The organism is Leucothrix mucor DSM 2157 (genome assembly GCF_000419525.1).
Classification (GTDB): Bacteria; Pseudomonadota; Gammaproteobacteria; order Thiotrichales; family Thiotrichaceae; genus Leucothrix; species Leucothrix mucor.
Window position 1 is genome coordinate 1,783,458 of record NZ_ATTE01000001.1, and the last position, 57,671, is coordinate 1,841,128.

Annotated in this window: 45 protein-coding genes (2 of these 45 cut by a window edge); 28 read left to right on the forward strand and 17 right to left on the reverse strand. The window is 48.9% G+C overall.

The annotated features are described in order from the left end of the window. Both LEUMU_RS0107980 and LEUMU_RS0107985 read right to left on the reverse strand, forming a co-directional pair. Positions 1-710, reverse strand: the 5' portion of a protein-coding gene (locus tag LEUMU_RS0107980) for a LacI family DNA-binding transcriptional regulator (RefSeq protein ID WP_022951759.1). Its footprint begins 343 nt before the window's first position; only the first 710 of its 1,053 coding nucleotides appear in the window; the start codon lies at positions 708-710; the stop codon falls past the left edge of the window. Between the two features lie 97 nt (positions 711-807). Beyond that, entirely contained in the window at positions 808-1,680 is an 873-nt protein-coding gene (locus LEUMU_RS0107985) for a DMT family transporter (RefSeq protein ID WP_022951760.1), read from the reverse strand. Positions 1,681-1,952: 272 nt separating this feature from the next. Between LEUMU_RS0107985 and xsc the strand changes: the two genes are divergently transcribed. From xsc to LEUMU_RS28530, 6 genes are all read left to right on the forward strand, one after another. Then, positions 1,953-3,716 (forward strand): sulfoacetaldehyde acetyltransferase, encoded by a 1,764-nt coding sequence (xsc, locus tag LEUMU_RS0107990; protein WP_022951761.1) that lies wholly within the window; start codon positions 1,953-1,955, stop codon positions 3,714-3,716. 171 nt (positions 3,717-3,887) lie between these two features. Then, on the forward strand, positions 3,888-5,471 hold the full coding sequence (locus LEUMU_RS0107995) for an FMN-binding glutamate synthase family protein (RefSeq protein WP_022951762.1): 1,584 nt from the start codon (positions 3,888-3,890) through the stop codon (positions 5,469-5,471). A 10-nt stretch (positions 5,472-5,481) separates the two neighbouring features. After that, positions 5,482-6,477, forward strand: a complete 996-nt coding sequence (gene pta / locus LEUMU_RS0108000; RefSeq protein ID WP_022951763.1) for a phosphate acetyltransferase — start codon at positions 5,482-5,484, stop codon at positions 6,475-6,477. A gap of 45 nt (positions 6,478-6,522) precedes the next feature. Next, positions 6,523-7,536 carry an AAA family ATPase gene (locus LEUMU_RS0108005; protein WP_022951764.1) on the forward strand — a complete coding sequence of 338 codons (1,014 nt, stop codon included), beginning with the start codon at positions 6,523-6,525 and terminating at the stop codon, positions 7,534-7,536. A gap of 5 nt (positions 7,537-7,541) precedes the next feature. Further along, positions 7,542-9,257: a cobaltochelatase CobT-related protein gene (locus tag LEUMU_RS0108010; RefSeq protein ID WP_022951765.1), complete on the forward strand. Its 1,716-nt coding sequence runs from the start codon at positions 7,542-7,544 to the stop codon at positions 9,255-9,257. A gap of 322 nt (positions 9,258-9,579) precedes the next feature. After that, a complete protein-coding gene (locus tag LEUMU_RS28530) occupies positions 9,580-11,136 on the forward strand; it encodes an endonuclease (protein ID WP_022951766.1) in 1,557 nt (518 codons plus the stop codon). Between the two features lie 103 nt (positions 11,137-11,239). On the opposite strand, the gene LEUMU_RS0108020 is transcribed toward LEUMU_RS28530, so the two are convergent. Together LEUMU_RS0108020 and LEUMU_RS0108025 are read right to left on the reverse strand one after the other, a co-directional pair. Continuing rightward, on the reverse strand, positions 11,240-12,913 hold the full coding sequence (locus LEUMU_RS0108020) for an AIPR family protein (RefSeq protein ID WP_022951767.1): 1,674 nt from the start codon (positions 12,911-12,913) through the stop codon (positions 11,240-11,242). Between the two features lie 212 nt (positions 12,914-13,125). Next, on the reverse strand, positions 13,126-14,643 hold the full coding sequence (locus LEUMU_RS0108025; protein WP_022951768.1) for a class I SAM-dependent methyltransferase: 1,518 nt from the start codon (positions 14,641-14,643) through the stop codon (positions 13,126-13,128). A gap of 210 nt (positions 14,644-14,853) precedes the next feature. Between LEUMU_RS0108025 and LEUMU_RS0108030 the strand changes: the two genes are divergently transcribed. Continuing rightward, positions 14,854-15,765 (forward strand): isocitrate lyase/PEP mutase family protein, encoded by a 912-nt coding sequence (locus LEUMU_RS0108030; protein WP_040503957.1) that lies wholly within the window; start codon positions 14,854-14,856, stop codon positions 15,763-15,765. Positions 15,766-15,811: 46 nt separating this feature from the next. Here the strand turns inward: LEUMU_RS0108030 and LEUMU_RS0108035 are convergent, their stop codons facing one another. After that, positions 15,812-17,386 carry a GMC family oxidoreductase gene (locus tag LEUMU_RS0108035; protein ID WP_022951770.1) on the reverse strand — a complete coding sequence of 525 codons (1,575 nt, stop codon included), beginning with the start codon at positions 17,384-17,386 and terminating at the stop codon, positions 15,812-15,814. Positions 17,387-17,395: 9 nt separating this feature from the next. Beyond that, complete coding sequence (locus tag LEUMU_RS25155) at positions 17,396-17,974, reverse strand: gluconate 2-dehydrogenase subunit 3 family protein (protein ID WP_022951771.1); 579 nt, start codon at positions 17,972-17,974, stop codon at positions 17,396-17,398. Positions 17,975-18,470: 496 nt separating this feature from the next. Here LEUMU_RS25155 and LEUMU_RS0108045 point away from each other — a divergent pair, with 496 nt between their 5' ends. Further along, positions 18,471-20,918, forward strand: coding sequence for a TolB family protein (locus tag LEUMU_RS0108045; protein ID WP_022951772.1), 2,448 nt, complete (start codon positions 18,471-18,473; stop codon positions 20,916-20,918). Between the two features lie 78 nt (positions 20,919-20,996). On the opposite strand, the gene LEUMU_RS0108050 is transcribed toward LEUMU_RS0108045, so the two are convergent. The 3 genes from LEUMU_RS0108050 to LEUMU_RS0108060 all read right to left on the reverse strand — a co-directional run bounded on the left by LEUMU_RS0108050 (position 20,997) and on the right by LEUMU_RS0108060 (position 22,237). Further along, the gene (locus LEUMU_RS0108050; protein WP_022951773.1) at positions 20,997-21,242 is read right to left on the reverse strand and encodes an antitoxin; all 246 of its coding nucleotides are present in this window, start codon (positions 21,240-21,242) and stop codon (positions 20,997-20,999) included. Positions 21,243-21,327: 85 nt separating this feature from the next. Then, positions 21,328-21,678: a hypothetical protein gene (locus LEUMU_RS0108055; protein WP_022951774.1), complete on the reverse strand. Its 351-nt coding sequence runs from the start codon at positions 21,676-21,678 to the stop codon at positions 21,328-21,330. Between the two features lie 103 nt (positions 21,679-21,781). After that, the gene (locus tag LEUMU_RS0108060; protein WP_022951775.1) at positions 21,782-22,237 is read right to left on the reverse strand and encodes an Lrp/AsnC family transcriptional regulator; all 456 of its coding nucleotides are present in this window, start codon (positions 22,235-22,237) and stop codon (positions 21,782-21,784) included. Between the two features lie 149 nt (positions 22,238-22,386). Here LEUMU_RS0108060 and LEUMU_RS0108065 point away from each other — a divergent pair, with 149 nt between their 5' ends. From LEUMU_RS0108065 to LEUMU_RS0108080, 4 genes are all read left to right on the forward strand, one after another. Next, entirely contained in the window at positions 22,387-23,301 is a 915-nt protein-coding gene (locus LEUMU_RS0108065) for a DMT family transporter (RefSeq protein WP_022951776.1), read from the forward strand. A 21-nt stretch (positions 23,302-23,322) separates the two neighbouring features. Beyond that, positions 23,323-24,495 (forward strand): aromatic amino acid transaminase, encoded by a 1,173-nt coding sequence (locus tag LEUMU_RS0108070; RefSeq protein WP_022951777.1) that lies wholly within the window; start codon positions 23,323-23,325, stop codon positions 24,493-24,495. Between the two features lie 153 nt (positions 24,496-24,648). Further along, positions 24,649-24,984 carry a hypothetical protein gene (locus tag LEUMU_RS0108075; protein ID WP_022951778.1) on the forward strand — a complete coding sequence of 112 codons (336 nt, stop codon included), beginning with the start codon at positions 24,649-24,651 and terminating at the stop codon, positions 24,982-24,984. A gap of 85 nt (positions 24,985-25,069) precedes the next feature. Continuing rightward, positions 25,070-26,017 (forward strand): sigma-54 interaction domain-containing protein, encoded by a 948-nt coding sequence (locus LEUMU_RS0108080; RefSeq protein ID WP_022951779.1) that lies wholly within the window; start codon positions 25,070-25,072, stop codon positions 26,015-26,017. Positions 26,018-26,097: 80 nt separating this feature from the next. Here LEUMU_RS0108080 and LEUMU_RS0108085 read toward each other — a convergent pair whose 3' ends face one another. Continuing rightward, complete coding sequence (locus LEUMU_RS0108085) at positions 26,098-27,492, reverse strand: PepSY-associated TM helix domain-containing protein (RefSeq protein ID WP_022951780.1); 1,395 nt, start codon at positions 27,490-27,492, stop codon at positions 26,098-26,100. Between the two features lie 273 nt (positions 27,493-27,765). Here LEUMU_RS0108085 and LEUMU_RS0108090 point away from each other — a divergent pair, with 273 nt between their 5' ends. The 7 genes from LEUMU_RS0108090 to LEUMU_RS0108120 all read left to right on the forward strand — a co-directional run bounded on the left by LEUMU_RS0108090 (position 27,766) and on the right by LEUMU_RS0108120 (position 34,731). After that, positions 27,766-28,752 (forward strand): zinc-dependent alcohol dehydrogenase family protein, encoded by a 987-nt coding sequence (locus tag LEUMU_RS0108090; protein ID WP_022951781.1) that lies wholly within the window; start codon positions 27,766-27,768, stop codon positions 28,750-28,752. Between the two features lie 253 nt (positions 28,753-29,005). Next, positions 29,006-29,992, forward strand: coding sequence for a thiamine pyrophosphate-dependent dehydrogenase E1 component subunit alpha (locus LEUMU_RS0108095; RefSeq protein ID WP_157474287.1), 987 nt, complete (start codon positions 29,006-29,008; stop codon positions 29,990-29,992). 28 nt (positions 29,993-30,020) lie between these two features. Beyond that, positions 30,021-31,034 carry an alpha-ketoacid dehydrogenase subunit beta gene (locus LEUMU_RS0108100; protein ID WP_022951783.1) on the forward strand — a complete coding sequence of 338 codons (1,014 nt, stop codon included), beginning with the start codon at positions 30,021-30,023 and terminating at the stop codon, positions 31,032-31,034. Between the two features lie 74 nt (positions 31,035-31,108). Continuing rightward, positions 31,109-31,345 (forward strand): biotin/lipoyl-containing protein, encoded by a 237-nt coding sequence (locus LEUMU_RS0108105; RefSeq protein ID WP_022951784.1) that lies wholly within the window; start codon positions 31,109-31,111, stop codon positions 31,343-31,345. 45 nt (positions 31,346-31,390) lie between these two features. Then, positions 31,391-32,065 (forward strand): 2-oxo acid dehydrogenase subunit E2, encoded by a 675-nt coding sequence (locus tag LEUMU_RS0108110; RefSeq protein ID WP_026744597.1) that lies wholly within the window; start codon positions 31,391-31,393, stop codon positions 32,063-32,065. Continuing rightward, positions 32,065-32,826 (forward strand): lipoate--protein ligase family protein, encoded by a 762-nt coding sequence (locus LEUMU_RS25160; protein ID WP_022951786.1) that lies wholly within the window; start codon positions 32,065-32,067, stop codon positions 32,824-32,826. The genes LEUMU_RS0108110 and LEUMU_RS25160 overlap by 1 nt, the downstream gene beginning before the upstream one ends. 42 nt (positions 32,827-32,868) lie before the next feature. Continuing rightward, the gene (locus LEUMU_RS0108120; RefSeq protein WP_022951787.1) at positions 32,869-34,731 is read left to right on the forward strand and encodes a sigma-54-dependent Fis family transcriptional regulator; all 1,863 of its coding nucleotides are present in this window, start codon (positions 32,869-32,871) and stop codon (positions 34,729-34,731) included. 5 nt (positions 34,732-34,736) lie between these two features. On the opposite strand, the gene LEUMU_RS0108125 is transcribed toward LEUMU_RS0108120, so the two are convergent. Further along, the gene (locus tag LEUMU_RS0108125) at positions 34,737-36,569 is read right to left on the reverse strand and encodes a cation:proton antiporter (RefSeq protein WP_022951788.1); all 1,833 of its coding nucleotides are present in this window, start codon (positions 36,567-36,569) and stop codon (positions 34,737-34,739) included. Positions 36,570-36,692: 123 nt separating this feature from the next. After that, the gene (locus LEUMU_RS0108130) at positions 36,693-37,139 is read right to left on the reverse strand and encodes an MgtC/SapB family protein (protein WP_022951789.1); all 447 of its coding nucleotides are present in this window, start codon (positions 37,137-37,139) and stop codon (positions 36,693-36,695) included. Between the two features lie 170 nt (positions 37,140-37,309). Between LEUMU_RS0108130 and LEUMU_RS0108135 the strand changes: the two genes are divergently transcribed. Continuing rightward, positions 37,310-37,546, forward strand: a complete 237-nt coding sequence (locus tag LEUMU_RS0108135) for a DUF4116 domain-containing protein (RefSeq protein WP_022951790.1) — start codon at positions 37,310-37,312, stop codon at positions 37,544-37,546. Positions 37,547-37,564: 18 nt separating this feature from the next. Here LEUMU_RS0108135 and LEUMU_RS0108140 read toward each other — a convergent pair whose 3' ends face one another. Continuing rightward, positions 37,565-38,473 (reverse strand): LysR family transcriptional regulator, encoded by a 909-nt coding sequence (locus LEUMU_RS0108140; protein ID WP_022951791.1) that lies wholly within the window; start codon positions 38,471-38,473, stop codon positions 37,565-37,567. A gap of 109 nt (positions 38,474-38,582) precedes the next feature. Here LEUMU_RS0108140 and LEUMU_RS0108145 point away from each other — a divergent pair, with 109 nt between their 5' ends. The 5 genes from LEUMU_RS0108145 (at position 38,583) to LEUMU_RS0108165 (ending at position 45,486) form a co-directional block, all read left to right on the forward strand. Next, entirely contained in the window at positions 38,583-40,406 is a 1,824-nt protein-coding gene (locus LEUMU_RS0108145; protein WP_022951792.1) for an ABC transporter ATP-binding protein, read from the forward strand. A gap of 18 nt (positions 40,407-40,424) precedes the next feature. Further along, positions 40,425-41,945, forward strand: a complete 1,521-nt coding sequence (locus LEUMU_RS0108150) for an ABC transporter substrate-binding protein (protein ID WP_022951793.1) — start codon at positions 40,425-40,427, stop codon at positions 41,943-41,945. 9 nt (positions 41,946-41,954) lie between these two features. Further along, positions 41,955-42,881 carry an ABC transporter permease gene (locus LEUMU_RS0108155; RefSeq protein WP_022951794.1) on the forward strand — a complete coding sequence of 309 codons (927 nt, stop codon included), beginning with the start codon at positions 41,955-41,957 and terminating at the stop codon, positions 42,879-42,881. 4 nt (positions 42,882-42,885) lie between these two features. Next, on the forward strand, positions 42,886-43,713 hold the full coding sequence (locus LEUMU_RS0108160; RefSeq protein ID WP_022951795.1) for an ABC transporter permease: 828 nt from the start codon (positions 42,886-42,888) through the stop codon (positions 43,711-43,713). Between the two features lie 78 nt (positions 43,714-43,791). After that, on the forward strand, positions 43,792-45,486 hold the full coding sequence (locus LEUMU_RS0108165) for a M14 family metallopeptidase (protein WP_022951796.1): 1,695 nt from the start codon (positions 43,792-43,794) through the stop codon (positions 45,484-45,486). A 128-nt stretch (positions 45,487-45,614) separates the two neighbouring features. Here LEUMU_RS0108165 and LEUMU_RS0108170 read toward each other — a convergent pair whose 3' ends face one another. Next, positions 45,615-46,805, reverse strand: a complete 1,191-nt coding sequence (locus tag LEUMU_RS0108170) for an MFS transporter (RefSeq protein ID WP_022951797.1) — start codon at positions 46,803-46,805, stop codon at positions 45,615-45,617. Positions 46,806-47,023: 218 nt separating this feature from the next. On the opposite strand from LEUMU_RS0108170, the gene cysK reads away from it, so the two are divergent. Next, on the forward strand, positions 47,024-47,941 hold the full coding sequence (cysK, locus tag LEUMU_RS0108175; protein WP_022951798.1) for a cysteine synthase A: 918 nt from the start codon (positions 47,024-47,026) through the stop codon (positions 47,939-47,941). A 59-nt stretch (positions 47,942-48,000) separates the two neighbouring features. Here the strand turns inward: cysK and LEUMU_RS0108180 are convergent, their stop codons facing one another. The 3 genes from LEUMU_RS0108180 to LEUMU_RS0108190 form a co-directional block, all read right to left on the reverse strand. After that, on the reverse strand, positions 48,001-48,642 hold the full coding sequence (locus tag LEUMU_RS0108180; RefSeq protein ID WP_022951799.1) for a trimeric intracellular cation channel family protein: 642 nt from the start codon (positions 48,640-48,642) through the stop codon (positions 48,001-48,003). Between the two features lie 154 nt (positions 48,643-48,796). Then, a complete protein-coding gene (locus LEUMU_RS0108185; RefSeq protein WP_022951800.1) occupies positions 48,797-49,693 on the reverse strand; it encodes a dienelactone hydrolase family protein in 897 nt (298 codons plus the stop codon). 309 nt (positions 49,694-50,002) lie between these two features. Beyond that, the gene (locus tag LEUMU_RS0108190) at positions 50,003-50,290 is read right to left on the reverse strand and encodes a hypothetical protein (RefSeq protein WP_022951801.1); all 288 of its coding nucleotides are present in this window, start codon (positions 50,288-50,290) and stop codon (positions 50,003-50,005) included. Between the two features lie 223 nt (positions 50,291-50,513). Here LEUMU_RS0108190 and LEUMU_RS25165 point away from each other — a divergent pair, with 223 nt between their 5' ends. Continuing rightward, positions 50,514-56,525, forward strand: a complete 6,012-nt coding sequence (locus LEUMU_RS25165) for a CHAT domain-containing protein (RefSeq protein ID WP_022951802.1) — start codon at positions 50,514-50,516, stop codon at positions 56,523-56,525. 46 nt (positions 56,526-56,571) lie between these two features. After that, positions 56,572-57,671 carry the 5' portion of a peptidase gene (locus tag LEUMU_RS25170; protein WP_022951803.1) on the forward strand. Its footprint extends 370 nt past the window's final position, so 1,100 of the gene's 1,470 nt are visible here — the first part of the coding sequence; it begins with the start codon at positions 56,572-56,574; its stop codon lies off the right edge, out of view.

Below are 57,671 nucleotides of genomic sequence, written 5' to 3' on the forward strand. Positions count from 1 at the left end.
CATTCTTTGATAGTAATCTGCTTCTGTGGAATTTCAGCCGCTTTAAAAGCGCTTAGATAACCTTCAAGTCGCTGTATTGCGACGTGGTGTCTGGATTGGTTGAGTGTTTCTAGAGAGAAGAGTTTGTCACGTTCTTTAGCATTTAGCTGAAAAGATAAAATCGCAAATTTCCGATGGCCTTGGTCCAACAGGTGTTGGGCAGCATTGTTAGCGGATGTTTTATCACTGATAGTGACGCAGGCAAGACCATCGACCTGTCCATCAACCATGATTGCCCGTGAACCCTGACCTAATACACGTTTTACTAGATCATCAGTGATAAAGCAGCTTTGTATAATAAAGGTGTCCACCATTGCATCGAATGCCGGGAATTTTCTATCTGAGCGGCCTATACCGGGAAGTAGCATCATGCTCATGTTTTCACGGTCACAAACACTTGCAACACCCTGTAAAAAACTCACCGCCAACGGATCTTTTAATGCATAGCTAAACTCAGCATGATTAATGATGCCTATACTATTACTCCGACCTGTTCGAAGCACTCTGCCTGCAGCACTTGGGCCGTAATAACCTAGTTCATTCGCCGAAGAGACGATATGGTCACGCAACTTAGCTGATAACTGATCTGGTCGGTTAAATGCATTAGAAACTGTTGTGGTAGAGACGTTAAGGGCTTTAGCTATATCTTTTAAGGTGAGTTTTTTGGTCAAGGTTTAACGTCCAAAAGCGTGATAGGGCTTTCTAATTTATCATGTTGTTGATTGATGAGCTACGCTGCTAATGAATCAACTGTCGTGGATTGATTAACTAGTAACTCAACCTCAGCACAATCACGCCCAGAAACGCAGTGGTTAACCCTAAAAGCTCCTGACGACTAAAAGACTCTTTTAGAACAATACGAGAGTACAGCAGGATAATTAAAATATTCATCCCGGTAATCGCAGAAACCAACCCAGTATTACCCAGTGCAAAGGCCGAGATTATGGCAACCATACCAGCCACATTGGTCAGCCCGATCAGTAAGCCACAGGAAAAGGTTTTTATCTCCGACCAATTCGCCTGAGAGTCATCTTGAGCTGCTAAACTTTTTTTACGCTTCACCAGCCAACTCATCGCGAACAGAAAGCTACCAAAGCCAAACATCGAGGTTAAGGTCGCAAAGGTATCGGCTTCCAGTAGCGTTGATTGCTTACCGAGTAAGTCATTAAAGGCAAAGAACAATGCGGCGAGTAAACCCCACTGAGCGCCCTGTAGATTGCTGAATGAAATATCGTTGGAGTAGCGGATGGTATACAAGCCACCAAAAATAATAAAAAAGGCGACTAGCTGCAGCATGGTTAAGGTTTCTTGCCATAATAGAAAGGCAAAAATCAGCACAAACAGCGGCGTCAAGCCCGACAAAATACCAATTAGTGATGCCTTGCCAACGGAAAAGCCTTTATGCAAAAAAGCATTCGCGGAAAAAGAACCAAAGCCCAAGCCTAAACCTACCGCAACATCGGCCCATCCATACCATTGTTGGTCCAGCAAGATGACGCTTGAGAGGCTTATTACAAAGCCAACAAAAAAAACGCCAAATAATAATAAGTTACGATTAATTTTTCGCTGTGACGTCCATTGATACATTATTCCTCGCAAACCGAAAAAAACCGCCGCGAGTAGGGCAAATACTATCCACATAATGAAATCAACCTTTAATAATTAGAATAACGCAGTATCTGCCTGAAATTAATGAACAAAACTGCACAGCCATCACAGTATATTGGCCTTTATTGCGATTATAAATACGCATATCTGGGACGGTAGATCTCATAAATGGCACAAACAAGTGCATACTTGGCACCAAAGAAACTATAGGGTGGCTCTACACACATGGGGCCAACTTTTCTTACCATCGACCCCACTTAGAACATGTTGTGTTATTCGATTCTTAAAGAACAGGAAATCAACCAATGACAAAAATGACCCCGAGTGAAGCCTTTGTAGAAACAATGGTGGCAAATGGTGTAACCGAAGTTTTCGGCATCATGGGATCAGCGTTCATGGACGCGATGGATATTTTCACACCTGCCGGAATCCGTTTGATTCCTGTTGTACACGAGCAGGGCGCTGGCCACATGGCTGATGGTTTTGCACGTGTATCCGGCCGCCACGGTGTTTGTATCGCACAAAATGGTCCAGGTATTACAAACTTCGTTACAGCGATTGCGGCAGCCTATTGGGCTCACAGCCCGGTCGTTTGTATTACTCCTGAAACCGGCGCTGGCACCACGGGCCTTGGCGGATTCCAGGAAGCTGAGCAGCTCCCATTCTTCGAAACCATTACTAAATATCAAGGGCACGTGACGGTTCCTCGCCGTATGGCTGAGTTCACCGGTCGCTGCTTTGATATCGCCATGCATGAAAATGGCCCGACCCAACTAAACATTCCACGTGACTTCTTCTACGGCGATATCGAATGCGATATTCCACAGCCAATCAAGATTGAGCGTGGCGCTGGTGGCGAGAAGAGCCTGCAAGAAGCGGCTGATTTGATCGCACAAGCTAAAAACCCAGTCATCATCTCTGGTGGCGGTGTGGTAATGAGTGGCGCAGTGGATGAGTGTATTGCACTGGCTGAGCGTTTAGGCGCACCAGTAGTTAACAGCTACCTGCACAATGACTCTTTCCCAGCAAGCCACCCACAGTGGTGTGGCCCATTAGGTTATCAGGGTTCAAAAGCAGCGATGCGTTTGATGGCGGATGCTGACGTGGTTATCGCTCTAGGAACACGTTTAGGTCCCTTCGGTACACTGCCACAGCACGGCATGGACTACTGGCCTAAAGAAGCGAAGATCATTCAGATCGATTGCAACTCGCGCATGTTAGGTTTGGTTAAGAAGATTTCTGTGGGTATCTGTGGTGACGCAGGGGCAGCGGCAACCGCCATCTCTCGCCTAATAGCGGATAAAGAGCTGGCCTGTGATGCGACTAAAGCTGAGCGCCTAGCTAACATGACCGAGACTAAAGCGTCTTGGGAAGCTGAGCTGGATGCATGGATTCATGAGAATGATGACTTCAGTCTGGATATGATTGAAGAGCAAGCATCAGAAGAAGGCAGCTACTTACACCCACGCCAAGTACTGCGTGAGCTTGAAAAAGCGATGCCTGCTGATGTAATGGTCTCTACTGACATCGGTAACATCAACTCCGTGGCTAACAGCTACTTGCGCTTTGAGAAGCCACGCAGCTTCTTCGCGCCAATGAGCTTCGGTAACTGTGGTTATGCATTGCCTACGATTATGGGTGCTAAAGTCGCGGCGCCTCACCGTCCTGCCATTTCTTACGCTGGCGACGGCGCATGGGGCATGAGCATGATGGAAACCATGACTTGTGTTCGTGAGAACATCCCAGTCACTGCGGTGGTATTCCATAACCGCCAATGGGGTGCTGAGAAGAAGAACCAGGTTGATTTCTACGGTCGCCGCTTTGTTGCCGGTGAGCTGGAAAACCAAAGCTTCGCAGGCATCGGTCGTGCAATGGGCGCTGAAGGCATTACCGTTGATAAGCTGGAAGATGTTGGTCCGGCACTGAAAGAAGCGGTTCGCAAGCAGATGGAAGAAGGCAAGACCACAATCCTTGAGATTATGTGTACTCGCGAACTGGGCGACCCGTTCCGCAAAGATGCCTTGTCAAAGCCTGTGCGTCACTTAGAAAAGTACAAAGATTACGTTTAAAACTCCCCTCGGGACCGTCGGACTCTCCAGCGGCTCCCAGTTCCTCCGGACACGCCAGTACCTTACTGGCGTGTTTAACTGTGTGTATTTATCACCTATGCGAATATAATGAGTCCCAAAATTGCTCGCTAACGTATTAGCACGAATGATAAATAAGAAAGGAAACACTCTATGAATGTGCGCACAGTCTTCATGGCAACCTCAGTAATCAGCACGCTGGCCGTTGTTTTTATTAGCTTTTTCTGGCCACCGATACTCTGGTTATTTGTCGTCATCGTACCGCTGGTGATTGTTGGCATGCGCGATATGATGCAAACGCGCCGCTCTTTACTGCGCTTATATCCTGTCGTTGGCCACATTCGTTACCTCATGGAGTCGATCCGTCCTGAGATTCAGCAGTACTTTGTTGAGTCGGATATTGATGGTCGCCCGATTAGCCGCGAGTTTCGCTCGCTTATTTATCAACGTGCCAAAGGCGAGCGCGATACCCGCCCATTTGGAACGCTGTTTGATACCTACCGCGAAGGCTATGAGTGGATGACGCACTCGATTTCACCCTCGCACATTGAAGACACGAATTTACGCGTGGTGTTTGGCGGGCCGGACTGCAAGCAACCGTATGCCGCTTCGCCATTAAACATCTCTGCAATGAGCTTCGGCTCACTCAGCCAAACGGCGATTAAAGCCCTAAACCGTGGCGCTAAAAAAGGCGGCTTTGCTCACAACACTGGCGAAGGTGGCGTAAGCCCATACCACTTAGAGCCCGGTGGAGATTTGATTTGGCAGATTGGAACCGGCTACTTTGGCTGCCGCAATCTAAAAGGGGGCTTTGATGCGGACTTATTCGCAAAAACTGCCAACCTTGATAATGTAAAAATGATCGAGATTAAACTCTCGCAGGGCGCAAAACCCGGCCACGGTGGTATTTTGCCGGCGGCTAAATTAACCGAAGAAATCTCGATTATTCGCTTGGTGCCCATGGGGCAGGATGTGATTTCACCATCTGGCCATACGGAGTTTTCAGACCCGACTGGCTTGCTGAGATTTGTGAAGCAACTGCGTGACTTATCCAACGGTAAGCCAGTTGGTTTTAAGCTGTGTATTGGTCGCAAAAGTGAGTTTTTATCGATCTGTAAAGCGATGGTTGAAACCGGCATTACCCCTGACTTTATTACCGTGGATGGTGGTGAAGGCGGAACCGGTGCATCGCCTGTTGAGCTAACCAACTCAGTCGGTACGCCAATGCGTGAAGGCTTGAGCTTTGTAAATGCCGCACTGATTGGCTTTGGCTTGCGCGATAAAATGCGCCTGATTGCAGCCGGTAAAGTGTTCTCAGCATTTCATATGTTACGCACCATGGCCTTGGGTGCCGATACGGTCAATGCTGCACGTGGCATGATGTTAGCGCTGGGTTGTATTCAATCCCGCAGTTGTAACACCGACCACTGCCCAACCGGTATTGCAACGCAAAACCCAGACCGCTATATGGCGCTGGATGTCACTGATAAGTCAGAACGTGTGGCTCGCTACCAAGGCGCTATGATTCGCCACTTGGTGGAGTTGCTGGAAGCCGGTGGCTTGCACTCGGTAGAAGACATTAAAGCCAGCCATGTGATGCGCCGGATTGATAATGAGATTGTTAAAAGCTTTGCCGATTTGTATCCACGCTTAGAGCCAGGCTGCTTACGCGATGCTGAGACGATACCGCTAGCTTGGCGTCAGGATTGGGATATGGCCAGCGCGACCAAATGGTAATAGGAGATTTATGAGCATTTTACAGCAACTGATTACACGCGCGCAGGCGGCTCCGGGTCGCATTGTACTGACCGAGGGTGAGGATGCGCGCATTATCACCGCAGGGGTTAAGCTGACGGCCGATAAGATTGCCACCATTACGCTATTGGGTGATACCGACGTGATTACCGCTCAGGCTGCCAGCTTGGGCTTATCACTGGATGGCATTACGCTGATTAATCCGCTGCAATCGGAATTGCGCCAGCCACTGGCTGATCTGCTGCAACAGCTGCGCGCCAAAAAAGGCATGACGGCTGAGCAGGCTTACGAGCTGACGGGGCAAACTTTATGGTTTGCCAATTTGTTGGTGAAAGCAGGGCATCAGGATGGCGTGGTCAGTGGGGCAATTCACACCACTGGCGATGTGGTGCGCACGGCGATTCAGGTGATTGGCGTGGATAAAGCCTTTAGCATGATTTCCAGCTTCTTCCTGATGGTGATGGATCAGCCGCATCACCCACGCGCCGGTGGCATGGTGTTTTCTGACTGCGGATTAGTGATTGAGCCGGATGCGGCGCAGCTAGCCGATATTGCTTCGGCTGCAGCCAATAGCTATCAATCGCTCAGTGGCGAGGCGGCGAAGGTCGCGATGCTCTCATTCTCTACCCAAGGCAGCGCCTCGCACCCCACAGTTGATAAAGTGGTTGAGGCGACTCGCTTGCTGAAAGCGGCACGCCCTGATTTGAGTGTGGATGGCGAAGTGCAGCTGGATGCGGCGATTGTGCCGTCGATTGCTGCGCGCAAAGTGAAAGACTCAGCAGTTAACGGGGAAGCCAATGTGTTGGTATTCCCATCGCTGGAGGCGGGCAATATCGGCTATAAGTTGGTTGAGCGCTTTTCTGGCGCTAAGGCGATCGGCCCGCTGCTACAGGGGTTGGCGCAACCCGCTAATGATTTATCCCGTGGCTGCAGCGCGGACGATGTGTATTACGTTGCTACGGTTACCGTGGTGCAAGGGCAGCGATAATTTTGCTGCAAATGATTGGCCAGCTGGCCGGTAAACGAGGTTAATGTGACAAATATTCTGGAAATGAAACCGGATCAGCAAGTCTCCGTTCGTGACTTGTTTGGGATCGATTTGGACCTGATGGTACCGGCATTTAGCGAACGCGATGCCCACGTCCCGGAAGTTGATAGCGCTTACCGCTTTAATGCCGACGTGACGCTGGCCATTCTGGCAGGCTTTATGAAAGACCGTCGGGTCATGGTGCAGGGTTTGCACGGCACCGGAAAGTCGACGCATATCGAACAAGTGGCTGCGCGCCTGAACTGGCCATGTACCCGTGTGAATTTGGATGGCCATATCAGCCGTTTGGATTTGGTAGGTAAAGACACCATCGTGCTGCGTGATGGCAAGCAGGTCACCGAGTTTCAGGAGGGGATTATCCCTTGGGCATTGCAACGCCCGACCGCGCTGATTTTTGATGAATACGATGCCGGCCGCCCGGATGTGATGTTCGTGATTCAGCGCATTTTGGAACGGGATGGTAAATTCACGCTGCTAGACCAGAATAAGGTGATTCGCCCGAACCCTTACTTCCGTTTATTTGCCACGGCTAATACGGTGGGTTTGGGGAATTTGAATGGCTTGTACCACGGTACGCAGCTGTTAAACCACGCACAGGTTGACCGCTGGAATATCGTAACTACGCTGAACTACCTGCCACACGCCGAAGAAGTTGAGATTGTCGCCGCGCGGGTTGAGACCATGAATAACGAACGCGACCGCAAGATTTTAAGCGGCATGGTGGCCTTGGCTGAGCTCACGCGTAATGGCTTTGCGGCGGGTGATTTATCCACGTTGATGTCGCCACGCACGGTGATTTCATGGGCAGAGAACTATGAGATTTTCCGCGACTTGGGCGTGTCGTTCCGACTCTCGTATCTGAACAAATGTGATGACGCTGAGCGTGGCACGGTGGCGGAATACTACCAGCGCTGTTTTGATGCCGAACTGCCCGAGTCCTATGCGGTTGACATGCAGAACACGGAAGGCTCGAAAAACGCGGGCAGCACAGGTAGCTAAGCAGCATGACCGAGTCAGCGCAACACACTAAGCATCACGAGAAAATGGAGGCACTTTGCAGTGCTGCCGTGCGCGCCGTTTCGGGTGAGCCGCAGCTGCACTTCAGAGCGCGCAAGCTGTATAACGGCAATCAAAAGCTGCCGATTAATGCTGCCCATTTACAAGCTGATCCCGACGAGGATGGCTTTAGCGCCCAGCGTGCAATTAGTGATGCCATGGCCTTGCGCTATCAGTTTCATCGCCCGGACATTCACAATCAATACTGCCCGAGCGATGCGGTTGAGCGACTGATCTTTGAGTTGCTGGAGCAAATCCGCGTCGAGAGTTTAGCGCCAGACCGCTTTCCCGGTGTAAAACATAATTTACGGCAGCGCTTTATTGACTGGTCGATGGAGTTTTATCGCTCTGGCTTAACCGAAGGCCAGTTCGGCATTTTGCTGTACACCATTTCGCAGATTGTGTGGGCACGCTTAAACCGCTGGCACGTTATCGAGCAGACCGAAGACCATATCGAATCCATGCGCGCCAGCTTAGTGCCTTCGATGGGTAATGACCTGAAGGGCCTGATGGTGAATGTGAACGACCAAGAAGGCTATGCCAAGCACGCGTTGCGCATTGCTCAGCTGGTTAGCCACATGATGCAAGCGATTGACGAAGGCCCCAGCGCGCGCAATCGTGAAGGTGATGAGGAAGCCATCGACCTCAGCAAATTTAAACTGCTACTCGACTTTGATGATGAAGACGATGAGGTCATCGCGCAGGCCAAAAGCGGCCACAGCCGTGTGTTTGATGATGCGCTAATGGGCTATCAGGTATTCACCACAAAATATGATCGTGAAGTCAAAGCGGTCAAATTAGTTCGTGAAGCCAAGCTTCGGGAATACCGCGCGCAGCTTGATGAACTGATCGCCAAGCAAAGTATTAGTGTGCCGCGTTTAGCTCGTAAGCTGGCGGCGCTGTTTGCCGAGCCACAGCGCGATGGCTGGGACTTTGGACAGGAAGAAGGCTATCTGGATGGGCGTCGCTTATCGCAATTGCTGACTTCACCCACTGAGCGTCGATTGTTTTTGCGGGAACGCTATGTACCTAAAGCCGACAGCGCGCTGACATTCTTGCTCGATTGCTCCGGCTCCATGAAGCAACACACCGAGTCTGTCGCAATGCTGGTAGATATTATGGTACGGGCGCTGGAACAGGCGGGGATTGAGACGGAAGTCTTAGGCTTTACCACTAACGCCTGGAACGGCGGCAAGCCCCTTAAAGATTACCTGAAAGCAGGACAACCTGAGCACCCCGGACGGCTGAATGAAGCTTGCCACATGGTGTTTAAAGATGCGGATAGCAGCTGGCGTCGTACACGCAGTGGGATTGCGGCATTATTTAAGCAGAGTTTGTATCGTGAAGGCTTAGATGGTGAAGCGCTGCAATGGGCTTGTGGGCGACTGGCCTCGCGTGATGTGAAACGTAAGATGGTGGTGGTGATTTCCGATGGCTCACCCATGGATACGGCAACCAGCCGCGCCAATGATGAGTTTTATTTGGATAATCATTTGAAGGCGGTGGTTGAAGCGGTTGAGCAACGGGGCGAGATTCGGGTGTTTGGCTTGGGTGTGGGTTTGGACCTTAGTCCGTTTTACCGTAAGTGTTTGGCGGTGGACTTGGAAAGCGGTTTGAATCAGGAGCTGTTTGCGGAAGTGATTGGTTTGTTGGGGCGACGTTGAAACGGTACCTTGAGGACGTTCAGGCGAGAGGCATTTGATTCGCTTGCCGACTCACTGCGTTCGTAAGGTCGCGCTCATTCAAATGCCTTACACCTTCACTGGATTGGGTGCGGAGATTGGTAATGGAGTGCTGATTTCAGTCTGAGGGAAAGTGGTCGTTTTATACACTTCTCTGGTATAAGCTAAGCCCACTCTAATAAGCCATCTAATAGAATCTACTTTGTTTACCTGCACACACCGCCGAAGCCACCTACCGGCTTACTTAATATCGCTTGTTATTCTCATATCTTCGACTGCTAGCTGGTCTGAGGATTACCCCGTGATGCCATTATTTGGCGAATCAGAAAGCGGGGTATTTCATGATCTAAGCAGTGGCAAGCTACTCAAGCCCATCATCGATAACCAGCGCACCGTGTACCTCGAACAAGATGGCGATATCTTTGAGGAAGACGTTGCAACACTGGATGAAGCAGGCTTTGGTTTGCAAAGCACGTACTCCTTTGACCGCTCTAAGCGCTTACTCGGCACCGAGGTTTATACCGACCACTTATTAGCCTTTTACAGTGGCTGCCGCTATCGTTTATACGAGAAGAAATTTGTACCCGTCGCTAGCAGCTGCGGCTTTAAGTACCGCAAAAGCAAAAGCCGTTCAGAACGCATTGAATGGGAACACATCGTGCCTGCCTGGCACTTTGGGCATCAGCTGAAATGCTGGCAAGATGGCGGTCGTTTGCATTGCCGAAAATCCAATGAAAAGTTCCGCCAGATGGAAGCCGACATGCACAACTTGGTACCAGCCATTGGCGAAATAAACGGCGACCGCAGTAACTTTAGTTACGGCATGGTCAGTGGCGAGCCACGCGCTTATGGTGAGCCGGTGAATATGGAGATAGAGTTTAAATCTCGCACCGCAGAGCCGCCGGAGTCCGTACAGGGAGACATTGCTCGCACCTACTTCTACATGGCTGAGCGATACAATTTGCAGATAAGCAGCCAGCAAAAGAAACTGTTTATCGCCTGGAATAACCTCGACCCTGTTGATAGCTGGGAACGGGAGAAAAATAAGCGTGTGAAAGCAATACAAGGGGATGAGAATACCTTTGTTGCTAACTACAGGAAACTGGCGCAGGGTGATGTGATTACCAGCTCGCCTGACACTGATGCGGGTGAAAGCGGCCTAGGTGAAAACGACAGCAGCTTGGGTGAAATTAATGAGTCGTTAAAAGAGCGTTTTAGCTTTTTGTATGACTACCTGCCTGTACAAATTGTGGAAGGGCTATTGCTGATTGTCGCGCTGTTTATATTCTGGAGACGTAAGCGTAATAGGGAAGCTGAAGCGGCTAGTGCGGAAACGCCAGCCAAGCAGGAGCCTGTTAAGAAAGAGCAAGCTAAGGCACCAGAAAAGCCTGTAAGCAAAGTACCTGAGACTAAAGAAGCTAAAGAAGACTATCTAAAAATTCGCTCAGCAATGAATCAATTCGTATTATCGCTGAATGACGATGGCGAGTTGGTCGTTGAACGCAGCAGCCGTGCTCATTCGCAGCGCTGGAAGTTAGAGGCCACGAATAAAACAGAAGGCTTTGTATTTATCCAGCACATTGAAACAGGCCAAGTGTTAGCTGTCGAAGGTGCCTTGAAAAAGGATGATGCCAAAGTGATTGTCGAGAACCAAAAACGCCGGTCTAATAATCATCAGGAATGGCGTTTAACGCCTGTGGATGACGATGAATCGCAAGTGTTTATCGAAAATAGGGCGACTGGCTATGTGCTGGATATCACCGATAAGAATACAGAGAATGGCGCATCTGTTGCCAGCTATCATCGTAAAACACGCGGTACAGAAAATCAGCAATGGATTATTGGGGACGTTTCGGCGTGAGGTATTTGATTCGCTTGCCGACTCACTGCGTTCGTAAGGTCGCGCTCTATCAAATACCTCACGCCTTCACTGGATGGGTGGTGGGAGGTTAGCTGGGTGCCACTTAGGGGGTAACACCCAGCATCTCTAATAAATCGCCTCGTCTGAATGTCGCTGAGAGTTGTTGTAATGAAATATCCCGATCACCATAACAAGCTTTCAACGCGACAGAAACGGCTGAGATTGCCGATTGATGATAGTAATCACGCCGAGTATCTAACTGCTGAACGAAGTCCTTAAAGTTACGATGCGATAGCTGTTTAAAGTCGACCTTCAAGTCACTCAGTATGTGCTTACCAATCAACATAGCGATGTAGTGTGAAGCATATGGCAAAAAGTCAGGAGGAGTTTCAGAAGCAGGGCGCTTGCGCTCATTTTCAACCATTCTGAATATCAGCACAGCAATCAGTGCTTGAGCCGCATTTAACTCACCAAAAATAGAGTCATACAACTTACCGAAATGCTCTTTGCGTCGAAACTTGGCTTGGTGCGGTTGTTGCCGCCAAATAGCCAGAACGGCCTCTGCTACAACAGAGCTAGTGACCACGCTGGACCCTGTTATGCCTTCCTCACGTTGGCGTTTATAGGTATAGCCAAGGTCAGAAATGCCAATTTCAAGCTGCTTTTGTAAATCGTCATTTGAACGTAGATCACGTAAATCAACAGGGTTTTGGCTATTGGTGGCATACGTCATATCTTGAACGAAATCTTTATTGCTTTCAGCCAGTTGATAGATGCGTACCATGACATAAGCCGACTCGCCAGTTAATCCAGGCAAGCCCTCATTCAACGTTTCCTGAATAGTTTTGCAGGTTTGGCCACCGTTAATAACCTGAAGGCTTTTTAGTTGGACTTTATGGTCTGTTTGTTGAAAAGCGTTGTACTCAAACTTGTCACATACAATGGTAATACCATTGTTGAAAAAGTAAAATTTATCGGCTTTTTGCGGGTCGGACAAAGTCTCGTGAATAGCGGTATTGACGCGATTGGTATGCAGCCCCAAGTAACGACGAATATTGCGTTCAAGCAGCTTATCGCCATGCTCATTGAATAGCTGCTGTATTTCATACACAGAAATACGACCTACCAACACGCGCATGTAATTCATGTCCTCAACGATGGCTTTGCCACTAAGCGTTAGTGCGGTATCCACCTTTTTACTTCGCTGAAGAAAGCTAACGATTGAGTCATGATTGAAATGAATAAACTCAACTTTGTCGCCGTAATCCTTCTTGGCCTGATCGATCCAGTTATCAGCCTGTGCATTCCAACGAGCTCCGTTGTTACATAAAACGATACGAACATTAGGAATATAAGCATCGCGAATTAAAGAACGTATTTCTTCAATCTTCGGAGCAATTCTCTCGTTTAAGATGACCGTGCGATAAGGGTCAAACAATACCTGCACCGTATCAACCGCTTTCTGGACGCCATTTTCAGGGAAGTTAGCATCACCGGTCAGGCTCTTGATTTTGTACTTGCCTTGAAAAATCGTGACCAGGAACTCGCCATCATCCACTTCACCAATATGCAGTCCATCAACACCGGCGTCATTTCCACCTTCAGTAATCAGCTCTGCGGCTTCATCCATTGGAATTTCAAGACAAGTTGATACGCACAATAAAACAAATGCGGTTGCTTTTTTCTTAATTAAGTCACTGCCTGCGGGCAACCATTCAGGATGATCTTCTGCAATGCCGTTTACCCGTTGATCAATAATGCTGGCATTGATATTCATGCAGCTATCTCCCTAGACTGTAACGATTTATTATTCAGGCAATCAGCCATATCACTGACTAATGTTATGGCTCGCATCTTATCATGACTCGATTAGTGCGTTAGTGAAATCTATCAGCACGAGTGCAGGTGCCGCTCTTTGAATGAGCGCGACCTTACGAGCAACGCGAGTCGGCAAGCGAATCAAATAGCCGGCACCGGAACGGCACAAAACTACAAAGGCTTAACCGCCATAAAGGTCACAAACGCCGTATTAGCATTAATCACCTCAATCTGCTCAAAGCCCAAATTATTCAACGCATTCAAGTACCAACTAAACGGATAAGTCACCAACACGCCTTCAATCTGCTGGCGCTTTTTCTCGATCTCGACCTCCGTCACGCCATTGGCTCGCTTGTAGTCATAATAGAGCTCATGCGTGCGCTGGCTGCTCGACACCTTATCCGAGAGTATCAGCGTGCCACCCGGCACCATCGCACGCTTAATCGCTTCTAAATAGCTGAGCGGATTGCGAATAAAATGCAGCGTCCAGTTATTCAACACATAGTCAAACGGGCCGTGCGCTTCCGGAAACGCCTGCGAATGAATCAGCGTAGCTTGGTCAAAGGAACGCGCAATCATATCCGCCGAGGACTCCACGCCATACAGCTCACGATACCCCGCCTGATGCAATTGCCGCAAGGTCTCGCCCGTCGCGCTGCCGACATCAATAATCTTTGGCTGGCGGTTTTCACCCTTATCAATCACCCGCACACACAGGTCAATCACCCGCAGGTAATCCGGAATCTCACGCCGCGCAATGCCATCAAACACCTCAGCCACCTGCGCATCGAACTGCCAGGCGCCGGGCTCGGCATCGCTGCTTAACGATTTCGCCTGCTGTTGATAAGCGCTGGTTCTGGCTTGTGCGAGCGGATCAGTCTCCCATGAGCGCAATTGGCCGGAGTGATCGGGCAGGGTGCTTTCCAGTGTCGTGAGCGCTTGCTCTGCATCGAGGTAATAACGCACGGCAAAGCGAATCTGCAAGTCACTGCTACCCATCCTGCTTTCATCATAAATCACCGTATCTGGCCCCACCGGAAACGACAATTTATCCTCGCGCTTGGCAAAGCCATTCAAGCGAAACAGGATATCCAGCGCAGAAATAGACGTGGTCGCCGAGACGCCGAGCATCGACTGATTGCCATGGTCCAGATTCACTTCCTGATCGGTGATGTACTCGGTCATGGCGACATTTTGTGGCAACTTTCCACTGCGCATACTCGGCGGATAATTGGTTTCAATCATCACTTGCTCGCGCGACACCCGACAAGCCTCATCAATAATCTGCTTGGTATCGACAAAGTGATACAAAATCCCCGCCAGCAACACCAGATCAAACGATTGATCACCCGCCGCGCGTAAAAACCCGCGCACATCCTGCTGCACAATCTCAACCTGATCGCCCCAATGCGCCAGCCATTGGCGGGATTGGCTCACAAAATTTTGCTGAACCTCAACACCGGTATACTGCTTTGCGCCGTTAAATAAAGCCCATTGACCCGCCGCACCATAGCAGGAACCCAAGTCCAGAATGGTTTTGCCTTTCACTAAATGCGCCGGCAGCAACACCCCAAATTTCGCTTCCAGAAAGGCTTTGCTGGTGGGATTAAAACCACGGTAGCGGCGGTTATCATCCTGGTAAAAAACCGGATGCTCATCGAAGGCCAGCAATTGGTTTGGGCTTGTCATGGTACTCACTGCAGTTGGTGGATTTCAGGTAATTTCGAATGCGCGCTATCTTAACACGACAAAAGCGGTGGCTGTCTTTCAGCTTTGTGGGTTGTGCGCTGACTCTGGCTGATCTGTGCCGGACTTTAGGGCAAAGACTCGCTTATAATCGCAGGGTCGTCACGCTGATAGTGACCTGCAAACCCTCCTTTACTCTCACGGCAAATAGCGATGAACTCACAGGCCTCAACTAGACTTTCTCCCGCCCAACAACTTCGGGATTTACTGGCCCAAAATACGCTGCACGTCATGCCATGCTGTTTTGATGCCTTATCCGCCAAACTCATTGAGCAGCAACAATTTCCATTAACCTTTATGTCCGGCTTTTCAGCCTCTGCCGCGCGCATTGGTGCACCCGATTTGGGGCTCATGTCGTATGGGGAGATATTGGATCAGGCACGCAATATTTGTGATGCGGTCAAATTTCCCGTGATTGGCGATGGCGACACCGGCTACGGCAATGCCATGAATGTACGGCGCACCGTGAGTGGTTTTGCCAAAGCCGGTTGCGCCGCCGTAATGATTGAAGATCAGCTGGCACCCAAGCGCTGCGGCCACACGCCCGGCAAAGCCGTGGTTGGCAGGGAAGAAGCCTTTGACCGCATTAAAGCCGCCGTCGATGCCCGCGAAGCCGGTGCCGACATCTTAATACTAGCCCGCACCGATGCCCGCCATGAACATGGATTGGATGAAGCCATGGAACGCGCCCAGCGATTTTATGAACTGGGTGCCGATATTTTGTTTGTAGAAGCCCCTGCGAATGAGGCCGAAATGCGCCGTATCGGTGGAGAGTTACCCGGCTATCACATGGCGAATATGTTAGAAGGTGGGCAAACGCCAGACTTGCCACCAGCTGCGTTAGAAGAGATGGGCTTTGCACTGGCGGCGTATCCGCTGACGCTAATGGCGGCGGCGATGAAGGCTATGTTAGCGGCATTGGATGCGCTGCGCGATGGACGCCCTAGGGATGAGTTGTTGTTGGAGTTTGGTGAGCTGAAGCAGCGGATTGGGTTTGATAAGTATTATGAGGTTTCGGCGGGGTATGATAGTTCGCGTAGGGATGGAAGCATTGCAGGTCGGTAGTAACCAGCACTTATAGCAAGGACTGGTTACAATCTAAAGGCACGTTTTAAATGTGCTTCGCTGTCATTTCCTGAGCGATATACTCAGCCTGTCGGATCGCCAATGCCACAATGGTTAGTGTCGGGTTCTCTGCCGCACTGGTGGTAAATTGGCTACCATCAGATATAAACAAGTTCTTCACGTCGTGCGCTTGTCCCCAGCGATTAACCACACCGTCTTGAGCTTTCGCACTCATGCGGTTGGTGCCCATATTATGGCTGGCAGGGTATCTACCCAGCAGATTAACTTTAGTCGCACCCACCGCTTCAAGAATTTCGGTTGACCTCTCATTAGCATGCTTGGTCATCGCAATATCATTGGCATGATTCCCTTTGTAAACCACAGGGATAGGTAGGCCATTTTTATCTTTTTCAGTGGAGTGAAGTGTAACGCTGTTTGTCTCCATAGGCATATCCTCCCCGCAAATCCAGAAACCGGCCATGTTTCTGTAATTGGCTAATGAGTTCGCCAGCTCACGTCCCCAGCCGCCCGGCTTAAGAAAAGCAGACATGAAAGGAAGACCAAGGTGTAGCATCTCCAGTTCGTATCCCGCTACATGCCCGCGCGATGGATCGTTGTCTGCCCACTCCGATACCAGCCCGGGAACCACTGTGCTCTTGTACATATTCACTTCGCCCGGCATCTCGCCATAAACGGCGGTACTGGTATGCGTCATATAGTTTTTTCCAACCTGCCCGGATGAGTTAGCCAAGCCATTTGGAAATAAGCTGGAGGCTGAGTTCAGTAATAATCTGGGTGACTCGATTGAGTTGGCAGCAACCGCCACGATGCGCGCTTTTTGGAACTGCTGATTGCCATCTTTATCCACATACAGCACGCCTGTCGCTTCGCCGGCTTTGTTGTGCTCAATACGCAGTACCATACAGCCAGGGCGCACTTCAATATTCCCGGTTGCCTCGGCTTTTGGAGTGGCGGCATCCATGCTTGACCACTTAGCCCCATATTTACAGCCCTGATGGCAGAACCCGGTGACTTGGCAAGCAGCGCGGCCGTCACGTGGTTTGGTATTGATGGCTAATGGTGCGGGATGACAACGAGCACCAATGCGGCGGGCTCCTTCGGCAATCACTTTATAGTGCGCACTGGGTTTATGGTAAGGCAGTCCGGATGCCTTGGTCCCGGTTACACCCATCTTGCTTTCTGCTATTTCATAATACGGCGCAAGCTCTTCATAGGAGATGGGCCAATCCAACACATTTGCACCGGCGATATCGCCATTGGTGGTGCGCATTTTGAATTCATGTTCCTGAAAACGTAGGGCAACGCCTGCCCAATGCACCGTGGAGCCACCCACGCCTTTTACGATCCACGCGGGCAGGTTCGGAAAGTTCTTCGTTAGCGCCGTGGGGCCCGCAGTTTCCCGCTTGTCCAGCCAGGTAATTTTGCCGAACATTTTCCACTCATCATTCTCAATGTCCGCATTGGTAAAGCGCTTTCCGGCTTCCAGTACCACACAACGAATTCCTTTTTTACCAAGCTCTTCGGAGAGTGTGCCACCACCTGCGCCTGATCCCACGATGACCACCAAACTATCATCATTTAAGTCAAATTTTGTATTCATGCTATTCCCCTACGCCTTCAGCCAATCAAGTTCATCAAACCCTCTATGAAGATACCCACCTTTTTCCCACGATGAGCCGCCGTAGCCGAACCGTGGCCATAGCTCTTTTTTGTTATAGATGCCCATCATGACGGCATTTCTGAGGGTGTTAAAAAACTCAGTCGACTCAATCTCTGTAAGGACAATAACGCGGTCGTCTTCTTGTTTAACCTCGGCGAATGGTTTGCCAAAATGAGCCATTGCACGCTTATCCAGCTCGGCAGCACCATCGTTCAGTTGTTTTTTAAGGGAGGCGTCTTCATTGGCTTGTTTGCCCATGGGAGCAATGATGTTGGCGTAATGGATGTCTTCCAGATCATCATTTGGGAAAAGGTCTCGTGCCATTTGCAATAGCGTTAAGCTGGCCTGCTTATCCAGCGCGCCGTTTGCCCAGGCGTCTGCAGAGGCTAACAGGCCACTGCCCAACACGCCCACACTCACCACTGCAATGCCGGCAGAGGATAAAAAGTTACGCCTGCTAAGCTCTACTTCCGGCGCTTGACCGCTTGCTTGTTTCGCGACATTACGGCCGCGTATAAGATGTTTCATTCCTTTGTTCCTCCTTAGGGGGTATTACCAACTACGGGATAGCAGCAACTCACTCAATGGTAAGCAGCCGCTTAATCCCTGATTCAGTGTGACAAAGGCGTGGCAGTAGCAACAGAAGCGCGTATCACGATGTGGGTGGGGCACCTTGATTGTGTGTCACATTCACCGAGATGAGACACTCTTGAAACAGCTTGTCCAATATTGACACAACGCGTAAACGATCCGGTTATTCGCTAAAGGGCTGCGAACACTTCTACTTGTATAATTAGCAGAATTTTAAATCATCGTGTTTGATACATAACCGGATGTTTTTTAGCTAACTAATATGGTTTTTCGGTGTTTATAGAGAAATGGAGTATTTATTTTCTCCTTACCCCTAAGGTTTTCGAGTTGCATGCGTTTACTCTAGTGATACTCAAAAAAGTCATATGTCATATAATGAGTATTTATTGATTAAAGAAATAAGCTTTAATTCTAACTTAGGAAGGAAGTATCTATGAAATTACCCTTACTCGTTTCATTGCTAGTATTGGCAAGTACAAGTCATGCGGCAGTCTTCACAGAAGACAGTCTGGACTCTGCACAATTCAGTCTGGCAAAAAAGCCAGTATCAGTCGAACTGGATATTAGTGAAAAAGATAGTATGGTTGCTGAGGCGACTGAGAAAGTAGCGGCCAAAGGCATGCTCGCACAGAAAACCTTCGCTGACTCAAGTATAAAGGGCTATGCCTGCAATATTTCACACACACCCAGTGAAGCTAATAAATGGTCAATTATTTTATACAACTTTAGTGACCCATCGGATGATGGTGAGGTTGTATTCAGTACGAATAAAAATCGAAAAATTCAATCAGTCGCATGTTTGCCAAATGGTGAGAAGCTCATATTCTCATATCAGGAGAGTGTCAGAGGCGATACTGAAATTTACAGTTTGGACCTTACCACGAATGAGGTGCTTCGCTTAACAGATAACGATACCGATGATAGTGATGTGACGATTAGTCAGGATGGTAAGGTTCTGGCTTGGCAAAATAGGTTAGCTGATGGGAGACAGGCAATCACAGTACGTACGTACAATGATAATGGTTCAGAGTTTACAGAAAAATCGTTAGCAAGTGCCAACCCGTTCGTACAGCCCTCATTGAGCGCAAATGGAAGATGGCTTGCGCTAGTGCAATTGCGAACAAATACCTTTTTGGCGCTACGCTACGATCTTATGAATAGCGCTTTCAAAACAATCTACAGTATTCCTCGGAGAAAGCGATTATTTAACCCAAGCATTTCCGATGATGGAAATATCTATAGCTGGGTCGAAAATAAAGCATTAAGCCGATATGTCGTTAAAAATATTTCTGAAAATACAGTCACCAGATTAATTACAGGGGTTGAAGGGATAGAGCATCCATTCCTTTCTCAGAGTGGTGAGTCGGTCATCTATTCCATCGGTGGACAAACGTTAATTAAAAATATTCGCACGGGTATAACCGAGGAGGTTGCATTTGCTGAGCGCTATGTTGGAAGTTACTGGATGGGAGAACCTGAGCCACCAAAGCTGAGTGGCTCTTGGAAGCTCCCCGGAAGATCCGTTATCTTACATTTTCTACCTGACGGACGTTACTTTGCAAAGCAATGGGAGCAAACAGACAATAATGAAGGCTTCGAATATGGAAAGTATGTGGCGAGTGACAGTGAAATTACATTTACAACACTCGAAAATCATGATGGCGATGCTTTAACTTGTGGAGAGAATAGAGGTGTCAGTTGCGGTGTTGATGGCATGTCTTCGAATGTTTGGGAGTATTCATTAACAGCTAACACGCTTGGGCTAATACCTCCTGACGAGTATGCTGTATTCACTCTCGACAGAATTGAACCGACAAGCTCACCTATCGATGGTTTGTGGGAATCTTTAGATGCTAAAGAGATTATCTACTTCACGGGGGGAGACAGTTACTTTTATATCAATTATTTAGGCGACACCCCAAGTGACGAAATTATTTTTGACCTTGGTCAGTACACAATTACTTCAGGAGAGAGTGGTAGCGGTGACATCACGCTAAAAACGACTCATACCTATAATTACGAAAATTATGGTCCAGTTTGTGAGCAAACAGGCAGTACACCTTGTGAAAGGTTTAATCTCGGCTTTAGTCTCGTTAATGGTCAGCTTTATATACTAAACGCTGATGATGGTGATAGAGGGGTGTTTACCCAGTTATTGGTCGATGATGGTTCACCTGCTGATACGGGTACTTTGATTGCTCAAAAAGACTACGCCAAAGACCTTGAAGCAAATCAAAACTACGGTATAGAAATCGATGATGACTATCGAACAAGGATAAGAACCGTTCAACAGCCAGGTACTCAAGCGAGTATGTTCAGTACCAAAATCACTATAGATGACGCGAGTACTTTGGTTCGAGAGGATGGAGCTAATATACAAGCACGCCTGACGGCAACATATGTAAACCCTGATAATAATATGGCTATCGACATTGCTGTACGCTTGCGTAGCGAAGGGGGAAGTGCGGTCGGAGACTATACCATGGGTACATGCTTTGATGAGGACTGTGATGACGAACTCTATCTTTCAGGAAGAGTGAATGGCTTAGGTGAGTTTACTGGTGACCATGAAATGGATATGAAATGGAATGCCGGAACAAAGGAGTTCGTATACACAATCGATGGCACTGAAATAGGCCGTATCGCGATGACTGAGTTTGCTCAAGATCCTCGTGTTATTGCTGCCGGTGGATATACGTTTGATCCAGCTGACTATGTTCAAGCTGGTGTTTATGCCGATATCTATAACATTGGTGTTGGCGAAAGTGCTTACATTGCCGTTCATGTGGATGAGGTGAGTATCGATGGGGCGGTTTATGATGACTTCAAAAATGGCCTAATTGATATTTCCAAGTGGCGTTTCGACTCGTACGATCGTTAAGCCTTAATTATCGAGTAGCCTCAATTGTCTTTTTCAATACGGCGATTTGTTTAACAACATCTCGCCGTTTTTTGGTTGTTAAACTACCCCTACATCATCCAGTGGCAGGTCATCAATGTCAGGGAATGATTCGTTCAGTGGCTCAAGAGAGGCTAGCACCTCTAGCAGGGTTGGCTTTGATACCGGCTCTATAATTAAGCGATTGCCTTCGCGTCGAATAATCGCCTCAGAGCCTTCTAGTTCAAACTCTTTAGGAATACGAATCGCTTGGTTACGACCATTACGGAACAGGCTTACCTTTCGTTCTGAATTACCAGTTTGCATTCTATGGCTCCTTTTAACTTGGCATATGTTAAAGCAAAGCCATTAACAACAAGCGGCATCAAAGATAGCCAGGCAAAGAGGTTTCTCAGTCAGTCGATTTCATTTCATAGCAATCTTCAAAGCCATTATATTTGGTCAGCCTGGCAAGCTTTTTAAAGTCAGCCGAATACTCAGCAAACGCACCATTAGCCGCTTGCTTCACAATGTACTCTAGTCCCCTTGGGTTGATTTCTAACATCATGATGCCGTTTTCAGGATCATCGATTACGGGGTCTGCTTCAAGCAAACGCACGCTTTTATCCGGTAATAGCGGATAGAGGTCGGCGAGCGACAGCTTCTCTAAATCAATCGAAATAACGTCTTCAATGTTATCGACATCGCCTAATCCCGCGAGTTTGATGCAATCAGGTTCGTATATGATGGTGCTGCCTAACATAACGGCAATATCCTTTGATTTAGAGAAAGAAACGTAAACGATGGGCCGCGCATGCTATCGTTTATTAAGACCGGTATAAAGGGATTTTGTACATGAGATCACGCTATAGATAAATCGGCAAAGCCTTCTTAGTAATCACTTCTCTGACCGACAAATGCGTATGAATATCTTTCACGCTGGTGATTTTATGTAGCTTGCGGGTAAACGCTTCGTACCCAGCCAGATCGGGGCTAACCACCTCCAGCAGGTAGTCGTAGCCACCAGAAACGATGTGCGCGCTAATCACTTCTTTCATATCACACAGCGCTTGCTCAAAGCTTTTGATCGATGCTTCCTGATGGTTGCTAAGACTGACTTCGACGAAGAAATTCATCGAGATACCAACCCGCGCTTTGTTCAAGTTTGCCTGATAGTCCTCAATATAGCCTTCATCTTCCAAGCGCTTTAAACGCCGCGCGCAGGGAGAAGGCGAGAGCCCAACACGCTCCGAGAGTTCGGCGGTTGAGAGGCGTCCTTCCTTTTGAAGTACCTCTAGTATGTGTCGATCTATTCTGTCCATATTTCCACTTAGTGGTTAAGTTCAACAATCGTGGATTTCGTGATTGAATCAACCAAGGAACCTTGTATTCAACCGCATAATAGCCGATTAAAGGCGTCTGTTTTGATAAATAATTAACTCATCAATACAGATGCACAGGGCTTGTTTAAATGGACAATGTTATACAGCCAATCATTGGCAAAGCGGGTCACAGTTTTCTATCACCCTTGGCGAAAGGGTATCTGGCGATGGTCGTGGTCTTGCTGATTTGGTCAGGATTTGCACTGACTGCTCGTGCGATTGGGAGCTCGCCGCTAACGATTGCCGATGTGGCATTGATCAGATTCTTTGTTCCTATGGTGCTGTTTATACCGCTGCTACCGTCGCACTATCAGGCGATCAAACAAGTGCGGCTTTCAGATGTGTTGTTCATTTTATTGGGTGGCGTGCCGTTCCTGTTTCTGGCGTTTTCCGGGGCACAAGCGGCCCCGACAGCTTATGTGGGAACGATCTTAGCGGGCACTCCGCCCTTATTTGTTGCGCTGTTATCTTATGTTTTTTATCGCCAAAAGACGTCGTTGAAACGCGCGTTTACCTTGTCGCTTATCTTGTTAGGCATTGTGGTTATGCTTAGCGGTAGCGCGGTGAATCTCTCTGGCGATATGGCGCTGGGCGTCTGTTATCTGTTGGGCGGAGCCGTGCTTTGGGCGGGCTACACGCTAGGGCTTAAGCGGGCAGGCTTGGGCGCTTTTACCGTGGTCATCATTCTTTCTTACTTGTCCTTTTTCATTACCTTGGCGTTGATTCTGTTTGGAATCCTCCCGACGAATTTTGGTGCTTTCTCAGTGCAGGAGGCGCTGCCATTTGTATTGGTTCAGGGCGTTGGCGTGGGTGTGCTGTCGACGCTTGGTTTTTCCTATGCGGTTAATCAATTAGGTACTGCGCGATCGTCGGTCCTGGGCTCAATCTCTCCGGGCTTGACCGCATTGCTTGCGGTGCCTGTCTTTGGTGAGTCTTTATCACTCGCTATTGTTTGCGGGCTCACCCTGACCATCGCAGGCGTCATCTTATCCAATCGTGCTTAAGTTTTAGGGAGCAATAAAACGATGTTAGACCATTTACCTCATCTGCAAGGCGATCCATTGTGGGCGCTTGCCGATCAATTTAAAGCCGATACCCGAGACGAAAAGATTGACCTGATTGTTGGCGTGTATCGCGATGAATCCGGCCAGACGCCGGTCATGCAAACGGTACAAGCGGCTGAGCGGTTTCTGGCTGAGCAAGCAATGTCAAAATCGTACAAATTGCTATCCGGCAATATGACATTCAATAATCAGATCGCTGAGTTTTTGCTTGGCGACAGCCCACGGCTTGAAGAGCAATGCACGATTCAAACGGTCGGCGGCTCCGGCGCACTTCGGGTACTGGCTGATTTAATTGCGCAGCTTTCTCCGAATTCCGTGGTTTGGAATACGGAGCCCGGTTACATCAATCATCGCCCGATTATGGAAGGTGCAGGCTTACGTGTTTCGCCATTTCGTTGGCAGGATAAAGCAGGGCAGTTGGATATTGAAACTTGCTTTGCTGATCTTGTAAACGCTGTCGAAGGTGACGTGTTGCTGCTTCATGGTAGCTGTCATAACCCAAGCGGCATTGATCCATCCCTTGCGCAGTGGCAGCAGTTTGCGGACTTTTGCAAACGCAAAAAGGTCACGCCATTTATTGATATGGCGTATCAGGGCTTTGGTGATGGTCCGGATGAAGATGCGGCGGGGCTTCGCTTGCTGGTCGATCAGATTGATGTGGTTTTACTGGCCTCCAGCTGTTCGAAAAACATGGGGCTGTATTGCGAGCGTACTGGTGCAGCCACGGTCATCACTAAGAATAAAGCGCAGCATAAAGACCTGCGGACCTTGTTAGAACGGATTACCCGCGCCAACTATTCCATGCCACCAAATCACGGCTCGGCGATTGCTTCAATGTTGTTTGATGACCCTGAGCCATGGCTGGAGGAGTTGTCGGTTTATCGCGATCGGGTCGCTAACAATCGTCAGGAGTTAGGCCGGATTTTATCTGAGCTGGGCGCACCGGCTTCACTTAATGCCATTGCGCAGCAAAAGGGGATGTTTTCATTGCTGCCGTTAAGCGCTGAGCAGATGCTGGTATTGCGTGATGAGTTTGCGATTTATGGGCTGCCGAATGGCAGGATTAATATCGCGGGGCTTCGGCAATCGCAGATTCGGACACTGGCAGAGGCATTGGTTTATGTCACTAAATAGTAGAATGAGAATTATTTGCGTTAATTGCTCAGAGGGCGCTTGCCTGCTGTAATTGTGTGGGATAAACCGTATACTAGGGATCTTATTTTAACGATACCGCGCCTAATATAACGAATGAGAATTACCCGCCTCCATAAACTCACATCAACCATCATGATCACTTTGGTCATGCTGATGATGCCGTTATTGAGCTTGTGGTCGACGCCGTTTGTGCATGGCGAAAAGGTTTATTTGTGTACGTTTCAGGGGATTCAAGCATTCACGCTAACCCCTGACCAAAAGGTCGTGAAAGTGCAGGTCGATAGCGACCTTGATGAGTGTACCGCACTCAAATTGGTCAAAGCATTTACCCATGCGGAGAGCTACGAGCTGCATTTTGAAGCGCAGCGCATCCACCAGCAACTGCTACGCGCTCATGCGCCGCCCGAGTTTTCTCCCCCGCTAATACTCTCCTACAATAGCCAGGCCCCACCACACCTTATTGGATAATTTTAAGCATTAGCAGCCCTGAAACCGCCGGTTAAAAGTCGGCAGGCTGCTCGTTATGACTGCTTGTTATTTCAATGAGGAAATTATGAATTTTGATCATATTCTGACGTGCTCAAGCGCTATGTCCGACACGCTGAGCATGGCGTTATGCATTGCTAAAACCGACGCGAATGCACTGATTACTGGCGAGTCTGGCACCGGTAAAGAACTGATTGCCAAAGCGATTCATGCCAGCAGTGCGCGCAGCAAAGCCGCGTTTGTAACCGTGAATTGCGCCACCTTGCCAGAGGCATTGGCGGAGTCCATCTTATTTGGCCACCGCAAAGGAGCCTTTACCGGAGCCAATGAATCACGCAGTGGCTTAATCAGTTCTGCGGATGGCGGCGTATTATTTTTGGATGAAATTGGTGAATTGTCGCTACCGGTGCAAGCCAAGCTATTACGCTTTTTGGAGTCTGGCGAAGTGCTGCCATTGGGTGAGATGAGACCACGCAAAGTGAATGTGCGCGTGCTTGCGGCGACTCACCGGAATCTCTACCAACATGCAGAAGCGGGGCAGTTTCGTCATGACTTGTTTTATCGTTTGAATGTGATCCCTTTAACCTTGCCACCGCTGTCGGAACGGAAGGGCGATATTCGTCTATTGGGGCAGCATTTTTTGCAGCAGTTTGCGGTACAACATAAGCTTCAACCAGCCACGCTAACGCCGGCAGCAATTCGTGTGATGGAGGGTCAGCGCTGGCAGGGGAATGTGCGTGAGTTACGTAATTACTGTGAGCGACTAAGTATTTTTCTGGCTGGACGTGATATTCATCCAGCGAACTTGCCGAGTTGTGCGGGCGAGCTGGCGGCTCCTGCGAAGAATTCCGGCTTTCATTTGCCTAAGCAGGGCATTAGTTTGGAAGCGGTTGAGCGAGATTTATTGAATCAAGCGCTGCACCGGACTTGTCATAATAAAAGCCGTGCGGCGGGATTGCTGGGCATTAGCCGGGATGCCTTGAATTACCGGATTAAGAAATACGCGCTGGTTTAAAGCGCTGATGTAAAACGCACACAACGAATGATTCAGTTGATTCAGCGCAGCACTGAATCATTCGTTTTATGGCGTTTAACTTATGACAGAATGCGCACTAGTGGCTTAATGCGTTGAATAATTAACACATCCAACGCCAGTACCGCTAATAAGGTCAGCCCCGCCAATGGGAACAGTAACGAGACCAATAACGTCAGCACCACTGCGCCTTTACCAAGTGCCACATCGACCATTGGCGGCGCACCCAGGCGACCGGATTTTTCAGGGCGGCGTATCCACCACATCACCACGCCACTCACCGATAAGAAGATAATCGATAAGCAAAATACTGTGTTCAGCAGCAGATTCCACAAACCCATATCGCCCTCGTGAAATGCGATACCAACCGCCATGGCTTGGGCCGGAATGGAGTAATCCGCAAAGCCAACTTGTGCCACAATCTTGCCGGTGTACTGATCGATATGCACCGTTTGATCACTCATTGGATCGTTTGAATCATTACTCATGGAGTCTTGTGAAATCGTCCAGACGCCTTTGTCATTCTTCGGGAAATTGACATGATAGCGGCCATCCTCAACCAGTGCTTTTCCCAACATGGCAATGCTATCCACATTGATCGGAGTGCCTTCTGGCAGACCTTCAACTCCTGCACCCGAACCAGACTCTGGCATCAACGTTTGCTCTAAGCCCCAAGGTACATCTTTAATCGCGCCGTGATTCATTGAGGCGTGAGTGTCATCTGAGAGCGGCACATTATCCCATTTTTCAGCGGGGAATGTACTCCAGGCTTGGGTGAATTTCTCGCCCCAGATACCTGACCATGACAAGCCAGATAATAAAAAGGCGACTAGCAATACCGAGCAATAAAAACCAATGGTTTGATGCAGTGATTTCCACCACAGACGGCCTTTGGCAAAGATATCCGGCACCAGCATCTGCCTGAAGCCTTTGCCATTACGTGGCCACCAAAGGTATAGGCCCGTAATCACCAATACAATGGCAAAACCTGCCGCGATTTCGATTAAGCGATCACCCAAGTCGCCGATTAACAAAGTACCGTGGATATTGCTGGCGAAGTCGTACCAACCATCGCGACGCACCCAGGTTTCAAGTACTTCAGCACGATACGGGTCAACCGCAACCATATTTTGTATGTCGCCCACGCTGATCCGAAAAACGGATGCGCTATCGGCGGTTAGCGGGCTGATCATCTCCACCAGCTTGCCATCGGGGAAGGCTTTCATCGCGGCATCGGCTTGCTGGGAATAGCTTTGAATTTCACCCATTGGAGCCACGGTAATTTTCTCACCATCGCGACCATCAAAGACGGCGAGATACATCATCAACATGCCGGTTAGTGCTAGCACCATTAAAAAAGGCGTTACGAATAAGCCTGCGTAAAAATGCCAACGCCACACTGAAAAATAAAAACGGCGGCCTAGGGAGTTGTCGTGTATTGGGGTATTGCTTTCCATGCGTATTTTTCCAAGAGGGTAAATAGTAATAAGGAGAGCAATAGTCGTGCCAGTATTTTTAGTTATTTATTTTCAATAACTTGTGGATTTTAGTGACTATTTTGAGGAGGGAGTTGTGTGATATCACGCAGTGTGGTTGGTGATATCACACAGGAAGTCCAGCCATTCGATTATATAGAAAAACAGGAAACTGAATTTAATTTTGAATCATTTATATATTCTACGGATATTGTATCGTACTCCCTACGACTAACACATCCAGTGGAGTATACAATGAAAGCAATGGTTCTTAATCAGTACGGCGATGCAGCTGAATTTCAGGCAACTGAAGTCCCTCAACCTGAAGTGACTAGCGGCCACATTCTGGTCAAAGTGGCAGCCAGCAGCATTAACACCGTGGATACAATGATTCGTTCAATGGGTGAGGCACTACCACTGTCTCCAGCGCTACCTGCTATTTTGGGTATGGATTTCGCCGGTACCGTTGAAGCGGTTGGTGAGGGGGTTACAGGGTTTGCAGTTGGCGATGAGGTGTATGGTTGCTCTGGCGGATTAGCTGACCTGCAAGGCTCTTTAGCCGATTACATGCTGGCGGATGCTAAATTAGTTGCTCACAAGCCTAAGTCATTGTCTATGCGTGAGGCAGCATCATTGCCACTCGTTGCAATTACGGCTTACGAAGGTTTGCATCGTGCTGGGGTTACGGCAGGTCAAAAAGTCCTGATTCACGGTGGTACCGGTGGCGTGGGTCATATTGCAGTACAGCTGGCTAAGCACTTAGGTGCTGATGTGTACACTACTATCGGTAGTGATCAGCAAGCAGCGATCGTTGAATCTTATGGTGCAACTGCCATTAATTACACCAGCGAGCCGGTGGCAAAATACGTGGAACAACACACTGGCACAGCAGGCTTTGATGTGGTGTATGACACCGTTGGTGGCATGAACATGCTGAACTCATTTGAAGCGGCAGCATTGAACGGACAGGTTGTTACCACAGTGTCTATGTTGGAGCTTGATTTAAACCCGGCTCACTTCAAAGGTCTGTCGATTCATGTTGTCTTTATGCTGATCCCTATGTTGTACAACCACAAGCGTGAAGTGCACGGTGAAACGCTGAACAAGCTTGCAGCAATTGCTGATGCGGGCGCACTAAAGCCTTTGTTGGATGAGACTGAATTTGTGATTGATGAAGTGGGCGAGGCCTATGCTCGCCTAAGTAGTGGTAAAGCCATTGGTAAGGTGGTTGTAAGCAACTAATCACGCGTTAATAGTCTCGGTTTCCCCCTGAGAAAGCCTGTCCTTTGTGACAGGCTTTTTTATGTGTCTCAGCATTTCAAAAAGTGTCTCATAAGTGTCTCACACCCAACGCATTGAGACACTATTCAAGCCTCCCGTTTACGACGCAATCAATCCACTGTGCTGGTGTTTCAAGAGCTGTCACAGTAATCCCAGATCACGGCGATACGCACCATGCTGTCGCTGTATCGCTTATCACAGGAGAGGAATGATTATGCAACCAACAACTGAACAGAAATTGTGGATGTATGAAACGATGGTAGTCAGCCGTCGCTATGAGGAGGCTATCGCAGCCGCCTACATGGAGGGCAAATCGCCCGCATTCAATATGGCTAATGGCCCGGTTCCCGGCGAGATGCACTTATCTAACGGTCAGGAGCCTTGCGCAGTTGGCGTGTGTGCCCACCTCATCGCAGAAGACAGTGTCACCGCGACTCACCGCCCCCATCATCAGGCAATCGCTAAGGGAGTCGACCTCAAACGCATGACCTCTGAAATCTTCGGAAAAGCCAATGGTTTAGGTGGTGGCCGAGGCGGTCATATGCACTTGTTTGATGCGGATGTAAATTTCACTTGCTCCGGCATTATTGGCCAAGGTCTTGGCCCGGCCGTCGGTGCCGCCTTATCTCAAACAATGCAAAAAAAGCCCGGTATCGCCGTAGCTTATTTGGGTGAGGGCGCAGCCAACCAAGGCGCTTTTCATGAAAGTCTGAACCTTGCAGCGGTTTGGAAACTGCCGGTTGTGTTTGTGATTGAAGATAACTCGTGGGGTATCTCTGTTTCTAAAAAGCAATCGACCGCTATCGAACGCAATTACCTGAGAGCTGCAGGCTACGGCATGCCGGGTAAGTATGTACCCGGTAACGATCCGATCGAAATCTTTAAAGCGGCGGGTGAAGCCATTGCTCATGCACGTGCAGGTAACGGACCAACCTTACTTGAGCTTGAAACCTCCCGCCTTGCCGGTCACTTTATTGGCGATGCAGAAGGCTACCGCCCTGAGGGTGAAAAAGCGGCACTAGAAGCCATTGATCCGATTCCAAGATTCCGCCAACAACTGATTGATGAGGGCACAGCCAGTGCTGCGGAAATGGATAAGCTGGATACCTCAGCACAATCACGGGTAGACGAGGCGATAGCGCACGCCAGAGCCAGTGAAGACCCAGACCCTGAAGATGCACTGACCAGTGTGTTTGCCTAAAAAACGTCGCGGATAGAGAGGAATAATCATGAGTACTAAAGAACGCAAGTTAACCATTGCCAAGGCGATGGCAGAATCCGTCGCACAATACATGCGCAAAGATGAAAAGGTCTTTGTAATGGGTGAAGACATCGGTGTATTGGGTGGTGTATACGGCAACACCCGCGGGCTGATCGAAGAGTTTGGTGATGAACGCATTCGCGATACGCCGATTTCTGAAACAGCCTTTATCGGTGCTGCAGTCGGTGCGGCTCAAAATGGAATGCGCCCGATTGTAGAGCTGATGTTTGTGGATTTTTTTGGGGTGTGCTTCGATCAGATCTACAACAATATGGCAAAGAACATTTATTTTTCAGGCGGTAACGTCAAGGTCCCGATGGTATTAATGACCTCCACTGGAGGGGGCTATTCGGATGGCGCACAGCACTCCCAATGTGTGTATGGCACTTTCGCCCACTTACCGGGAATGAAAGTGGTCGCCCCCTCAAATGCCTACGATGCGAAAGGCTTGATGAATGCTGCTATTCGTGAAGATAGCCCGGTGGTGTACATGTATCACAAAGGCCTTCAGGGTATGGGTTGGTTAGGGACTGAAAAGGGAGCCACCGTTCACACGCCAGAAGACTATTACGAAGTTGAAATTGGAAAAGCCGCAGTCGTTCAGGAAGGCAGCGATGTCACGATTGTTGGTATCGGAATGGGCGTTCACCATGGCCTTAAGGCGGCCAAAATGCTGGCCGAGCAGGGCGTGAGTGCTGAGGTTGTCGACTTACGCTCTCTGGTGCCACTGGACCGCGAAACCATTCGGGCCTCAGTTGCAAAAACCGGTCGCTTGATTGTGGTGGATGAAGATTATCAGAGCTACGGCGTGAGTGGTGAGGTAATCGCCTCAGTGGTCGAGCATGATATTTCAGTGCTTAAAGCAGCACCACAACGTGTGGCGTATCCCGATGTTCCCATTCCGTTTGCACGCGTTATGGAGCAGTTCTGCTTACCAAATGCTGAAAAAATTGTGGCCGCCTATAACGGAATTGCCGTTTAACTATTACACGCGGCCATGCCAGTACACGACGGCATGGACGCTCAATGATTGACAACATTAAACGAGGTAGACACATGGCAACGGACATTATTATCCCAGCGGATCTGTGGGAAGAAGACAGCGAAGGAGTTATCACAAGCTGGTTAGTTTCAGAGGGTGCGCAAGTTGAAGCGGGCACGCCCATTGCAGAAGTGATGGTCGAAAAAGCACAATTTGAAGTGGAGTCTCAGCTTAGCGGCACCATCACGCTTCTCAAAGAAGAAGATGACTTGGTCGAGAAGGGCGATGTGATTGCCCGGGTCACAAGTTGAGCCGATAACTGAGTCAATGAACCAACGAACTAATTGGGTGACATGATGGGTGATACTAAAACAGTGGTTCCGTTACGTGGCGTGCGCGCTATGATTTCGGACAAAATGGTCAGAAGTTTGCAGGAAGCGGCGCAACTAACACATCATGCCAGCTGTGATGTGTCAGGGCTGTTAGCTCAAAAAGAGGTCTTCGCGGCGCGGGGCGATAAGGTCTCGATTGAAGATTTGTTGATGCATCAAGTGGTCTCTGTACTACGCAAGCATCCGGATATCAACGGGACAGTGGCGGATAAGGCGATACATTTATCTGACGCTGTTGACCTGTGCGTGGCCATCGCACTGCCTGGTAACTTATTAGTTGCGCCGTCTATCTTTGGTGCAGAGCAAATGGATGTGTTGCAACTTCGGGCCGCCAGACAGGATTTGTCGGCTCGTGCCAAAACGAATAAGCTAAGCGTCACAGAAATGACGGGGGGCAGTTTCACGATTAGCAACCTTGGCCTTACCCGAGTGGAGCAATTCACACCGATTCTGAATACACCACAGATCGGGATTTTGGGGATTGGCTGTATTCGGGAAGTGGCAGTACGCTCAGGGGATAATATGCTCTGGAAGCCAATGATGGGCTTATCGCTGACCTTTGATCATCGCGCCATTGATGGTGGCCCGGCTGCTGCATTTTTATCTGATCTGTGCCACAGCATTGAGGCGCTAGCATAATGAATACACCATCTCGCACGGTTAATACCTTGGTTCAATTCACATCCATGGCCGATGCGCTGGTACGTGAAAAGCAACTATTTGAACGCGTTATCTATGATGGATTAGATCATGCGAGCTTTATGTGGTCAGCGAATCAGTGCTTGGTGGTGCCTCTCAAGTTTAGTCATCACCCTGCGTTTGAGGACGCTTCAAAGGCCTCTGCAGCAGCAGGCTGGCCGGTACATGTTCGACAAACCGGGGGCGGGGTAACACCACAAGGCCCGGGGATTATTAATGTGTCTCTGGCACTGGCCAATTCCTCAAATACCCGGCTTTCCATCGCTAACGGCTACCAGTTGTTATGCCAACCTATGATCACAGAGTTTAAGCAGTTAGGTATTTCTGCCTACTGTGCCTCGGTACCTGAAGCCTTTTGTGATGGAGATTACAATATTGTGGTGGATGGTAAAAAGATGGTCGGTACCGCTCAGCGTCACTCCAGAACCAAGGGGGAAGTGACTCATCAGGCTGTTTTTGCCCATGCGTTAATTCTCTATGAAACCGACTTTCAGGAAGTCACTAAGCAGGTCAATCGCTTATATAGCTTGATGGGCCTTAAGCAGCGCTTTGAGTCATCCGCTCATTGCTCGCTGGCTAGCGTTTACCCACGCCCTGACGTGCTTCCCTCAAAAGAACTTTTTAGCCAGCGGCTAATGCAGCGCTACCAGGCAGAGTTATGTCGTTTTGGTGCTTCTAAGGATTTTGACGAATGTAGGTAAACAGCGTACTTTTAACTGGTAATGCGTCGAGGAGGAATGAATATGGGCTCTATTGTTCAGCCAAATAGTGGTGTTAATGAATTGGCTATTGCCTCGTCGTGGCAGCGTTGCAGAAAGGATCACAAACTTTCGCAAATGACCCCCCGACCTTTGCTAAGGTTGCAGGATAGTGAAATTGGACATCGACTGGATCAACTCCTTGTCTCTCTTGGGGGCGAAACCAGAGAGATTGATCATCTGGCAAAGCTCGCACGACATGCTCACCGAGGGCTGGTAGTCGCCGATACTGACTGCACCTTACTTATGAGTTTTCAGGAGCAAGCGACGACGCATTACTTAGAACCTGCGGGTATATCCGCAGGGTACTGTTGGCGAGAGCCGCTGGCCGCCACGAATGCCATATCCATGGCGCTGGGCGGGCAAAAAGCAATCACCATTTCCGGTAATAATCACTACTACAAGTCGTTCAGACAGTTTGCCTGCACGGGCGCTCCCTTGTTTGATCAACACAACCAACTCATTGGTGCATTAGCGATCGCCGGGCTCGACTATAAGAATCCCCATAATTATATTTTTTACCAGTATATTCTGTCTCTGACTGCCGCCAAAATTCAGGCACGCTTGTTTAAATCGCACTATTCAGCGCTCGACATTATGCATGTATCGCTATCTAAGTCGGGTGCGGATATTGATGAATCTATCAATGCACTGTGTGCGGTTAATTCCCGGGGTGAAGTTGTAGGGCTGACGAATCATGCGGCTGAGCTACTGGGTTATCGCCAGTGCAGTGAGGTATTGGACCAAACAGTAGATGATGTGTTTGGAAAGAGTATTGACAGCCTTGCCAACCTTGCCGGAACGAATATTGATATTAATAGTCATCAGGGTGCGGCGATTATTGCGACGCCATTTTTACCCGGTAGCAACCGGTCGGCTATACGTACCACTTCGGTTAAGTCTTCCCAAAAGAAAAGACTTAGCGATTTAGCGGGTCATGATAAATACATGATTGCCACGACTGAGCGTGCAAGCGAGCTATACCGGCACGGTGTTCCACTGCTGCTGCAAGGTGAAACAGGCAGTGGTAAACAAGCGTTGGTGAAAGTGCTGCATGCTGAAGCCTCATTCAAACAGGCTCCATTCATCACCATCAATTGTGCAATTGCGGATATTTCTGACAAGAGTGTCGACACATTTTTATCCGAGCTTGACAGTGTTCGAAGCCTTCACCGCACAGCTGATCAGGAGTTTGCCGCAACGGTTTACTTAAAAGCAATTGATCGCTTGTCACAGAAACTTCAGATGCAGGTAGTCGCATTATTAAATGAAATTGATGTTGCAATACAAGGTGTGAATTTGAAGTTCGTCAATGCATTACGCGTAGTAGCTTCTGTGCAAGACGAGCCTGCTGAGTTACTGGGCAGTGAACAATTTTGTCCGGAATTGTTTCACCGTCTAAACGGGGCCTGTTTCAGGCTAAGCTCGTTACGTGAGCGTAGTGATTTAAGAGGGGTGATTAGTCAGCTTAGTCAGGAATTGGCGCAGTATCCCGTTGTCATCAGCGATGTCGCCTATGACTTGCTACTCAGTTATCAATGGCCCGGAAACTTTAGGGAGCTACTAAACGCTATTCGTTTTTCACTGCTATGCGGCAATGGTAAAAGCATTAATGACATCGATTTACCAAGCACTATTCGACAGCACCAATGTAACCAGACTCCCGGCAACACATTAAGTCAAGTATTGCAGGCTAATCTACCCGTCGAAAAAAGTGACGCCGAAAATCTACGCGTCACACTGGAAAGCTCAAACTGGAATGTCAGCAAAGCCGCACGCCGTTTGGGAATAAGTCGAGCGACTATCTATCGCAAAATCAAGGATTTTGAGATTGTCCGCTCCGAATAAGTGTATTAATTCCCATTAGATTTAGCGGGTTCTGAAGGCATAAAGCTGATAATAGTATTAAAATCCTCTTCATTCAGATCTTTCGACCACGGGTAAAAATAAATGTGGCCCACTTTATCGATCGCAGCAATCAGTATCTTTTCAGCAGGCGCTGTTTCAAGAAAATGACTCATTCTATACCGCTCTGAAAGGTGCGTAGTATTAAACTGCCAGCCATTATCGTAAGCTCTGACCAAGTCTGAGTAATATTTATCTTCACCAAATAAGACATCCCCGCGAATTGCATTGTCCGGGAGTTTTGTCTCTTTATTCGTTTTTCCTTTTTTTCCTTCAGCCACTGACTGCCAAGCCAGCTCGTAAGTATTATGGTGGCCCAGCTCAGGGGAGAAGCGACTACAGATCAGGGTGTTGTAAGCTTCGTTGGGGGTCATTGCAAGCAGCTGAGTGATGTGCGAAAGCTCTAAAACTTCCTCCGTTCTTTCGGATAATATCTCGCCGTAGTAAGTAGGGATATTTTGCATTCTGGCAGGCTTAAGTTGCTGCCAGTTGGTATCTATCAACACCACCGGGATGTTATTTTTATCAAGCTCTGCAGCCAGTGCGGTGCTCCAGGGCGATGCCCCAACCAGCATAATGCCATCAGGATGCGCTGAGGCAAGGCCCAGCTTTCGGGCAACCCAGCCGATACTCAAGCCATGTAAGCTTACAGTCAGAATAATCAGCGCAAACACTAATGGCAGTAACAGCTCAGCACCGTCATAGCCTTTTTTGACTAACTCAGCACCAAATAACCCGGCGATCGACGCGGCAACAATACCTCGCGGGGCTATCCAGGCGATTAACATTCTGTTCTGCTTACTGATATCAGTCCCAATAGTGGAGAGATAAATAGCCAGCGGACGAATCACAAAGATAACGACAACCAATAGTAACCACCCCTGCCAGCCAATTCTCATCAAAATTTCAGGGTCTATATCTGCCGTTAAGATAATAAAGGTCGATGACACCAGTAAGATGGTGACATATTCTTTAAAACGCTTGAGCTCGTGCAAAATATTTAGCTGCTGATTGGCCAGCGTTATCCCCAGCACAGTAGTTGCCAGCAGTCCGGCTTCACTCTGTACCCGATTGCACAGGCTATACACTAACAACACGGCAATCAGGATAATCGGTGATTTTAAGTACTCCGGTACTTGCCCTTGACGAAACACCCGCGCCAAAAATAAGCCCATGCCAACCCCGGTCAGTAGTGATGCAATCAGACTCACCAACATGCCACCCACAATATTCATGAACAGCGCATCACCTTCGGATAACACGTAATAACCGTAAATCAATACGACCAAAAGAGCGCCGATAGGGTCATTCACAATCCCCTCCCAGCGCAGTAGTGACGCGGGCTGCTGTTTCAGGTTGGCCTGCTTTAGCAAGGGCATAATCACTGTTGGCCCGGTGACAATAATAATTGCCCCGAAAATTAACGCCACCGGCCAGGACAAGCCAACCAGATAATGTGCGGTGAGACTCCCAAGGGCGAAAGTCAGGAGCACATTCCAGGTGATTAAGCGATAGATGACATGCGTATTCTGTTTAAGCTCGTGCCAGCGTAGATTTAAACCGCCTTCAAACAAGATGACCGCAACGCTCAACGACACCAGAGGCTGGAGTAAGTCACCAAAATCTTCTGATGGCTTCAACCAGCCGCTTAATGGCCCCATGACGAAGCCCGCCGCGATAAGCAATATCAATGCAGGGATTTTTAAACGCCAACCAATCCATTGCAGTGCGATACCCACAATAAGAACAGACGCGATAAGTTCAGCTATATGATGTTGCATTAAAAGAGTGCTCCCACTGGAGAGTTGATTGTTTATTGCTGAGTGTGATTGTCTACTTTCAGCAAAGAAAAAGAAGCTTCACTACATGCATAAGGAGCTTCCTTAGGGTATCTAGAGTAACGGTTAGTCGTGGAGGGATTTTTTTACCGGTTTCGCTAAGGCCAGAATCAGGAAACTAACGGCTGCAAGGGTAATTGCAATCTCATAGCGCTGGAATGCAACCGCCGCACCAACAGCGCCCGTTGTCCAGATGCTTGCTGCAGTTGCAGTACCCTCTACGCTGCCACCATCTTTTAAAATGGCACCACCTCCGATGAATCCTATACCCGTCATCAAACCGGTCAGGAGCCTCGCGATGGCATCGGGACTGTCATCTCCGATAAAGCTACTACCAAGCAGCATATAACCGCAGGAGGCCAAGGCGACCAACGGGAAAGTGCGTAACCCCATACTACGACTTTCCAGTTCACGGTTCCATCCGATTGGCAAAGCGATGATAAAAGCGATCAACAGCTCTTTGATGATAGAAAACGGGGCGAACGCTTCCATTGTGTTTAGTAGTTCAGTCATGGGATATTTGCTTAGTTTGGTTTAATTTAGGGGCCGCGTCTTTTGCCAAATATAAAGAAAAAGATCGCCAACACCAATCCTACGACCAATAGAATACAATGTTTCTTTGTCATATTCATAAGGCAATGCATTCGCAACTGTTCGATTGCGCATAGAAAACGGAGAACACGATGTTACTCAAACAAATGAAAGCCTCTCTTTTACTAATAATCAGCTTGGTATTCACTGCCTGCGCCACAACAAGTCCGGAAAAAGCCACTGCTATCGCATTGGTTAGTAAAGACCCTTATGCGTTGTATGATCTCGATAAAAAATTCAAGAGCGATAAAGATGTAGTGCTCGCAGCGATAAGAAAAGATCCACATAGCTTGGTGTATGCATCGGACTCTATGAAACGCAATAAGTAGCGAGTGTGGTTTGATGTCTCAACCCACAAACTCAGGCATACCCCGCGCCACCTTCTTCACGGTTTCAGCAAATGAGTGCACTGATGGATGGTGGCGTATTCCAGTTGGAAATGCCAAGTCATAGCCATAACTAACAGCAGGTTCAAACGGACGTGTAATAACACCCGCACCCGCCCACACCCGCGCTGAAAATGGCTCTATCACCGCCACTGCCATACCCGCTGCAATCATAGAGTACCCAGTATGCGCTGCGTCGATATCAATGGTTTTTTTAATCTGATCGCTCACACCCTCAAGGCTGTCATTTAGCTTACTCCAATAATTGGGGTGCTTATCTGAGATCACAGATAAGATAGTTTCGCCAATTAAATCTTCCGGCCTGATCACCGCTTTTGCTGCCAACGGGTGATCCTTATGGGCAGCAAAAACATAACGCGCATCACCAATAGGCTCACTATTAATCCCTACCAAGTCTGGCAGTTGCAGGCCGATGGCAATGTCAACAGAATTTGACTGTAACTTATTGATCAACGGACCAATATTATCCGTATAAATAATAACACGCTCTTCAGGGTGGTACTTTTTGTGCTCCGCCATGGCTAATGGCAGTAAGGATGCGGCTAAGGAGGGCGTGCAGGAAATTTTCAACTGCTTTGGCTGCTTAGTTCGTATTTGCTCAGCCATGGAAGAGAGCCTTTCAAGCCCCAAAAAGCTTTCATCGACTGCACTAAAAAACTCAGTAGCTTCCAGCGTCGGTTTCAGGCGACCCTTACGCCGATCAAACAGGGTAAAGCCTAGTGCGTACTCTAAATCACTAATAAGCCGACTGATTGCGGGTTGTGACACATTCATCTCGCCAGCTGCAGCGGCAGTGGTGCCACATAACATGACATATCGGAATGCTTCGATCTGGCGGAATCTCATCATAAGTCAATAATATTAGCTTATAGCTTATTCATTAATATGCTTGGATGTTAACTCTTTAAATAACTAAAGTGAAATGAAACGAGCAACTCTTCAGACATAGGACGGATGCATGGCTTCTTCGCTTAACCCAATTCTCGAAGTGCGAAATTTAACCCTGGCCTTTAATCAAATTCCGGTTGTTAATGACCTGTCATTGACTGTTCAGCAAGGTAAAACACTGGCCATCGTTGGCGAGTCGGGCTCTGGTAAATCGATTACCTCTTTAGCCATTATGGGGCTGTTGCCACACATCGGTGGTCGTGTAAAAAGTGGCTCAATTGAATTCACTGATGAGCAAGGCACCCGCGATCTGACAACCTTATCCGATGACGACTTTCGACGGATTCGCGGTAATGAGATTGCGATGATTTTTCAGGAGCCGATGACCTCGCTTAACCCCGTCTTTTCCATCGGCAGTCAAATTATAGAAGCGCTTTCACTGCATCGCGGTTTGCACGGTGCAAAAGCTGAAGCCGAAGCAGCCCGTTTACTCGATTTAGTCCGCCTTCCCAATGCTAAAGCGCAGCTCAAACGCTACCCACATCAGCTATCTGGCGGGATGCGCCAACGGGTGATGATTGCGATGGCAGCCTCTTGCAACCCCAAACTGCTGATTGCGGATGAGCCGACTACCGCGCTGGATGTAACGATTCAGGCACAGGTTTTGCAGATCATCCGAGACATGCAGTCTGAGCTAAATACCGCCGTTGTCTTTATTAGCCACGACATGGGCGTGGTGGCTGAAATGGCCGACGATATTGTGGTGATGAAACGCGGTAATGTGGTTGAAAGTAATTCCGCAGAAGAAATCATACTAAATCCTGCCACGGACTACACGCGCCAACTCATGGCTGCCGTGCCCAAAATAGGGGCCATGACTGGCAAACCCTTTCCTGAAAAATTCGATCTGATTGATCAGCCCAAAGCAAGCTCTGAACATAGCCAAGATGAAGTAAACACCGCTAAAAAAGACGACTCCCCACTTATCTCACTGAAAAATGTCACCACCAACTATCCCATTCGGTCGGGCTTTTGGGGGAAGGTACGCCACCGTGTACATGCCGCTGAAAATATCTCATTCGATATTTATCCGGGTGAAACAGTTGCGCTGGTTGGTGAGTCTGGTAGCGGTAAATCCACGGTTGGGAAAACACTGCAACAATTAGTGACACCCGCAAGTGGCGAAATCCTATTTCGTGGTCAGGAGATGTTGTCAGCCCCGGAAGATGTACGTGGGCGCTTCAAGCGTGAAATTCAATACGTCTTTCAGGACCCTTATGGCTCACTCAATCCACGAAAAACCATTAAAGCCAGCTTGCTGGAGCCCATGTATCACCACGGTTTAGTCTCCGATCCTAAACGTCAGGTAGCAGAGCTGTTGGAGTCGGTCCAATTACCCGCAGACTATGCCAATCGCTATCCTCACGAATTCTCTGGCGGTCAGCGTCAACGCATTTGCATCGCACGAGCGCTGGCCTGCAAGCCACAGCTTATTATTGCTGATGAGGCGGTATCCGCTCTGGATGTTTCAGTCCAGGCTCAGGTTGTAAACCTGTTAATGGATCTGCAAAAAGAGCGAGGTTTGTCTTACCTGTTTATTAGTCACGATATGGCAGTGGTTGAGCGCATTAGTCATCGGGTGGCCGTGATGTATTTAGGCCAAATTGTTGAGATCGGAACGCGCCAACAAATTTTTGAAGACCCGCAACACCCTTATACACAGCGCCTGTTATCCGCAGTCCCTGTGATGGACCCTCTGCTAAAACCAAAACGTCCGATTCTGGATGTTGAAATTCCAAGCCCGATCCGGGCTATCGATAATCCGCCCGTGCTACATACCTACCGAACGGTCAGTAATGGCCACTTGGTTGCTGAAAACTTTGTGCTGTCTTAATCATCTCAGGAGAAACACATGTTAAAAAACCATTCGCTAAAGAAACTTGCACTAGCCACGTTGTTGGTGGTCAGCTCATCAGCTGTTTGGGCAGAGTCATCATTGACGGTTGCTCAACGACAAGACCCCAATAGCTGGGACCCGATTGATACCTTCCTGGTGGCTTGGTCATCAGCTGGTGGGAGCCTGTTTGATGGCTTGGTACTGAGAGATGAAAATCTCAAACTGCAACCTGGTCTGGCCGCCAGTTGGGAAATCTTAGAAGACGGCTTACGCATGCGTTTCAAGCTGCGCGAAGGCGTTAAGTTCCATAATGGTGAAGACTTCAATGCGGATGCCGTCAAGTTTACCTTTGACCGTCTGCTGGGTGAGGAGGGCGCTAAGGGGCCGCAACGCTCTAATTATGTGAGCATTAAGTCAGTTGAAGTGGTTGATGAGCACACCGTTGATTTTGTGATGAATGCGGCTGACCCGGTGATGCTCACTAAGCTGGCTGGCTATGGCGCAATGATCGTTCCACCTAAGTACATTACGGAAAAGGGCGACGCTCATTTCAATATGAATCCGGTTGGTACCGGGCCATTCAAGTTCAAGTCCTACACACAGGGTGACAAGCTGGAACTGGTAATCAATCCGGACTATTTTGGTGGAAAGCCAAAGCTCGACACGCTGACGTATCGCTTTATCCGTGAAGATGCTACGCGTTTAGCAGAATTACAAGCGGGTCGTGTTGATGTGGTGCATGACATTGCTTTTAGTGCGGTTCCTACCGTTAAAGAAAGTGACAGCCTCGAGATTGTTTCAGTCGCTGGCCCCAGCATTATGAGCTACCAGTTCAACACTAAAGAGGGCATTACCAAAGACCTGAAAGTGCGTCAGGCAATTAATATGGCGGTCGACAAACAGGTACTGATTGATGCGTTTCTGGGTGGCTACGGTACGCCGATTGATAGCCTGCAAGGCAAATTATCCTTCGGTTATGACCCTGACTTAAAAGGCTATCCCTTCGACCCTGAAAAAGCCAAGCAACTGCTTAAAGAAGCGGGCGTAAAGCCGGGTACAGAAATTACCATTGATTACCGTGCGAACAATGCGGCAGTCGGGGAAATCTCGCAAGCAATGACCTCCTTCCTGCAAAACGTTGGTTTAAATGCCAAGTTGAAGCCCATTGAAAGCAGCGTTTTCCTTAATGACATCGTGCCAAAGGGTAAAACGGATGAGCTATTCCAATTCACATGGGGCGGTTGGACCTTTGACTTTGATAATACGGCTTACCTGATTTATCACGATGGCGAACGCTGGAATCCATACGGCACGTCTGAGGAAATGAATAAGCTGCTGGAAGCGCAACGCAGTATTGTGGATCAGGATGAGCGCCTGAAAATCTTGCGTCAAGTCGGCCAGTTAGCGCATGACAATGCCTACCATCTGCCGCTTTACAATGAAGATACGATCTATGCCGTTTCGAAGAAAGTAAAAGACTTCGTGCCGGCACCGGACCGCCGTATGCGTTATCTGACTACCTCTGTTGAGGAGTAATCGATAATCATGCCGATTGTATCTTATTTTATTAAGCGATTATTACAGGCGGCGTTTGTTGTGGTTGTCGTGTCATTGCTGGTGGCGTTTGCCATCCGCATGACCGGCGACCCGGCCATGATGATGTTGGGAGAAAGTGCCAACGTTACTGAAGCTGACCTTCACAATATCCGCGAGCAGATGGGGTTGAACCGTCCTTTTCTGGTGCAGTATTGGGGTTTTATGAGCGGTTTGTTCAGTGGTGATCTTGGCGATAGCTTTTTCCGTGGTGCGATTGCGCCGCTGATCTGGCAGGCCATGAAAGCCACCATGCTACTGGCCATTATCTCACTGGGTGTCTCCATGTTGATCTCGCTACCGCTGGGGATTTATGCGGCTCGCCACAAAAACTCCTGGGGCGATCAGTGCATCCGGATTCTTTCGCTGACCGGCTTGTCCTTTCCGAACTTCTGGTTAGGCATTATGTTGATGTTGCTGTTTTCCGTCACCTTAAAGTGGTTGCCGGTGTCGGGCTTTTCAGGGCCGTCATCACTGATTTTACCGGCACTCACCATTGGCATTATTTTAACCGCCAGTAACTTGCGCATTATTCGCAGTGCCATGTTGGAAGTGTTGAACTCGCAATATGTGATGGTGGCACGCGCCAAAGGCCTCAGTGAACATCGGGTGATTTACCGTCATGCACTGCGCAATAGTGCCATCACCATTATCACTTATCTGGGCTTGCAGTTTGGGGCATTGATGGGCGGCTTGGTGGTAGTTGAGCTGGTATTTAACTGGCCCGGCATGGGCACCTTAGCCATCGAATCCATTGCGCAACGTGACTACCCAATCTTACAAACCGTGGTGACCGTGCTGGCGATGCTGATTGTATTAGTTAACCTGTTGGTGGATGTGGCGTACGTCATGCTTGATCCCCGTATTCGTTTGGAGTAAGACTATGCGCGCATTATTTCGCTTTGAATTTTTGGCTGGTCTTGTCTTGTTAACGCTAGTGGGTGGTGCGGTTGCGCTGTCGCCTTGGTTATTTCCAGACAGCGGTAAAACCATGGACTTTCTGGCCCGCCTGACACCGCCTTTTGTTAATGAGGCTCATTGGTTGGGTACTGACCCGATGGGTCGGGACATTCTGGAACGCGTGGTCGTTGGTGGCAAAATCTCGTTTATCGTGGGTATTTTCTCCGCCTTAGGTGCTGTGACATTGGGCACGGTTATTGGCCTGCTGGCAGGTTATTACCGTGGCTTTTGGGATAGCTTTCTAATGCGCTTTGCCGATATCCAGTTAGCACTGCCGTTTATTTTGTTAGCCATCACGGTGATTGCCATTATTGGCCCCGGCCTTGACCGCATTGTTATCTTAATGATTGTCGCTCAGTGGGTGCAGTATGCCCGCCTGATTCGTGCTTCCGTCTTAAGTTTGCGGGAAGCCGAATACGTGCAAGCCGCCAAGAGTTATGGCCTGCCGGATCGAAAAATCATCTTTGGACATATCCTGCCGAATGCGATGGGGCCGCTGATTATTTTAGCCACCTTGAATGTTGCCAATAATATTCTATTGGAAAGCAGCCTGACCTTTTTAGGTTTAGGGATTGACCCTCTCACTCCAAGCTGGGGCGGCATGCTGGCCGATGGCCGCAACTACATTCAGACCGCACCGTGGATTACGATCTTTCCGGGCTTAGCCATTATGTTTACCGTTCTTGGCCTAAATCTACTGGGTGACTGGCTACGGGATTACCTTGATCCTTTAGGTAAAACCAATACTTAGCCCCCCATAGAACTACCTCAATACGTCGCCCGGACTTATCCGGGTGACGCTTCTCTTTCAGCAACTTCGGTATTACTCATGAAGCGTACGTACGCCCGTACTTTGTATAACTTACCCTCTGACACAACAGAAGCTTGGTTGTTTGAATCGCATGAGATGCGCTTAAGCGTCGAAGCAGAATGGGCAAAGCAAGGCAGGACGATTAAGTTACACAGCGCCTATAAGTCATTATTGCACCACTTACTTGAAAGCAAACTGCTTGATAAAGCCGATGAAATATTGATTCGGTATCCGGTCATAACAGGGGATGAGCCACAACGCTTTCGTCTGGAGTGTTACCCGGTTACTGATTTGTTCGGTGGCAAAGTAAGCTTCGAAGCACTTGAACAGAGTATTGAGCAGGGCGAATTACCCTTTTATGAAATCGTCACACAAGCCGACACCTATCAGTTCCCGATTCCGGTTCGTTGGGTACATACCCTAAGCCACAAACGCCAACTCGTCGCTTGTGGCTGGGTGATCAACCAATCCGGCAAGGGGCAGTATCTGCCGACAGAGTTTGATGGAATTTACAATGATGCCTGCCTGTATCACTCAGAGCTGCCACTGGACCCAATCCACGAAGAGCGTGCAACAGGCCCGTTTTTTGAACGCCTGACACTGCGCATTGGGCTGCCAATGCAGGATGTGAAACTCGCTGTCGCTGAAGAGTCGATTTCTCTGGTTGAAGCCATGCATGAAGATATTTATTTTTCTGCAATAGAAATTTTTCAGCAGCGATTAGGGCTACCGACTAATGATCGCAGCTTGATGCCGGGGCAGATAGTCCCTGATGTTTTCTATGCAGAGCAACCCAGTTTAACCATCAGCTCCGAAAGCTGTTCTCCTGAGGCGCTGGATAAAACCGCTCTGACCGTCAGCTTAGATGACGTTGAGCACTGGTTAACCCCTCAGCAAATATCGGATCAATTGATAGAACTGAAAGGCCAGCCGTTTGAGGTCGCCTCGCGACAGGGGAATCGGGTCGAGGGCTGTGCGGTATTAAGTGGCTCACCGATCAAGCTAGCCATTTCTGGTGGTCAGCATGCAAATGAAAGTAGTGGGGTGGTTGGCGCATTACGGGCTGCACACGCATTAAAAGCGCAAGGTGATGTGGATTTCACGGTGTGTCCCTCTGAGAATGCTGACGGCTATGCATTATTTCGTCAGCTCTGCCAGAGCAACCCAAAACATATGCACCATGCTGCACGTTATACCAGCGCAGGCAACGATTTAACCTTTGGCACGGCCTACGAATCACTGATTCGGGATGCTGCAAAACGTCATTTACTTGCAGATGTGCATGTTAATTTACATGGCTATCCATCGCACGAGTGGACACGGCCACTGTCTGGCTATGTTCCCGAGGGCTTCGCAACCTGGACGATCCCCAAAGGCTTTTTTATTATTTGCCGTTACAACCCCGGCTTTAAAGAACAAGCTGAAGCAATGTTGAATGCGGCGATTAGTGCGGTTATTGGCTTTGAGCCTCAGAAGCAGCAAAATATTGAGATGTTAACGCGGTTTTTAATGAGCGTGGAAAATGCGGGTTTTGAAATTGCTCAGGGTATTGTCCCTTATATGATTAGTGAATATGAAAAGACCGATTACCCAGTAGAAATCATCACTGAAGCCCCGGATGAGACAGTTTATGGTGAGGCATTTCGGATTGCGCATGAAAGCCATTATCGGGTTATTTTAGCGATCGCGGATGCCCTTAAAGCTCGGGTTTAGGGTCTGTATCCGCGAAAATCCACTATTGGGTACTGGTGATATGATTAGCGCATTAATCGTCTCATAATTTGATACGATTAATGCGCCTAATTATCTCATCATCTGAAACGTCATAAACGTCATAAACGTCATAAACGTCGTGGCAACATCGTCGCCGCAACCGACACCGACAGCAATATCCCTGCCAATAAAAAATAGTACATATAAAACGGGAAAATTAACCCAATCAGCGTAATGCACAGCGGCGTCATCAGCTCCGACATTTCCCGCCAAGTCGAGAACACCATGGTCATTTCAGTACGCTCATAGGGCTTTACTGTGCGCATAAACGGTATATTCCCCAGCACATCGACAAGCGCGCCTCCCATTGATGCTGTCATCCAAAACACAATACCTATGGGCTGGGCATTGCCAATAATCCCTAAGATACACATGGAACAGCCTGCCACCGCTAAGCCACAAATAATCACATTCTTAGTGGTGACTCGCTCCGCTAAGCGCCGAATTAATGGGCTTAAAAACAGCAAGCCACTGGCCGCAGAGAGCAAACCCGCCGCGAACATTTTGGAGTATCCCGCTTCCACCACATAGATTGGCGCATATACAAAGAGCGTCGCCCAAAACATTGAGCGGCTTAGGGTGACAAAGTAGGCAATGCGCAAATTCTTCTGGCCGAAGTAGCGAGGCAGCAAACGTAGAGGCGTAGTAGGAGGGCGAGGTTTGGCCGCTTTGAGAATTTTGTTATCACCCAAGCGCAGATACCAGAAAAACAGAATCATCAAACCAGCGGCCGTTGCGGATAAAATAAAAGGTGCAATGTGGCCGACTTTTTCCCAGAGGTAAACGCCAGTTAGCGGGGCAGTTAACCAAGCCGCGCCATTAAATAACATGCGCCTCGATTCGGTCTTGGTAAAGTGCGCTTTTTGGATATATTCCATAATGTACAGCGACATACACACGGTAAAAATCGATGCGGCCGCCGAGCGCATCCCGATTCCCATCGAGAAGAAGACGCCTTCTCCAAAGTACAACAACATCGCTGCACCGATCAGAAAGACGCCACCCAAGGTGACAACCCAACGCCGCTGTAACAGACGCTCCAATCGGTTAAAGTTGAGCGTGACAAACAGGGTAAAAAAGGCGGCTACCAGATAGGTTAGGGCAACGGCTTCTTTACTATCTAAGACCTCATAGGCAATGAGTGGTACAACTCCGACCAATACGGCACGGGAAAACCCCTCAACCGCGGCAAGCTTGGCGATGGAGCCGCCGGCATCTGAAGTAATGGTCGTCAGACCCAGCGGGCGTCGGTGAAACATGTCTAAATACCCTAGGTAAAAGAGTGGACTATATACCCAATTGAAAAAAGCTTGGTTTAATAAACTCGGCGCTCAGAGCCTATAAAACTATATGCCCTCGCAAGCTACCGTTATTCGTTTTTGACGTTTGGCATTGTTGCCTTAAAAACTTATGATAGACGATTACCTGAACCATTCACCCAAAGGAGATGTGCAGCTAAAACTGCCCGTAGCACCCTATGAAATATAATAATATTTTGGAAACCATCGGTAACACACCACACGTTCGTATTAACAAGCTTTTTCGTGATGACATTGAAGTTTGGATGAAGGTAGAGCGCTTTAACCCAGGCGGCAGTATTAAAGACCGTATTGGGGTTGCGATGATCGAAGCGGCTGAGGCGGCGGGCTTGTTAACGCCAGAGACTGTGATTATTGAACCAACCTCGGGTAATACCGGTATTGGTTTGGCACAGGCTGCTGCAGTGAAAGGCTACCGTTTGATTCTGACCATGCCAGAGTCTATGTCGATTGAGCGTCGTCGTTTATTGGCGGCCATGGGCGCAGAGCTGGTATTAACGCCGAAAGAAAACGGCATGGGTGGTGCGATTGCTAAAGCCACTGAGCTTGCTGAGCAGACGCCTAATAGCTGGATTCCACAGCAGTTTAATAACCCAGCTAACTCTGAAGTACACCGCAAAACCACGGCGCTGGAAATCCAAGCGGACTTCCCGGAAGGATTGGATTACATGGTAACGGGTGTTGGTACGGGTGGTCACATTACTGGCTGTGCGGAAGTATTAAAGCCTGCCATGCCAAACCTGAAAGTATTGGCTGTTGAGCCAAGCAAGTCACCTGTTATTAGCGGTGGCGAGAAGGGCTTACACCGTTTGCAAGGTATCGGCGCTGGCTTTATTCCGGGCGTATTAAATACTGAGATTCTGGATGGCACCGTACAGGTTGACGATGAAGATGCGTTTGAAATGACGCGCCGTTGTGCCACTGAAGAAGGTATCTTTGTGGGCATTTCTTCCGGTGCTAGCTTAGCCGCCGTGAAGAAGATCGAAGCCGATATGCCGGTCGGCAGCAAAGTACTCGTCTTTAGCTATGACACTGGTGAGCGTTACTTGTCGATTGAAGACTTGTTCGTATCCTAATTGCGAATGACAAAAGCCAGCTGAGTCGATTACCTTAAGTATCGCTCAGCTAGCTTTATTTAATCAGAATTGCTGTTCGGGAGCCTGAGTTTGGGTAAATTCAGGTTCCAGTGCAGTGTCACCATCCGAATAACAATAATGATGCCCATGCTGATTAGCATCGCCAATGCTTCATCAATAAACATCCGCAACAAGGTATAAGCAATGATGCCGATAATCGCGGCACTGGCATACACTTCACCTCGCATGACCAATGGCACACTTTGACTCAGAATATCGCGAATCATGCCGCCGGCAACCCCGGTAATCACTCCCATGACCACCGCCACTGGCTCAGCTAAACCTAATTGCAGCGTCTTCTGAGCGCCCAGAATAGCAAACAAGGCCAAACCAATCGCATCAGCAACATCCAAAATTCTTAAGCGAATCCCTTTACCGGTTGGAATGTATTGCACGGCGACAATCATGACTACTGTGGTCGGTAGAATGGCGGCCAGATAACTGAGATCTTTAGTCCAGAAAACGGGCGTCGAGCCAATTAGCAGATCCCGTAAGCTACCACCACCTAAGGCGCAGACACAGGCCAACACCAGCGCCCCAAAAAAGTCCATTTCGCTACGGGCAGCTTGTAATACACCACTGATGGCGAGCGTAATGGTCGCGATCATGGTTAAGATCAGGATGAAGAGTTCGAATTGCATGGTGCGGCCACAGTAGTCAGAAAATAGGGTGGAAAACGTGGGCGCGATTATGGGGGAGGATGTCTTGCTTGGCGAGTGCTATCGGAGGCGGGGTGTTAAAAAATCAAAACCGAAGCATCAACATTAGATGCTTCGGGCTTTCACGCTGATAGACTTAAGCAGTCAGATGCTTTTTAAAGAACTCGACCGTGCGGCTCCAAGCCAGCTCTGCGGCCTCTTCATCGTATCGAGCCGTTGAATCATTATGGAAACCATGATTCACGCCTTTATAAACAAAGGCTTGATAGTCAACGTCATTGGCTTTCAACGCTGTTTCATAATCAGGCCAAGTTGCGTTAACGCGCTTATCCAGCTCACCAAATTGCAACATGATAGGGCTTTTGATATTTGGAATCAGCTCAGCAGGACCAGGCGTACCATAGAACGGTACGGCTGCATCAATCACATCCGGCATTGCGGCAACCAGCATATTGCTGATGTAACCACCAAAACAGAAACCAACCACGCCCAGCTTACCGCTGCTTAATGGATGCTTTTTCAGGAATGAGGCTGCCGCTTTAAAGTCTTCTTCAACTTTTGCTTTATCTAATGAGGACTGCATGGAACGACCTTCGTCGTCATTTCCAGGATAGCCACCAAGCGAGTAAAGAATGTCTGGTGCAAATGCGACAAAACCTTGCTTAGCCAAACGACGTGCAACGTCTTCAACATAGGGGTTCAAACCGCGGTTTTCATGCACGACTAAGACGACTGGCGCTGTGCCTTCTAAATTTTTAGGCTTGACCAAATAGCCACGGCCTTCACCAAAGCCCTTCGGGGACTCAAACATTTCGTAGCTTGCGGTGATGTCATCATCATTGAATGACACTTGCTCAGCCAGTGCATAGTTTGGTAGTAGGGCACCAGACACTGCGCTGATGGTGAGTCCGGCAATTGCCAGCTTACCAAGGCGGTCTAAAAACGTGCGGCGATCAATGCCACCGTGGGCGTATTCGTCGTACCAATCAAAGGCTTCTTGTGGGATTTTAATCGGGGTGGGCTGTTGGTTCATGTGGCATCTCCATTACGGGTGAATGTCAAAAATTAGTTTTAGTCCATTAGCTTTGTTAGATTATCACAGGAATTTTGTGGTGATGTAATTCACTTAGTATTTCCACACAATCTCCTTTTTTGGGAGTACTTTGTTGTTCGCCCCTCACCGATATTAACTGCACTTCGCCGACTCGCTTTGCTCGTAAGGACTGCGTGAAGTTAATATCGGTGAGGGGCTGAGTTGGGCATAGTACGGTTTGGTTTGGGGTGGTGTCGTGTGAGGGAAATTATGTGGCGAGGTTTGGTTGAGGCATAGGGCTTTAGCGACTTACTGGGTGGGGACGTAGATGAAGGTGCAGCCGCCGTTGGCTTGTTGGCATTGGGCGATGTCGCTATCGGGGTGGGTGTAGATTTGGCCGTAGTAGCGGACTGATCCGGCTTGTTGTTGGTAGAGCCATTCTGCTTTGAGCATGGATTCGCTCTCTTCTGAACCGATTTCATAAGGGGGCGTGGTGACGTATTCTGGGTGCTTGTTGTCATCTTGTGCGCTGGCTAGTCCACTGCATGCGCAGAGTAATAATAGAGCGGCGGCCTGAGCGCTTTTTATTGTTAGCATTTTGTATTCTCCCGATGATCAAAAAGCAACTACCTGTAGGTCGTGACGAGGGGGTTTATTGTTCAATAAATATCACAGGAATTTCATTAAAAATGGTCTATTCTCAGAGGAGAATATTTTCATTAAAATGATCAATTAACGATCAATAAAAACATATTCCAGTGGTCTTTGCGTTATTATAATGATGCTCCCCCAAAGTAACTACCCGTAAAAGAGGATTTCTATGTCTGATAAGCCTGCTTCCGGTATACAGTTTCTGCTTCCCCCAGGCAGTCGTAGCCGTGGTATTGATCATGATACTCCCTCTAAAGACTTGCCAAGTATTCTTGGTGGGCGCAGTCGTGCGGCCCGGGATAATCGAGATCCCTTTATTAATGATCATGTGATTAGCGTGGAGGCAGTGTTTGATTTAGCTGGTGCTGCGCGCGGTGTGGGTGACAGTGACTCTAGCGAGTGGGTGGATGATGAACGTGTGCTGGCGTTGGAGGCGACTGATGGCACGACACTGATTGTACGGGCTGATAAGTTAAAAGCGGACCTTGCGCGGCTGTATCCTGATCAGGCATTACGCTCTTCGGGCGATGGGGAGTTACTGGATTTAAGTGTGCTGCATGATCAGGAGGCGGCGGCCCGTGGGGTGGGTAGCTGGATTTGGTCATCGCTGACCGTGTTGGATATTGCGCCGGATAGTTTGGTGGAGGCCGCGAAGGATAAAGCGCGTGATCTGCTAAAAGAAACCTTGGGCGAGGCGTTTTTAACCGCGGCTTCCAAGCAGCTAATCGAAGGCGGTGCTTCTTGGGCGGGAACGAAGGCGCTGATGTGGGCGATTGAATCCCGACTGGATGGCGAGCCGGGGCTGTATCGCTGGGGTTCGAATAAACAAATCCAGCCGCATGATCGGGTGACGGCTGATGAGCCTGCCTTATTGGAAGCGGCTGCAAATAATCATCCGATGTTGATTTTTATCCATGGCACGGCATCCAGCACTTTGGGCAGCTATGGCAGTTTGCGTGAAGGTAATGATGAAGGGTGTTGGGATAATTTAACCCGTGACTTTGCCGGTCATGTGTATGGCTTTGAGCACCGCACGTTTTCAGAAAGCCCGCTGGAGAATGCCTTGCAACTGGCGAGAACTTTGCCCAAGGGTGCGAATATCTCGTTGATCACCCACTCACGTGGTGGTCTGGTTGGCGATTTGTTGTGTATTGGTGAGATTACCGATGACATGATCAGCCGTTACCAGCGTAAGCCGGTGCTTGATCGTTACGGGCAAGAGTCGGATGAAAACAGGCGGCTCCGTGAAGCGGTGGCGCAGCAAGAGCGTGAGCAGCTTAAAGAGCTTCGCAACCTGCTGGAAAGTAAGCAATTTACCATCCGACGTTATATGCGTGTTGCCTGTCCGGCCAGTGGTACTAGCTTGCTGGCGGATAATCTGGATTTATTCCTTTCGGGGCTGTTATCGCTGATTAATACGGCAGTGGGTTTGTTGCCGGTAGTGGGTACGATTGGCGGCGCAACACTCTCGGCCTTGCGCCGGATTGTGCTGGAGATTGCGCGCAACCGGATTGACCCTCAACTCATCCCCGGTATTGAAGCGATGCTACCCAGCTCGCCAATGACTGTGTTGCTGGCTCAAGCCAAGCGGCGTGACGGCGTGGATATGGCGGTGATTGCCGGAAATGCTGATGGGGATGGCGGCAGCTTCCTTAAGCGCATTGCGGTGATGTTAACCGACTGGATTATCTTTGACCGCTTTGATAATGATTTTGTGGTAGATACCCAATCCATGCGCGCGGGCTTGGCTCGCCGCAATAAAACCCGCGAGTTTTATGTGCAGGGCAGTCAAGTTAGCCATATCCATTATTTTGCACGGCCCGATACCCGCCGTGCGCTGTGTCGATGGATGACTGAGGCCGAGCCGCAAATCTTGCCCGCGTTTAACCCGATCCCTACGGACTATGAGTTGAAGCTGGACGAGGTGCATAATCCACCGGTTGATCGCAGTGCTGAGCCGGTATCTAGCGACGCGCCAATTATTATTTATCTACCGGGTATTATGGGCAGCCATTTGGAAATCGCCAAACCAGAGCAGGGCAAAGGTGAGGGCGATCGGGTCTGGTTTGATCCGTTTGATCTGGCTGCCGGCGGCATTGGGCAAATTAGTCTGGATAAAGCTCATGTGCGCGCCGAGAGCCTATTCCAACGCTATTACGGCGATCTGGAGAATTACTTAAAGCGCGATAATAAAGTACTGAGTTTTGCTTATGACTGGCGGCTGTCGGTTGAGACGTCGGCCGATGAATTGGCAGTGCTGATTGTCGATACACTGGAAAGCATTCAAGGGCAGCGCCATCGCCAAGTGAGTTTGTTGGCGCATAGCATGGGTGGCTTGGTGGTTCGCGCCATGATCATTCGCTATCCGGATTTATGGGAGAAGCTGGTCACAGAATACTCTAGCCAGTTTGTGATGTTAGGGACGCCGAATCACGGCTCACATCAAATGGTTGAAAACCTGATCGGTAAAGGCCGTGCAGTACGTCAGCTGGCCGCACTCGACTTTCATCATGAGCTGCAGGAAATTATTGAAATCATTGGTGAGTTTGACGGCGTGTTGCAATTACTCCCGCCAGAAAGCTTTACTGATACCGGCTTGAAGACATTGGCAGAGGGTTACGCCGGCTTTAACTACCAAGGCGAGTCCGCTTGGAAAACCATTCGCAGTAAAAACGAAGACCGTTGGTTTGGTTATGATGAAACGGTTGGCTTGGGCGCCATGCCATCCAGCAAATCGCTAAAAGCGGCGACGCAATTTTGGAAAACACTCGACCAACACGACACCGACAAGGGTCTGCCACATGCCAATAAAGTCGCTTATGTGTTTGGATTAGATAGCCATACGCCGAGTGGCCTGAGTCATAAGGGCGATCATTTATACCTGCATGGCACAGTACGTGGGGATGGCTCAGTGAGCTGGGAGTCGGGGCAACTCAAGCCGCTCACTGACAATGACCGTTATTGGTATATGCCGGTGTCGCACTCGGAGCTGACCAGCACTGATGAATATTTTCCTGCCATTGCTGAGCTATTGAGCCATGGCAAAACCCAGCAGCTGCTAAAGAAACCACCCAGAACCCGTAGCACTAGCGCAGACAGCTATATTTACAATGCTGGTCCCGTATTGCAGCCGGGCGCTGAGGATATTGCCTTATCCTTCTTTGGCGGCACGCCACACCGCGAAGCCGAGCCGGATACCACACAAATACTCAAGGTCAGCGTGCGGGCCATGGATTTACGCTTTGCGCAGCATCCGGTGATGTGCGGGCATTATATGGCTGACCCGATTTCAGGAGCCGAAGCGCAAATCGATCACCATCTGGTAAATGATGCCCTAAGCCAGCGCGAACGCCTTGGGATTTACGCGGGCGAGATTGGCACTAGCACTATTGTGTTAAATAGCCGCAGTGCTGAAGACCGGCGTCGCGGCAGCGGCCAAGGAGCTATTGTAATCGGGCTTGGAGACTGGAGCTTAATTAGTGCTGAGCGCTTAACTAATAGCGTGCGCAATGCCGTCTTGCAGTTTTTATTGCAGACCAATGACTGCGACCAAGGCACGCCGCCCGCTAATGGTAAATCTGGCCAACCAACCCAGCTTACAATCAATAGCCTATTAGTGGGTTACAACTCAACCACCCATATTACCGTCGGTAGCTCAATTGATGCGATTGTGCGGGGCGTGTGTGAGGCGAACCAGCAGTACCGATACAACACGGCGGACAACCAAACCGTACGAGCCATTGGTGCGCTGGAGTTTATTGAGTTTTATATGGATACGGCGATTACGGCGGCCTATTCAGTGCGCGAGTTGCCACACCGTCTGGAAAAGGATTTAAAACAGCTGCAAGCCAGAATCATTCCGGAAGCGGCGTTGCAGTTTAATGACGGCATGCGCCAACGCTTGAGTGAGCGTTCTTCGGGTAATGGCTATTGGTCACGCATGTTAGTGACCGATGCGGATGAGCAAGAGACTGAAGGGCCAGCTGAGCGGATTAAATACGTTTACCTGAGTGAGCGCGCGCGGGCTGAGGCGATTATTCAACAACGCCAGCCGGGTTTGATTGAGGCATTAATTAAAGAGGCGATTAAAGATAATCGCTACGATAAGAATATTTGTCGCACGCTGTTTCAATTAATGGTGCCGGTTGATTTTAAATCCACCGCCCGCCAAACCAAGCGCTTGCTGTTGGTAGTTGATGGCTATACCGCCAACTTGCCGTGGGAAATGCTGCAAGCCGATGACGAGCCATTGGCACAGAAAATTGCCATGGTGCGCCAGCTGGTATCTACCCGTTTTCGCAAGTCGGTGGTTGCCAGTAACCTCAAAACTGCCTGTGTAATTGGGAACCCTGCGACGACCGGTTTTCATCGCCATTTTGTGACGGATAAAGTGCTTAAGCCTGAGGATGATGGCAGCTTGATTTCGCTGAGCGGTGCCGTAAAAGAGGCCCAGCAAGTCACCCAAGTGCTGCGTGATAATGATTACACGATCGAGACCTTATACCCCAAGAACGCAAAATCCCCGCCACAGCACAGCGCGATTGATGTGTTTAATGTGCTGTTTAAAAAGCCTTATCGGATACTGATGATCGCAGCGCATGGCGAGGTCAAAATCCGTGCGAATGATGGCAAAGAGCGAACCGGCGTGGTGTTATCCGATGGGGTAATGCTAACAGCGGCGGAAGTTGGCCAAATGGAAGTGGTGCCAGATTTGGTGTTTTTAAACTGTTGCCATCTGGGTAAATTGGATGCTTCGCCAACTGCGAGCTATAACCGGCTGGCGTATAGCATTTCTCGCGAGCTCATTGAGATGGGGGTGCGCTGCGTGGTTGCTGCCGGTTGGGCGGTTGATGATGATGCGGCTTGTACCTTCTCGGATACCTTCTTTAAGGCCTTTGTTCAAGACTCAGAGCCATTTGGTGAAGCGCTATTTAAAGCCCGCAAAATAACGTACAAAATGCACCCAACGACCAATACCTGGGGAGCTTATCAAGCCTATGGCGATCCGAATTATGTGTTGCGGGTGAATACTGATAAATCGCGAGACAATCATCATTGGACACCAGTAGCACCGCAAGAGCTGAAGCAATATTTGCAAAGCTTACTGGTCGATATTCAACACTATAAAGACGATGAGGAGCCATACACCTTTGAGCGACTCACCGACAAAATTGATAACAGCATTGCCCGCGTACCTCAGGACTGGATACAAGCGCCCGGCACTCAATATTTGCTGGCCAGACTATATGGCAGCATTTTACCGGAAGGCTTTAAGCTCGCCCGCGCCGCCTGCCAACGCGCCATTTTTGAAGAAGATAAAGATGGCCAAGTGCCGATTGTCGCATTGCAACAGCTAGGTAATCTGGAAGCTCGCCAAGCAGAAGCTTTATCGGCAGAAGGGGAGGCATTATTAGCCGAGATTAAAGGCTCGCGAAGCAGCAAAGATAAGCAGCGCCTCAAAGAACAAAGTGACCGTCAATTTCAGGAAGCGCTGGCACTAGCCGATAGCGCCATTGAACGATTACAAGGCTTACTCAAAATCACTGATCAAATGCATTCCTTGGTGGGCGGCACGGGTAACGGCAGCGCAAGCTCCGAGCGCTTTACGCCGAATGCCGAACGCTTTGCACTGCTGGGCTCTGCTCTAAAATACAAAGCCATTGTGCTCAGCCGTCGGGGCGATTCCTGGTCAGATATCGAACCATTATTAACAGAGAGTGCGGCAGCTTATGGTGAAGGCGAGGGCGTTTCTTTTGATGCTAACTTTGACCCGTATGCGATGATTAATCGCCTGCAGCTCTGCGGCATATTGGGACAATCCGTCCCCAATATTCGCCAGCTGATTGATAAATCACAAGAGGCCTCGCGCTTGGCTTTTAAACGCAAACCTTCATTTTTCTCAGCAGTGGGGGTGGCCGATGCCGAAGTTGCGCATTACTTATTAGCCGCAGACTCTAGCAACTCACAGAAACTGCCCGATGCCAGCGAACTAATCCAGTTGTATCGGGATGCCTTAAGTGAAATGCCCCATAGCAACCGCCAGTTCTTTTCCACCATTAAGCAATTGATTTGCTTGGCAGGCTTTTTAGACAAGCGCGCCGATAGTGTTGAAGATAAAACCCTAATTCACCAACGCGCCAGAGTCATTCAGGCTGTGGCACTGGAGCTCAAAAAACTGTAATTCGATCTCGCAGCCAACCGATCTGCAACCAACAAGGGAGTGTGAAATGTCAGATACGTCTAATAAGCAACGCCAGCAACAGATTAATGAGTCACTAAAAGCCTTTAATGAAGACCCGCTGGGTTTTATGAATCGCCAACCGGTGAAGAAGAACTCAGCCGGTGAGGTGATCAATGCCAAGAGCTTATTCTCAGAGAAAAACATTGAGGATAGAGATTACATTAGCGTGCGGGATGCGTTGCGCCTCAGCATTGTACAAAAGCAGCAGGTTAATAGTACACGCGCAGCTTTTGAGTCCAATGATATGGCCGAGAGCTTGGTGGATAAATTCCGCCATTCTGACCTTGAGAGCATTGAAGCCGCAGACCTGATGGCCGCGCAATTGGATGAGTCGCCATGGTCGGATGATTACTGGGCCTTGTACACAGGCGCACTGGGCAAGCGTTATGCCGACCCTGATTTTCCGGAGGCGGATGATTGGATGGCAAATGCCAAATACATTCAAGAAAATATGCCAGCGCCCGTGATGGAAGGCCGAAGTGCCGCCATGATTAATCGCTTATCGCCCGCTGAAAAATACGATGCACTAATTGGTGACGATAACTACACTTTAACCCGCCGCATGTGGAATGAGGGCAAGTACTATCACGATGCCAAAGGCTCAGTTGAACCGTGGATGGGGATTTGTCATGGTTGGGCGCCAGCCGCGTATATGATGCCGAGGCCGACGAATTCCATCATTGTAAAATCTGGAAATGGAAACTTTATCACCTTTTACCCAGATGATATTAAGGCGCTGGCTTCTTTGTTATGGGCTAAAGTTGCACCGGAAACTCGCTTTATTGGTGGCCGCTGTGATGATAAAGAAGCAGAGCAGGATGAGATTGGACGCAATACTTCGGTGAATTGTTTTGATACCAATCCTGGCACTTGGCATTTGGCAGTGGTCAATCAGATTGGTGTCTCGCGGCGCAGTATGGTGCTGGATGCGACTTATGATTATGAGGTTTGGAATCAGCCAATATTTTCCTATGACTATCAGTATTTCAATCCAGAAACGGGCGAGGCTGTCGATACGTTAGAAGAAGCTAAGGTTGCGATGGGTGATTTGACCAATGACCGCTTTAGCGATTATCGCAGTTTAAA

Excerpts from the sequence above, each read along its gene's own strand:
- LEUMU_RS0107985 (WP_022951760.1), bottom strand. The coding sequence starts at position 1,680 with ATGTGGATAGTATTTGCCCTACTCGCGGCGGTTTTTTTCGGTTTGCGA.
- xsc (WP_022951761.1), top strand. The coding sequence starts at position 1,953 with ATGACAAAAATGACCCCGAGTGAAGCCTTTGTAGAAACAATGGTGGCA.
- LEUMU_RS0107995 (WP_022951762.1), top strand. The coding sequence starts at position 3,888 with ATGAATGTGCGCACAGTCTTCATGGCAACCTCAGTAATCAGCACGCTG.
- pta (WP_022951763.1), top strand. The coding sequence starts at position 5,482 with ATGAGCATTTTACAGCAACTGATTACACGCGCGCAGGCGGCTCCGGGT.
- LEUMU_RS0108010 (WP_022951765.1), top strand. The coding sequence starts at position 7,542 with ATGACCGAGTCAGCGCAACACACTAAGCATCACGAGAAAATGGAGGCA.
- LEUMU_RS28530 (WP_022951766.1), top strand. The coding sequence starts at position 9,580 with ATGCCATTATTTGGCGAATCAGAAAGCGGGGTATTTCATGATCTAAGC.
- LEUMU_RS0108020 (WP_022951767.1), bottom strand. The coding sequence starts at position 12,913 with ATGAATATCAATGCCAGCATTATTGATCAACGGGTAAACGGCATTGCA.
- LEUMU_RS0108025 (WP_022951768.1), bottom strand. The coding sequence starts at position 14,643 with ATGACAAGCCCAAACCAATTGCTGGCCTTCGATGAGCATCCGGTTTTT.
- LEUMU_RS0108030 (WP_040503957.1), top strand. The coding sequence starts at position 14,854 with ATGAACTCACAGGCCTCAACTAGACTTTCTCCCGCCCAACAACTTCGG.
- LEUMU_RS0108035 (WP_022951770.1), bottom strand. The coding sequence starts at position 17,386 with ATGAATACAAAATTTGACTTAAATGATGATAGTTTGGTGGTCATCGTG.
- LEUMU_RS25155 (WP_022951771.1), bottom strand. The coding sequence starts at position 17,974 with ATGAAACATCTTATACGCGGCCGTAATGTCGCGAAACAAGCAAGCGGT.
- LEUMU_RS0108045 (WP_022951772.1), top strand. The coding sequence starts at position 18,471 with ATGAAATTACCCTTACTCGTTTCATTGCTAGTATTGGCAAGTACAAGT.
- LEUMU_RS0108050 (WP_022951773.1), bottom strand. The coding sequence starts at position 21,242 with ATGCAAACTGGTAATTCAGAACGAAAGGTAAGCCTGTTCCGTAATGGT.
- LEUMU_RS0108055 (WP_022951774.1), bottom strand. The coding sequence starts at position 21,678 with ATGTTAGGCAGCACCATCATATACGAACCTGATTGCATCAAACTCGCG.
- LEUMU_RS0108060 (WP_022951775.1), bottom strand. The coding sequence starts at position 22,237 with ATGGACAGAATAGATCGACACATACTAGAGGTACTTCAAAAGGAAGGA.
- LEUMU_RS0108065 (WP_022951776.1), top strand. The coding sequence starts at position 22,387 with ATGGACAATGTTATACAGCCAATCATTGGCAAAGCGGGTCACAGTTTT.
- LEUMU_RS0108070 (WP_022951777.1), top strand. The coding sequence starts at position 23,323 with ATGTTAGACCATTTACCTCATCTGCAAGGCGATCCATTGTGGGCGCTT.
- LEUMU_RS0108075 (WP_022951778.1), top strand. The coding sequence starts at position 24,649 with ATGATCACTTTGGTCATGCTGATGATGCCGTTATTGAGCTTGTGGTCG.
- LEUMU_RS0108080 (WP_022951779.1), top strand. The coding sequence starts at position 25,070 with ATGAATTTTGATCATATTCTGACGTGCTCAAGCGCTATGTCCGACACG.
- LEUMU_RS0108085 (WP_022951780.1), bottom strand. The coding sequence starts at position 27,492 with ATGGAAAGCAATACCCCAATACACGACAACTCCCTAGGCCGCCGTTTT.
- LEUMU_RS0108090 (WP_022951781.1), top strand. The coding sequence starts at position 27,766 with ATGAAAGCAATGGTTCTTAATCAGTACGGCGATGCAGCTGAATTTCAG.
- LEUMU_RS0108095 (WP_157474287.1), top strand. The coding sequence starts at position 29,006 with ATGCAACCAACAACTGAACAGAAATTGTGGATGTATGAAACGATGGTA.
- LEUMU_RS0108100 (WP_022951783.1), top strand. The coding sequence starts at position 30,021 with ATGAGTACTAAAGAACGCAAGTTAACCATTGCCAAGGCGATGGCAGAA.
- LEUMU_RS0108105 (WP_022951784.1), top strand. The coding sequence starts at position 31,109 with ATGGCAACGGACATTATTATCCCAGCGGATCTGTGGGAAGAAGACAGC.
- LEUMU_RS0108110 (WP_026744597.1), top strand. The coding sequence starts at position 31,391 with ATGGGTGATACTAAAACAGTGGTTCCGTTACGTGGCGTGCGCGCTATG.
- LEUMU_RS25160 (WP_022951786.1), top strand. The coding sequence starts at position 32,065 with ATGAATACACCATCTCGCACGGTTAATACCTTGGTTCAATTCACATCC.
- LEUMU_RS0108120 (WP_022951787.1), top strand. The coding sequence starts at position 32,869 with ATGGGCTCTATTGTTCAGCCAAATAGTGGTGTTAATGAATTGGCTATT.
- LEUMU_RS0108125 (WP_022951788.1), bottom strand. The coding sequence starts at position 36,569 with ATGCAACATCATATAGCTGAACTTATCGCGTCTGTTCTTATTGTGGGT.
- LEUMU_RS0108130 (WP_022951789.1), bottom strand. The coding sequence starts at position 37,139 with ATGACTGAACTACTAAACACAATGGAAGCGTTCGCCCCGTTTTCTATC.
- LEUMU_RS0108135 (WP_022951790.1), top strand. The coding sequence starts at position 37,310 with ATGTTACTCAAACAAATGAAAGCCTCTCTTTTACTAATAATCAGCTTG.
- LEUMU_RS0108140 (WP_022951791.1), bottom strand. The coding sequence starts at position 38,473 with ATGATGAGATTCCGCCAGATCGAAGCATTCCGATATGTCATGTTATGT.
- LEUMU_RS0108145 (WP_022951792.1), top strand. The coding sequence starts at position 38,583 with ATGGCTTCTTCGCTTAACCCAATTCTCGAAGTGCGAAATTTAACCCTG.
- LEUMU_RS0108150 (WP_022951793.1), top strand. The coding sequence starts at position 40,425 with ATGTTAAAAAACCATTCGCTAAAGAAACTTGCACTAGCCACGTTGTTG.
- LEUMU_RS0108155 (WP_022951794.1), top strand. The coding sequence starts at position 41,955 with ATGCCGATTGTATCTTATTTTATTAAGCGATTATTACAGGCGGCGTTT.
- LEUMU_RS0108160 (WP_022951795.1), top strand. The coding sequence starts at position 42,886 with ATGCGCGCATTATTTCGCTTTGAATTTTTGGCTGGTCTTGTCTTGTTA.
- LEUMU_RS0108165 (WP_022951796.1), top strand. The coding sequence starts at position 43,792 with ATGAAGCGTACGTACGCCCGTACTTTGTATAACTTACCCTCTGACACA.
- LEUMU_RS0108170 (WP_022951797.1), bottom strand. The coding sequence starts at position 46,805 with ATGTTTCACCGACGCCCGCTGGGTCTGACGACCATTACTTCAGATGCC.
- cysK (WP_022951798.1), top strand. The coding sequence starts at position 47,024 with ATGAAATATAATAATATTTTGGAAACCATCGGTAACACACCACACGTT.
- LEUMU_RS0108180 (WP_022951799.1), bottom strand. The coding sequence starts at position 48,642 with ATGCAATTCGAACTCTTCATCCTGATCTTAACCATGATCGCGACCATT.
- LEUMU_RS0108185 (WP_022951800.1), bottom strand. The coding sequence starts at position 49,693 with ATGAACCAACAGCCCACCCCGATTAAAATCCCACAAGAAGCCTTTGAT.
- LEUMU_RS0108190 (WP_022951801.1), bottom strand. The coding sequence starts at position 50,290 with ATGCTAACAATAAAAAGCGCTCAGGCCGCCGCTCTATTATTACTCTGC.
- LEUMU_RS25165 (WP_022951802.1), top strand. The coding sequence starts at position 50,514 with ATGTCTGATAAGCCTGCTTCCGGTATACAGTTTCTGCTTCCCCCAGGC.